The organism is Enterococcus sp. AZ079 (assembly GCF_050547255.1).
In the GTDB taxonomy this organism is placed as follows: domain Bacteria; phylum Bacillota; class Bacilli; order Lactobacillales; family Enterococcaceae; genus Enterococcus_D; species Enterococcus_D casseliflavus.
On record NZ_CP172955.1, the window covers coordinates 528,529 to 586,199 of the forward strand.

Sequence of the window (57,671 nt, forward strand, 5' to 3'; positions counted from 1 at the left end):
CAAGCCGTATTCAGGTCCATAAAACATTTTGACCCGATGATTGACGTTGGCTAGCCCAATGTTCTTTTTGGCATGGGTGGAGGGCGTCTTGATTTTTTGCTGCAAGTGTTCGAGTTTTTCTGGCGGTATCCCGCTGCCGTTGTCTTGTACCACGATCACCAGATCATGGCCGTCTTTGGTGATCGTCAAACGGACAAACCCTGGATAGGTGATGCCTTCCAAACCATGGGAGATGGCATTTTCCACCAATGGTTGAATCAGGAGGGGCAATATTTGGACTTCTTTTTGGTCGATCTCATTGGAGACTGAATAGGAAAAGTTGACTCGATCGCCAAAGCGCATCCGCTGGATCTTGACATACACGTGAACCGCATCTAAGGACTCTTCTAAACTCGTTCGCTTGGTTCCGTGGGCTTCTAGCGTATAGCGCATCGATTTTGCCAGTAACTTGATGGCATAAACGACGTCAGAATTGCCAGAAGTCAGCGCCATCATACGAATCGTTTCTAATGTATTGAACAAGAAGTGGGGGTTGATCTGCCCCGCTAAGATATTAAATTCCATTTGCTGCTGCTGAGTCAACAGCTCTTGCTGTGCCAAACGTGAACGGTAGATCTCTTCTTCTTTTTTCTTGATTCGTTGAATGATCTTGTGGAAATCAAGAGAGATCTGTGAAATCTCGTCTTCGCCGCTGATATTTTGAAAGAAATCATAATCCTCGATCGAGGCAAAGTAGACCGCCTGCTGCAGTTGAGAGATTCGTTTAGTAAAGAATCGAGCAAAGAGAAAGACGATGATGAAAGTAGTGATCAAAATCACCAAAACGATCGTGCTCCACCGGATCAGATTGGTGCGTAGATTGCTGTAGGCATTGGTATCCGCACTATAAATCGTGATGATGTCTTCTTTGTTACTCATGGGTAAGGTGCTTTTGGTGAGCATCACCTTGGTACCATCATTTTTTAAAAAGGCAGCACTCGATTGCGGCTCAGAAAGAGCTGTCAGCTGTCCCGGTTCCCCAACTTGATTGATTTTGTCGCTATAAAAGATGACATCATCATTTAACTGTAATTCCAATTCATAGGATGAATTACGAAGTCGGTTGCTGAGATAATTGTAATCGACTTGGATCTCCAAAACGGCTGTTTCTTTTGATAAAGGCAAAGGTAACGTTTTATAAAGACTCAAACGATTTGCTTTGTAATCCTCTGGCATCGTCATCAAAAAAGCATCGGGTTGCTTGAGCGCTCGTTGGTACCAGGCGGTCGCTTGAATCGTGTCATCTGCCTGTTGAAAATATTTATAGTTCGGAATGGTTTGATTCGTCGTATAGATAGTTAATTTCGCAATCGAGGTTTGAAGATTTCTGATCTCATCTAGCTGATCATAGCTATTGATGTCCACAATCGCTTCTTGATCGTCAAGGTAATTGGCAGTTAAAAGTTGACGTAGATGGGTATCGTTTGATAAGGAACTCGCCGTGTTGGTCAGCGTGTTTGTTGTATCAAAAAGAACAGATTTGACACGCTGAGCATTCAACTCTGCCAAGTGTTGGTAATTGCCTGTCAGCTGTTTGGTTGAATCGTAGACCAATAAGAGACCTATAGTCACTGTGGATAAAAAAACAACAGGTAGATAAAGAATGAACAATTGTCGCCGAATGGAAAACTGACTCAGACGACGAAAAAGTGAGAGATGACTGATTCTTTTCATGCTTGTTGATTACGAAAGATAGAAAGCAACAGGAACGAACTACAATAAATAACAAAAGAAAAGCCGAAAATCAACAAGAGAAATTTAAACAACGGAAATAAAACAACAAAACAAAACGCAGCGATAGGAATAAGTGCGAGAGCTAACGAACGGACAGGGTCCGCGATCGGTAACAGAAACGCATTTTTTAGTGTTTGCCTAAAACTGTTTTCATAACGTCCAATTAAGGCAAGGCAATAGACTAACACAATAAACAGATAAATAGCTGTAACAATTAGAACGAAAGCAAAAATACTGGCAAGAATGGTTTTTGAGGAAAACCAAAACAAGCTACTATACAGTAGTGCTACCATGGGGAGCCCAAGAAGGAGAAAACTACCGGTGGCTTTCATAAAGTTTGCTCGTAGCGCTCGCACATAGCCTACGATCAATTCACCACGCTCCTCATCCGCATAACGAATCGTCACTTCATAAAGGGCAGCTGTCGCAGCACCAATCGTAATAATTGGCAAACAGCTAATGATATATAGTAAATTTAACAATGTAAATTGTGAAAAAACGGTGGTTATTTTGTACAGTTGACCATCAGGATTGTACTTCATTTTTATCCCTCCAAAATTGATATATTCCTATAGTACTCGCAAAAAACAAATTTTGAAAGCCTTACCATTCGAGCGGTTTCTAGCGAAAACATTGATAGATCAACGTTCTTTATAAATAAAAGAAAAATGAAGTCTAAAATGTACGGATTGACCTCTATTTTTCACAGGTGGCAAATAAGCATTCAGGTGCTAGTATTAAAAATGTAAAAGCGGTTACAAAAAAAGGGGGAGGAAAATGGAAAGTAAACTAAGCAGTGTCCCAAGAAAAAATAAGCGGGTGACACGAGAAGGGAAGATTTTGTTTTTATGTATCGTTCCCTTTCTGATTCTCGTGTTTTTGTTCTCTTATTTTCCTTTGCACGGATGGATTTATTCACTTTATGATTACAAACCAGCATTAGGTTTAGCGCGCAGCGAGTTCGTAGGCTTCAAATGGTTTCGACTTCTTGTCTCTAGTCCAACACAAGTGGATCAGATCGTACAAGTAATGAAAAACACCTTTGCCATGAGTTTTTTAGGGATCGCCACTTCGATCCTACCAGTAGGCTTCGCCATTTTACTGAACGAAATCAAGTGCAAATGGTTTAAAAATTTGGTCCAAACGCTGACCACGCTGCCGAATTTTATCAGTTGGGTTTTGGTGTATACGATCGCCTTTAGCTTGTTTTCTTCAACAGGGCTGGTAAACACGCTGCTGCAAGAATGGGGCTTCGTTACCGATCCAGTCAAATTTTTGGATAGCGGCAATCATACGTGGCTGATGATGTGTCTTTGGAATATTTGGAAAGGCTTGGGCTGGGGTGCAATCATGTATCTTGCAGGCATTTCAGGAATTGACCCCGAATTGTATGAATCGGCACGAATCGATGGGGCGAATCGTTTCCACCTGATGCGTCATATCACACTACCTGCTTTGATGCCGACGTTCCTTGTGATGTTGATGCTGTCTATCGCCAACTTGCTGAATAACGGAATGGATCAGTACTTTGTCTTCCAAAATGCATTCAATCGAAATACGATCCAAGTCCTCGATTTGTATGTCTACAATTTAGGGATGGGCGGAAATAGTCTATCGCTAGCGACCGCGATCAGTATGCTAAAAAGTGTCATTTCTGTTGCCTTGTTAGCCATCGTCAATATTGCTTCGAAAAAAATTCGGGGGACATCCATTATTTAGAAGAGGAGGATATCAATGGAACTATCGATTAGTGAAAAGAAAAAGGCGAAAAAAGTACGCAAACGTGAAAACCTGACGTTTAGTATCCTCAACTATACCTTTTTCTTTCTGATTACGTTAATTTGCGCGTATCCCTTTTATTACTTGATCATTAATTCAATCAGTAATAATGAGTTGAGTGCGTTAGGCCAAATTCGCTTTTTTCCACAAGAGATCCATTTTGAAAACTATAGTCAAGTGTTACAGCTAAAAGGATTGCCTCTAGCCGCAACGGTTTCGGTGGCTAGAACGGTGATTGGTACCGCCGCGACTGTCTTAGCTTCAGCCTTCTTAGGCTTCATGTTTACCCAAGAAAAAATGTGGAAACGAAAATTTTGGTATCGCTTTGTCGTGATTACAATGTATTTCAATGCAGGGTTGATTCCATTATTCATCACGATGAAGACATTAGGTTTAACGAATAACTTTTGGGTCTATATTTTGCCTGCTGTCGTTCAGCCCTTTAATATCATCTTGGTGAAAACCTATATTGAGTCGATCCCCAAATCATTGCAAGAAGCAGCTGAAATGGATGGAGCTGGCATCATTCAAGTATTCTTTCGGGTAATTTTACCCAACTGTACGCCGATTTTAGCAACAGTAGCGATTTTCTCGGCAGTGGGTCAATGGAATTCCTTCCAGGATACATTGATTTACATTACGGATCAAAGTCTCTACTCCTTGCAATACCTTCTTTACACGTATATCAATCAAGCCAATTCGTTGGCACAAATGGTCAAAAATACCTCGGGATCACTTTCTAGCATCGCTTCAGCAGCAACAACGCAGACGCCGACGTCGATCCGCATGACCGTTTCAGTCATTGTTGTTTTACCAATCATGTTCATTTATCCGCTATTCCAGAAGTATTTTGTTAAAGGAATTATGTTGGGTGCGGTGAAAGGCTAATAAAAAGAAAGAGGGAAGAAAATGAAAAAAATGTCCAAATATGTAACAACAGGTTTGTTAGGCATGACATTGCTAGGTAGTTTAGCCGGCTGTGGAGGAGCGGCTGAATCTGAGACAGACGCTGCTTCCAGCGAAAGTGGCTACGATGAAACGATCACGATCGATGTCTATAATGGGCTAGCCAACTATATGGGGATGCAAGAAGGTTGGTTTGCCAAAATCGTGCGGGATAAATTCAATATGGAATTGAACATCATCGCACCAAACGTTGCTGGAAACGGTGATACCCTTTATCAAACGAGAACAGCAGCAGGCGATTTGGGTGATTTGATCATTGTTGATAATGGCCAACAATACAACGAATTGGTTGAAGCAGGTTTGTTGACCGATGCGAGCGAGTATTATGAAACTATGGAAAACGTTCAGCGCTTCGATGCGGCTGTTCAAAATCTAAACAAAGATGCCGATGGGCTGTATGGCTTTCCAACTTCTGTTTCTACCTTAAAAGCCACCGATCCTTCAGAAGGATTAGACCCTACATTTGGTGCTTACGTGCGTTGGGATCTTTATGGGGAGCAAGGATATCCAGAAATCGGTACATTGGAAGACCTGCTTCCTGTGATTCAAAAAATGCAAGAAGACAATCCAACAACAGATTCTGGCAAAAAAGTTTATGGGTTTTCTCTATTCAGCGATTGGGACGGCAACATGATGAATGCAGGCAAACAGCTTGTCACCTACTATGGGTACGATGAATCAGGATTTGTCTTGGCAAAAGCCGATGGATCTGATTATCAAAGCATTCTCGATAGTGACTCTGAATATATTCGTGCACTTAAGTTTTACTTCGAAGCCAATCAAATGGGCTTAGTTGACCCAGAATCAACGACGCAAAATTACGATACACTTTTTGCAAAATTTCAAGAAGGACAAGTGTTATTCTCATGGTGGCCTTGGTTAGGTCAAGCGGCCTTTAATACGACCACGAACTTGACTGAAGGAAAAGGCTTTATGTTGGCACCGATCCAAGACCAAAAAATCTTCTCTTATGGTGCGGAAGTATACGGGGGCAAACAATTTATCGGGATCGGTTCTAATGCCGAAGACCCAGAACGAATCGCAGCCTTCATTGACTGGCTCTACTCATCAGAAGGTGTGTTAGCAAATTCTTCTCAAACAAGCGGCAGTAGTGGTCCAGAAGGGTTGACTTGGGAAATGAAAGACGGCGAGCCTGTCTTAACTGAGTTCGGAAAACAAGCATTGCTAGATGGTGATGGGGATGTGCCAGAAGAATACGGTGGCGGAAGTTACAAAGATGGCGTATCTGCACTCAACGTCAATACGGTATTACCGATCGATGTCAATCCTGATACAGGCTTCCCTTATGCTTATACGATGTGGGAAAGCTACCAAAATGAAACAACCGATCCTGTAAAAGAAGATTGGTCAAAAAATATGGGTGGTGCAGAATCCACCATTGGCTATTTAGAGGAGAACGACCAATTGTTAGTTGCCCCTGGTGCCAGCTATGTAGCGCCAGAAGATAGTTCAGAGATCTCTACGTTGCGTAACCAAGCCAAAGCGACGATCATCGAGTACTCTTGGCGAATGGTTTTTGCCAAAGATGAAGCAGAATTTGATCAATTGCTAAAAGAAATGCAAGAAACAGCAGATGGTCTTGGCTATCAAACCGTTTTGGAATTTGACATGAACAATGCAAAAGATCAAAACGAAAAACGGATAGAAGTAGCGAAAGAATTTGGGGACTAATCAAAAACAAACAAAGAATCGCTCGAGTGATTTGCCAACGGTTCCTTGGCAAAAGTGAGTATACAGCCTTTGGATAAGCAATCACTTAAGAAGATTGATCCAGCACCAGCGGATCAGTCTTCTTTCTTTAAGGAGGAAAACAATGATAGTGGATAAAAAAGATCGTTTGCTTTTTATGGGGGATTCGATCACAGATAGCAATCGAAATTATCAAGCGATACCCGCAGGTTGGTCTTCATGGGGGGACGGCTATGTTCATCTGATCAACGCCTATACCACAGCATTACTCCCGCAAATGGAATTAATGATCGTCAACCGGGGTGTCAGTGGGGATACGGTTGTCGATTTGAAGAAGCGCTGGAAGGATGATGTGTTGGCATTTCATCCAGATTGGGTAACGATCATGATCGGTGTGAATGATGTGTGGCGGCATTTTGATGGAACCTTTGCTCAAACGGAACTAGTGGGGATCGAGAGATTTGAATCAGAGCTGCGTGATTTGATCGAGCAGACCTTGCCAAATGTCAAAGGGATGATTCTTTTGAGCCCGTTTATGGTTGAAGCCAACAAAGAAGATCCATTAAGAAAAATGCTTGCCAATTACCAACAAGTGCTTGCCAAAGTAGCGCAAGAGTATGGTATCCTTTTAGGGGATACGCAGGAAAAGTTTGATGATTTTTTGCTTTATCAATCATCCTATGTCTTAAGCAGTGATCGCGTGCACCCCTCGACTGCAGGACATGTGTTGATTGCAAAAACATGGCTGGAAACAGTCGGTATTTTGGAGGAAAAACAATGATCACAGTAGAAACGATCCAGCAAGTCGCACATCAAGGCCCCTTTTTTCCAAATTGGCAGTCATTGGGCGCTTTTGTTCTACCGGAATGGTTCCGCAAAGCAAAATTTGGGGTCTTCATTCATTGGGGACTGTACAGTGTTCCAGCCTTTCACAATGAATGGTATTCAAGAAATATGTACATCAAAGGCCATCCAGAATACGATCACCATATTGAAACCTATGGTCCACAAAAAAACTTTGGCTACAAAGACTTTATTCCGATGTTTACCGCAGATAAATTTGATGCAAATGAATGGATTCGCTTGATTAAACAAGCCGGTGCCAACTATCTTTTTCCCGTTGCAGAACATCACGACGGGTTTCAGATGTATAAAAGCGAACTGTCTGAATGGAATGCGTCAGTTATGGGGCCGAAAAAAGATATTCTTGGGGAACTAAAAGAAGCAGCAGAGGAGCAAGGCCTGCATTTTTGTACCTCATCTCATCGTGCCGAACATTGGTTTTTTATGGGACACGGTAAGGATTTTGACAGTGATATCAAGGAGCCGTTGGCAAAAGGCGACTTTTACTGGCCAGCGATGCCAGAGCCAGACCATGAAAGTCTCTTTAGCGAGCCATACCCGTCAAAAGAATTTTTAGATGATTGGCTGCTTAGAACCTGTGAACTCGTCGACAACTATCAACCAGAGCTGCTGTATTTTGATTGGTGGATCCAACATGAAGCCTTCAAGGAGCATTTGCAACTTTTCGCTGCTTACTATTACAATCGTGGGGCTGAATGGGGCAAACAAGTTGGTATTTGCTACAAGCACGATGCCATGATGTTTGGTAGCGGTATCGTGGAGATTGAACGGGGGAAATTTGCCGAACCACAACCTTTTTACTGGCAAACAGACACAGCAATCGCTCGTAATTCATGGTGCTATACCACGACATTGGATTATAAAACAACACGTGAGATTTTACAGGATTTGATCGAAGTCGTCAGTAAAAACGGCAATCTCCTTTTGAATATCGGGCCGAAAGGGGATGGTTCGATCCCAGAAAAAGATCAAGCGATCTTAAAAGAAATCGGTGCGTGGCTGGATGTAAATGGTGAAGCCATTTATGAAGCGAAACCATGGCGCAAAGCAGGGGAAGGGCCCACGACCGTAGTTTCGGGCCAATTTCAAGAAGCACAGGCGACGACATACACGAGCCAGGATTTCCGCTTTACGGTTCAGGGGGATTCGTTGTATGCGATTGGCATGGCAAGTCCTGAGAATGGACACGCAAGGATCCAAGCACTGGCACAATCCAAAGACCAAAATTTGCCAGAATTTCACGGCATCATCAAAACCGTCACGATTCTAGGATACGAAGAACAGCCTGTTGATTGGCAAGTGACCGATGAAGGCTTGCAACTAACTTTTGAACCAATTGAAACCGACCAACCAATTGTCTATAAAATTACAATGAAATGAGGCGCAACCCGTGATACATGAAAAAAGATCTGCACTTTTACCAGAAAGCCAAGCAAGTTTAACTACCTATGTCATCGAAAATTCTCCTGAAATGGAACCAGATCGTGTCCGACCAGCGGTCATCATCTGTCCTGGCGGCGGCTATGAAATGTTGTCGGATCGAGAAGCGGAACCTATCGCCATCAAAATGATGAGCTTTGGTTTCCAAGCCTTTGTGTTGCATTATAGTATCAAACCGGCTGTCTATCCGTTAGCCTTAAAGGAATTGGCTGCTGCCGTTCGTCTTGTCCGCACCAATCATGACACCTGGCACGTCGATCCTGAAAAAATCATCGTTGCTGGTTTTTCAGCTGGTGGCCATTTAGCTGCTAACTTGGGTGTGTCTTGGCAGCAACCTTTTCTAGCAGAGGCTTTACAAGGAGCCAATGAAGAATGGCGGCCTAACGGGTTACTGTTGAGCTACCCGGTATTATCTAGTGGAGAACTTGGGCATCAAGATTCCTTCCGTTCATTATTAGCAGATCGCTACGAAACAGAAAAAGCCGCCTTGTCTTTAGAGACTTTAGTCAATGAACAGACACCACCAACGTTTCTTTGGCATACGTTAGAAGATGGATTAGTCTTGGCGGAAAACAGCCTCCTTTTTGCCGAACAGCTGCGCAAATTTAATATACCTTATGAGCTACACATTTTCCCTCGGGGCGGTCACGGGTTAAGTTTAGGAACGCCAGAAACCGCCAACAGCGATCAACACGGGATCGAAGCGTCGGTTGTCCGTTGGCCAGAATTATTTGCTGATTGGGTAAAATGGAATTTTTGAGAAACGTTTAATGATCGAAAGAAACAAGCCATTGTCTGCTGAGTTCAGACAATGGCTTTTCTTTTCGTTGTTATCAGATAGTTTATTCAGCTGAAAAGACAACCGTTCCTTGATAAAAACTTTTGCTGACGAAGCCTTTGCGGGCGACAAATTCTGCCGTACAAGCAGCTGGTGTCAGCAAGAAATCAGCCGAATCACCAACCTTAGGCCATTGCTGCGCACCGTTTTTATCTAATGGCACTTTGCCATCAGTAACCAGACCTAGGGCTTGCGTCAAGTCTTCCTGACTTTTGACAGCAAAAATCTCTAAATAGCGCGCCAGCTTTTCTTGTAAAGAACCGTCGCCAAGAGAAGACCAAGAATCATAGACATTGTCGCAACCGATATGAACAGCCACGCCATAACTTTGCAATTCCTTCAGCGGCGGGATCGTTCCTAGGCTGATGGGAATACTTGAAATGATGTGGATCTCTAAGTCTGCTAAGGCTTGAAAGATTTCTTTGCGTTCTTCTCCCTCAAAGTCATTTAGACCAAAGGCGTGACTGATCGCCACTTTTCCTTGCATATTGAATTCCTTTGTCAAACGAATCATTTCTTTAACGGTCGCTCTGCCAGCTTCTTGCCGATCATGAAGATGGAGGTCAATACCGACATGCCCTTTTTGAGCAAGTTCAAAAGTTGTCCGTAAGGAAGTTTTATAATCTTGATCGAGTGTATAAGGATCAACACCGCCAATATAAGAAGCTTTGCCCGTTGCTAAGGCTTCTTCAATCAAAGAAGCTGCATTTGAGCGCAATAAGCCATGTTGTGGGAATAAGACCAACTCCGAGCCAAAAGGTTGTTCGGCGACTAATTCAGTGATCGCATCAAAATAACGCAGCTGAGTCATTGGTTCAATATCGATATGTGAGCGGAACATCACCGCACCGTGAGGTAGTTCTAAATCAATCAGCGCTTGTCCGCGTTCTTTGATCGATAACGGTAAGGCATCTAATTGGGGAATCTCAGTTTCAAATCGTTCCACCAAGCTAGCTGCTGGCGTTACTGGACGCCAAGGAGTACCTAATTTACTTTTGTCCAAATGACAATGTTTTTCGATCAATCCTGGCAACAATAACTGATTTTCCCCATCAATGATCGTCGCTCCGCTTGCTGCCTGCCATTCGGACATCGGCACGATCTCCGCTATTTTTCCATCATTGATCCCGATTGCTGTATTTTCTGTTTTGGTTCCATAAGACCAGTCGCCTTCTTTTAAATAACTCGTCTCAAGTTGTACATTTGTAAGCCATAAATCCAAGAAATCGCCTTCTTTCGTGTTTGCTTCATGGTATCATACATTCGCTGCTCGGCTCTAAAGAGATGCTTGTGGCAAAAGGACTAAGAGCTGAGCCTTGCAATCATTGGCTAGAAGTGTAGGATAGAAACTAAGTGAAGATAACGAGGAATAAACCAAAAGACTTGGAGGATAAAGGATGAAGAAAAACGACTTTCTATTGACAGCTGATGAGCTGTCCCATCAGAAAATGGAGTATCTAGAAACATTGTTCGCTTTAGGAAATGGGCAAATCGGCGTCCGTGCAGGGCATCCTTTGAAGGTCAATCAACTGTATCCAGGAAATCCTGGGGCGTTTGTCAACGGCTTTTTTGACAGCGAGCCGATTCAGTATGGCGAATGGGCTTATGGGTATGCAAAAGAACATCAAACGATTTGCAAATTGCCAAACTTGCGTGGAGTTATTTTGAAAATCGGCGAGGAGGATTCTTCGGTTGAGGAATGGCAAGTCGAACGAACGCAAATGAGTCTTGCATTAGCTGACGGGATTCTGACGGAAAGTTATCGGATCACTACTCCGACCGGAAAGTCTTTTGAGTTGGGGTTAACTTCGTTTGCGTCAATGACGCGTAGTGAACTCTATGTTTGCCGCTATGAAGTGATAACAGCCGATTTTTCAGAACCGATCGAACTATCCCACACATTAAATCAGCAATTCTCTGTCAATAAAACAGATGATCCTCGAGTTGCCAGTAAGAATCATCAATTGGAAAAAGAACAAATGGGCGCATACCAAGTATGGACAGCACCAAATAGTCAAAAGCAAATCGCTATTCGGCTGCATCAAGAAAAGCAGTATTTGACAGTTGGAGAACCGTCAACTTCGATTTTTCAGGTCAAATTGCTGCAAAGGTCTGGTGAGACACCATTTGAGCAGAAAGTCGACGAGTTTTCTGTCTTATCAAAAGAACAAGCGGATTACTATCGATCTTTCTGGCAAGCCAGCGATATACAAATCGTGGGGGATGACTATTTGCAAAAAGGGATCCGTTTCAATTTGTTTCATTTGAACCAAGGTGCAGGGCGTGATGGGAAAACGAATTTCGCCGCAAAAGGGCTGACGGGTGAAGGATATGAAGGACATTATTTTTGGGATACAGAAATGTATCTACTGCCTTTCTTCATTTATACGAACCCCGAGATAGCCAAAAGCTTACTTTCCTATCGTGCAAGTATTTTGCCGCAAGCCAAAAAACGAGCAAAAGAATTGAATCAAGCTGGGGCATTGTTTGCTTGGCGTACGATTGACGGTAATGAAACGAGTGCCTATTATCCAGCAGGTACAGCACAACTGCATATCAATGCCGATATCGTTTATGGTTTTCAATTATATGAACGTATCACGGGTGATCAACCCTTTATTGAAGAAATTGGTAAAGAAGTCGTTTTTGAAACAGCGAAATTCTGGTTTCATTATGGCACGTTTGTTGTAAAAGAAGGACAAGAGCGGTTTTGTATTCATGGAGTGACAGGACCAGACGAATACAGCGCTTTGGTAAACAACAATTTTTATACAAACAAAATGGTACAAAATAACTTACGCTATGCGGTCGAATTGGCCAAACGATACCATGTCTATCAAGAATTGATTGCCGATTGGGAAAAAGCAGCTGACTTGATGTACTTCGGTTACGATGAAGAGCGGCAGCTAACGAAACAAGATGATTCCTTCTTAGATCAAGCGCTGTGGCCATTTGAGGAAACACCTGCTGAGAATTATCCGCTTCTGCTTCACTATCATCCAATGATCATTTATAAGTATCAAGTATGCAAGCAAGCAGATACTGTTTTAGCAGAGATGCTGTTTACCCATGAATTTTCAGCAGATCAATTAACAAGAGACTATGACTATTACGAGCAGGTGACGACCCATGACTCCTCGTTGTCTCGTTCCATCTTTAGTGTGATGGCTAGCCGAATCGGCGACACTGAAAAAGCGTATCGCTACTTCATGGATACCGCACTGATGGATCTCAATGATTTGCAAAAGAATGTTGTAGACGGTGTTCATGCTGCCAATATGGGCGGCAGCTGGTTGAGTTTGATTTATGGTTTTGCTGGTCTGACCTATGATCGCGGACTTCACTTGGCGAATCATTTGCCACAGAAAATCGAATCACTGACATTTACGATCACTTATCAGCAAGAAGCAATCAGAGTGAAGCTTCAAGGGGGAGAAATCGAATGCCGGTTGCTGCCTGACAGCAAGTTGCGTATTGTCAAAGAGGGGCATGGACTTTGGATTCAGCAACACACCACGACTATCGATGCCTATCCACAAGAAGACTGATCAATCGGATAGAACCAGAACCGCCGCAAGGATTTTCGCCTGCGGCGGTTTTTTTTGACTCGTTCCATAAATCTTCTTGTAGAAATTTCCCTTAATGAAAGGGAAGATATACCTATGGAGGTTGCTTGAGTTTGACTCTAAACTAGTAAGCGAGGGAGAGAGAGATGGAAAAATTAAGCCTATTGTTGTTAAGAACACTTTCGAAGCATGACGGTTTTATGACGAGTAAAGCGGCTGCTGCCGAGTTGGGTGTTAGCAGGAAAACCGTTCGCCGTTATGCAGAAGAAATCAACCAGCATCAAGAACGATACGGTTGTATGATCCAAGCGAAAAAAGGGAGTGGGTTGTATTTACAAATAACGAACGAAGAAGCTTTTCAGCGAAGGAAAGAACAAGCGTCACACAATGACGACTTTGTTTCTAGAATTATTGAATTCTTTATTCAAGAAGAAACGTATATTAAGTCCGAAATGCTTTGCGAACGCTTATTCATTTCTCAGAGTAAGCTATCTCAAGAATTGAAAAAGCTGCGACGTATACTAAGCCATTACCAGCTCTCCATTCAAACGAAGCCGTATTACGGAATGAAACTTAGCGGCAGCGAATTTGACTTGAGACGGTTTATGGCTAGTAATTATTTGCAAAGAACCCATATCAAGCAGTTAGAAGAGGGCACAATCAGCGAAGATACACCGTCGCTTCTTCATCAGCAGATAAAAGCGATCGTTTCGTCGGAGTTTTCGCAAAAAGCCTACCCCATGTCGGAGGCTATTTTGAACAATCTGGTGAATCATTTAGCGATCGCTGTCTTACGCATGCAAAGCGGCCGCTACTTGGATCGAAATCTGCCAATCAGCGGCAGGACCAATGATGAACAGACGTTACTAGGAGAGCGAATCATAGCCAGAATTGAAAAAGAATGTGCTGTACACTTTACCGAATACGAGCGAAATTATGTTTTAGGGCAAATCGTTGGTAAACGAGTAGTCCCTAGAAATGAAAAGATGACTGTTTCAGATGAAGCAGCAGAATTGGTCAGCAAAATTTTAAAAGCGATCAAGGAAAGCCGCCAAATCGATTTCAGCAAAGACTTGGATCTGCAAACGATGTTGATGTTGCACTTTGCTCCGCTGATCGATCGGATCGAATTGGGGATCGAGCTGAAAAATCCTTTGTTGAATGAGGTGAAGGTACACTGTAATGTCGCTTATGATTTAGCCATCATTGCCGGTCAAGTCATTGCAAAGCAATTTGAAAAGACCATCAGTGATCATGAACTCAGCTATTTGGCGATGCACTTTGATGTGGCTTTAAATAAGAAAAATTCGCAAACACAGCGCAAGTATATTTTAGTGGTCAATGACCTAGGCCGAGCGGCCAATACCTTCCTTAAAGAGAAATTTGAGTTTTATTTTCGCAATTATATCAAGAAAGTCACGGTATGCAATCAATATGAATTTTTGCAAATGATCGAAGAGCAGGAGTTCGATTTCATCTTTTCTTCGATTCCGCTTCCTTACGAAGGAACGATTCCTGTTATGAATGTTGATTATTTTATGCAACCGGATATGATCAAAAAGATCGAAACCGCATTGGCCGCTGTCTTCACAGAAGAAGTGCTTTTGAACTACTTTAAGGAATCATTATTCATCTGTGAACAAGAATTTGAAACAAAAGAAGCGGTATTGCATTTTTTATGCCAACAAATCAAAGAACAGTATTCAATGCCTGAGAATTTTGAAACATTAGTTTTTGAACGAGAAGCCTTTTTTGGAACCGATTTCTTACCGTCGGTCGCTTTCCCTCATCCCAATGCACTGATTGGTTCAGAAACGGTGATTGCTGTTGCAAACTTGAAAAAGCCAGTGTTCTGGTACAAACAGTCGGTTCGTCTCGTTTTCTTATTAGTGATTGCTGAACAAGATCACTTAAAAGTGAAACCGCTGAATGATCATTTGATCAAACAATGTTCTTCGTTGGATAAAGTTAACAAACTAGCTGCAACAACGGACTTTATGTCGTTCATTAATTATTTAAAGGAGTAGTATATGACAAATGAAAAAGTAACCTTAGAAGGTGCATATAATTTTCGCGATTTTGGCGGCTGTCGGACCAAAGAGGGAAAATATGTGGTGACTGGAAAACTATACCGCTCAGACGAATTGAGCAAATTGACAGAAGCCGATCAGAAAAAATTAGCAGCTCTGGGAATCGAGAAAATTATTGACTACCGTAATGCCCAAGAAAGAGTAGACAATGAAGACAAACCCATTGGGAATGCTCAGGTGCTTTATTTGACACCGATTGCTGATATTGCTGCTTTAGCTTCTTCAGAAGAAGGGGAGCCAATGGCGCTTTCTGCAGAAGAAATCACCGCCGAAGTTGCAAAAGAATTGATGATTCGGCAAAATCATGAATTTGTTGAAAACAGTCAATGCAAGACCGTTTTTAAAGAAGTATTGGACATTCATTTGGAAGCTGAAGGTGCAGTGGTTCAGCACTGCCGTGGTGGCAAAGACCGCACCGGTTATGGGGTTGCCCTGATTCAGTTACTGTTGGGTGTCAGTTATGAAGAGGTCATGGAAGATTATCTGCTGACCAACGAGTACAAAAGAGAGAAAAATACCAAGAGTCTCAAGCAGATACAAGAAGAAACGAACAACCCCGATTTTGTGGCAGCAATGCGATACTTCAAAGAAGCTGATCGGTGTTTTTTACAAACCGCTTTGGATTTGATTGAGGCTCATGGGGGGATTGAAACGTATGTAAAAGAAGAACTGGGTTTTTCACAGCAGAAAATCCAGCTGCTTAAAGATAAATACTTGCGGGATTAAGTGAAGGAGGACCTTATGAATACACTGAAAGATAAAATACTAGCTGCAGCCGTTCAAGTACAAAACAATATTTATATGAAAGCCATTGCCAATGCAATGATGGGCTTAATGCCCGTCATGATGATCAGTTCCATTGCTTCCTTGATCAATGCGATCGACATTGGGGCAACGCAACAGATAATGGAACAAATTGGTTTGAAAGCATTATTAACACAAGTCAACGCGATGACGATCGATGTCGTTTCCGTTTATGTCGCCTTTCTAGTTGGCTATAAATTAGCCGAACATTTAAATGCGGATCAACTAAATGCCGGTATCATGAGTTTGGTCTCATTTTTGATCTTGAGTCCGATTTCGACTTTAGAAGAAACTCGTACGATGGAGTTGTCGACCCTTGGCTCCGGTGGGATGTTTGTCGCCATGTTTGGTGGATTGTTGGGTGCCAGAATTTACATTTTATGTGTACAGAAGAATCTGATGATCAAAATGCCGGATTCGGTACCGCCGATCGTCAACAAATCCTTTGCAGCGATCGTGCCAGCAATTATTGTTTCAGCCATTATGGGCATCATCTACGTGGGCATGGCGGCAACCCCTTATGGCACGCTGACAGATATGATCTATACTTGGGTACAAGCTCCACTGACCTTGCTAGGAGCGAATATTCTTGCCTGCATGATCATTGTGGCTTTTATCGAATTTCTTTGGTTCTTTGGCATTCACGGAGTGTTGGCTGTTTATCCGATCTTGATGCTGGTCTTTTACCAACCAGGACTTGATAATCTGGCGGCGTACAGTGCCGGTCAAGCATTACCACATTTGTTTACGATTGGTTTTATTTTGAACAATCGCGGGGCTCGTTCATTTGCAGTCGCTTTACTGGCTATTTTTGGCTGCAAATCAGAGCAACTAAAAGCTGTTGGTAAAATTGGTTTGATCCCTTCCATGTTTGGTATTTCTGAGCCAATCAAATTTGGGATTCCTCAGGTGATGAATATCAGAATGCTGCTTCCCTTGATGTTAACACCGGCTGTTTCCGTGTTGTCAGCATATCTCTTAACAATTGTGGGCTTTTTGCCTTATCACAATGGAGTCAATATCCCAACTGGATTTCCGATTATTTTCGGTGGCTTCTTAGTGAATGGCTGGCAAGGAATCATTGCACAATTGATTCAATTTGTCTTATGTGTCCTCATCTATATCCCTTTTATGCGTCTGCAAGACAAAGCAGCACTAGCTGAAGAAAAGAATCTGCAAACCCAAGCGACAGTCGTTGAGTAACAAATAACGAGAAAATGGAGGAACAATGATGAAAAAAATAGTATTAGTTTGCGCTGGCGGCATGTCTACTGGTGTCTTAGTAAATAATATGAAAAAAGCAGCGCAAGAAAAAGGAGAAACGGTGGCGATCGATGCGTTCTCCATTGAATCAGTAACGACTGCAGCAAAAGATGCTGATTGCGTACTGTTAGGACCGCAAGTTTCATACCGATTAAATGAAGTTCAAGGTTTAGTTGCTTGTCCAGCAGCCAGTATCGACATGCGCACCTATGGCATGATGGATGGAAAAAAAGCATTGGAACAAGCACTTGAACTAATAGGAGAGTAGAATGGAAGAAAAAGAACAAATTTGTTTTCAGATTATTTCGCAAGCGGGTATGGCAAGAAGTTGCTTTTTTGAAAGTATTCAAAAAGGAAGAGAAGCCCAGAATCTGGCTGCACTGCAAGCAATCGAAAAAGGAAAAGAACATTATCATGAAGCCCATTTGGCACATCGGAAGTTAGTTCAACAAGAAGCCCAAGGGGAAAAAGTCTGGATGTCCTTACTATTAAGTCATGCGGAAGATCTTTTGATGAGCGCAGACATCATGAGTGAGCTTGCAAAAGAGTTTCAAGGGTTGTATGAAGAAATTCAGGCAATTAAGCAAACGATTCAGTCTACTGGCTCCTAACCGAAAATCGCAATAAGAAAAAGAAACGAAGTGTCAGTCCTTTGACAAAACACTTGGTTTCTTTTTGCTTAAATTTGGTACGCACGTTGACAGGATTGCTTGAAGGTGTAGGATAGAAGAAAGATGGAACCTTAAATCAAACCAAGGAGTCGGACGATGAAAGCTTTCAAATCCCATACCGCACTTTTGATCATCAGCAATACGATCACGATCATCCCGTATCTTTATTTTTTATCTTTGAGCAAAGAGCAGTCGCTAAGTGCAGCATTAGCCTTTGCGCTCTTTTATACCTTTCGCATGACAGGGGTCTTTTTCTTACAGACGCTTACGGCGCTTTTTGCACCATCGCTGTTAGCAGCAAGTGTCTTGATCGGCGGCGCCGGCGCATTGGTGGGTATCTTGAGCACTTGGTGGAGCGTGGCACTCTTGCCAGCTGCTGGTTTGTTGGGGATCAGTGCTTCTTGGCTGCCCCCAGCTGATCTGATGGTACGCCAAAAAGCCAAGCTCACTGAACAGCCGCTGAAAAATGATTGGAAGGAGGCGCTGTTCTTTCTTTTCGTTTTACTGTTTGCCTTACGGTTGCCTGATGACCTTCAAGGCGTTGGCCTATTTGGCAGTTATTTTGCACTCTTTGTGCTGGCAGGTAAGAGTAGTCAAACCTTCAACAACCTCCCAAAAAGACCGTTGATGCAGCGCAACCAGTTATTCAACAAGCAGTTTTTGTTGTATTTCTTTTTCTTTCTCTTACTGTTTGGCTTGCGATCAGCAAGGCTGATCAAGTCGAATGCCCTGTTTGAATGGGCGATTACTGGCTTCTTGTTTCTCTTTGCTTTGCTGCTGATCACTTTAACGAAACGCAGCCGCTTGTGGAAACAGCCACTTCATCTAAATGTGCTCACCTTCATTCGTGGGGTGATCGGAAACTTTCTTTTTCTTTTCGGCTCGGTGTATGTTACCGGTCGACTTGGAGCACAAGCGTTAAGCACGCACGTTTACTTACCATATGCACTGGGCCTTTTTGGCGCGATGTTTCTCGGAGGAAAACTCGCTCATCGTTTAGAAAAACAGCTGGTACCAACATATTTACTTGGGCTGATGGCAGGTGTTCTTCTGTTCAGCAGCGACACACTGATTCCAATAAGTTTATTCGTCATTAGCTTCTTTAATGCGGGATTGAATCAATGGCTTACGAAACAGTATTTGGCGGCAAAACCCGAAGCAATCGAGCAGCAGAGTTTAGCCAAGTATGCCACACAAAGCAAAGGGAGTCTGGTACATCAATTTCTTTTGATGACACTCCTGTTTGTCATTCTTCGTTTTGAACATCAGCCGCTGGCTTTCTTGTTTCAGCTATCAGGAACGACGGCAACGAATCAGACCTCAAGGATCCAAAGCTTTTTAGAGCCAGCAAAATGGGGCTCGATTGCAGGAGTACTCTGTTTGCTAGTAGGTGGACTGGTGGTATTTTATCGGCAACTAAAGAAAACAAAAGTATAAGCGTCGTTAACTGACACTGTCTTATTTCTAGACGGTGTCTTTTTTTGAAATCGCATAAAAACCGAACGTTCAGCGTTTTATCTTCCTTTATGATAGTGAATTTTATTGCACTATTTTCGAATAGCGTTAAAATAAGAACATCGTGTTAGTGAAAAAGGAACATTAAACGAACGGCTTTTTCCTGACAATGTCTTAGAGAACGGGGGAAATCAAACAAATGGCAACCATTCGCTATTTTAAAGGAGATGTTTTCCATACGCCAAGTGATGGAAAATTGGAGTATATAGAAGAAGCTTTGATTCAAGTCGATGACGCAGGGATCATCACGAAAGTCACTGCCAAAACAGATCAAGGGTATGAGGCAGAGCTGGCAAAAGCATCAGAGAATCTTCAGGCTTTATCTGAAGGCCAGTGCTTTTTACCAGGGTTTGTCGATCTGCATGTCCATGCACCGCAATGGCCGCAAGCAGGGATCGCGTTAGATGAACCGTTAAATGTCTGGTTAGATGAATGCACGTTTCCGCTGGAGGCAAAATATGCCGATCCAGCATTTGCCAAAGCTGTCTATCAGGATTTGGTGGCACAGTTGTTGGCAAGAGGAACGACAACGGTTCTTTATTTTGCAACGATCCATCTAGAAGCGAGTCTTCAATTGGCGAAGACTTGTGCCGCTCTTGGTCAACGGGGATTAGTCGGAAAAGTCGTTATGGACGATCCTCAAGCCAATCCTGCTTTTTATCGGGATGCGTCAACAGAAGAGGCATTAGCGGATACAGAACGTTTTATTCAAGAAGTACAAGCAATCGCAAAGACCGCACCTCAAGGCGTTTATCCTGTGGTCACTCCGCGATTTGTCCCCAGCTGTACCGATGAAGGCTTGGCAGGGTTAGGCGCATTGGCTCAAAAATATGATGTCCATGTTCAGACCCACTGCAGTGAAGGGCAATGGGAACATGACTTTGTCCAAGAACGATTTGGCAAAACGGATACCGAAGTGCTGCAAGATTTTGGCTTGTTGCGTGAAAAAGCAGTGATGGCTCATGGCAATTTCATCAGCCCAGCTGACGGCGCCCGTTTTGTCGAAACCGGCGCCGCAGTTGCGCACTGTCCCATTTCAAATGCCTACTTTGCCAATAGCGTGATCCCAATCAAGCGCTTGAAAGAACAAGGGGTCACGATTGGTTTAGGAACGGATATCTCCGGCGGTTTTTCACCGAGTTTGTATGACAACATCAAACAAGCTGTGATGTCTTCGAGAATGTTAGAAGATGGCGTGGATGTCACGCTTCCTCAAAACACACGAGGAGTAGCTGATTCTCGTATATCCGTGATCGATGCGTTCTCATTGGCGACAAAAGGCGGCGGTGAGGCACTGAGATTACCAGTAGGTGTCATCAAAGAAGGGTATGCGTTTGATGTGCAAGTGATCGATACGCGACAAAAAGAAAATCCTTTGCCTGACTTCGGTGTGTTTACTTCACCCGAAGCAAGATTACAAAAAATCCTGTACTTAGCAACGATGCAAAATATTCGCCAAGTCTGGGTCCAAGGAAAAAAAGTACACGAAAAATGAGGAGAATGAGACAGTGGAATCAACGAAAAACAAACATTTAACGATCGGAATGAACGAAGACATTCCCTTTGGTCAAGCAGTACTTTTAGGATTACAGCATGTGTTGGCAATGGACGTGTATGTGCCGCCATTTATTATCGCAACCGCGGTGGCGATGTCCTCTTCAGACGCATCAGGTTTGATCCAATCGACCTTTTTAGGAGCAGGGATCGCTTCTTTGATCCAAGTCCTCTTTTTCTTGAAATTACCCGTATGTCAAGGACCATCCTTTGTGCCCGTTGGAGCGATCATCGGTATTTATTTTGGTGCCAACGGCATGGACACGGTGTTAGGTGCCAGCATTGTTGGTGCCGCAGCAGTCATTTTACTAGGCTTTACTGGCATCTATAAGTATATCGTTCGTCATTTTATTCCTACGATCGTCAGTGGGACGATCATCATGATCGTTGGTTTGACGCTGCTGCCAACGGCATTTACTAGCAATATCTATCCTGCCACTGAAACACTAAGTGCCAATCAAAACATGTTGCTAGCTGCGATTACTGCGGCGATTTTGATCTTGTTTTCCATGTTAGGCGATTATTTTCCAGGAATGGGAAAATACTTCCGAATCAGTTCGGTCATTATTGCTTTGGTTATCGGTACCGTGATTGCTTCCTTTATGGGAGGCGTTGATTTTCAGTCGGTGGCGGATGCTTCTTTCTTTAGTCTGCCAAAACTGGTATTTCTAAACTATGGCCTGCATTTTGATGTTTCAGCGATCTTAACGATGCTAGTGATCTATATGGTTCTCCTAGCAGAAACAACAGGAACTTGGTACGCGGTCAGTTCTGTGACAGAAGAACCTGTTACGGATGAACAGATCAATAAAGGCGTGATCGGTGAAGGGTTAGGCTGCTTGGTTGCCGCCTTAGTTGGAACGACACCTGTAACTGGTTATTCTACCAATGCAGGGATCATTTCGATCACAGGGGTTGCTAGTAAAAAAGTCTTTGTGATGGCGTCCGTCTGGTTTATCCTATTGTCCTTCATGGGAAAACTTTCAGCCTTGATTCACGCAGTACCTTCTGCTGTCATCGGCGGCGTGTTCGCGGTCGTCTGCGTCATTATTTTGTTGAGCGGCTTTCGGGTCATTAAGAATGAAGAGTTTTCCGAGCGGGAGTTGTATATTATCGGGGTACCGTTGATTATTGCCATCGGCTTGTTGTTTATGCCAGCAGAAATCAAAGAATCCGCGCCTCAATTCTTACAATATTTATTAGATTCACCGATTGCTTTAAGCGCTATTGCGGCGATCGTCATGAATAAATTGATCCCAGTGAAGAAAAAATTGAAAGTAAATGAGGAATGAGACCTTGTCTCGTTCCTTCTTTTGTTACAATCCTGTGTAAAAAGAGGGGTTTTTGTAATATAGGAAAGGTTTTCTAAGGTTAACTGGTTTACCTGAAAACAAAATAACTGTAATGTTAAAAATTACAGCAGAGCAAAGCTTGATATGATAGGATTCTCAAATTCTTACGAAACGTAAGGCAACTGTCGTTTTCGTAATCATCTGTAATGAATTCTTTACCTATGAAATATTCTTCGATGTTAGACTTGTTTATGCGCTTGAGTCATCTCAAATGACGCAAAATGAGTTTCAAAGAAGGAGATTTAATTATATGAAGTCTTTAAAAACTGTTTTACTTAGTACAGCTGTCCTTGCCGGTTTCGGCCTTTTCTTAGGTGGGAAAGACGCCTTTGCAGACGAACAATACACTGTTCAATCTGGTGATACATTATCAACAATCGCTACTAACTTTTATGGTTATAGCTCTGATGATACGATCAATGCGATCGTTGAAGCAAACGAGATTGCTGATAAAAACTTGATTTTTGTTGGGGAAGCATTGATCATCCCTACAGATGGCACTGCAACTTATACAGAATCTGCAAGCACGACTGCTGCAGCAAGTGTACAACAACCAAGTGAACCAGCAGCTTCACAATCAAGCAACACACAATCTGCTGCAAGCACACAAAGCAGCTCAAGCTACAGCTCTTCAGCTAGCGGCTCAGAAGCTTCAGCAAAAGAATGGATCGCAAACAAAGAATCTGGTGGTTCTTACACAGCGACAAACGGACAATACTATGGCCGTTACCAATTAACCAACTCTTACTTAAATGGTGACTATTCAGCTGCTAACCAAGAAAAGGTTGCCGATGAATATGTTGCATCACGTTATGGTTCTTGGTCTGCTGCCAAAGCATTCTGGGAAGCAAATGGTTGGTACTAAGATTCTCAAATGAATCTTGTCCGTGACATCTAGTAATCAATTGCCCTTATTGGCGAGTACAACTTACTCGCTGATGAGGGCTTTTTTGTGTCTTCTGAGAAAGGTGAATGAATGTAACGCTGCTTTCAGCTGCATGTAACATCATTATCAGTCGATATGCCACTGATAAAAAATCCCTTTTTCCACGACAACCATGTATAATAGTAGGAAATAGAGCAGCAAGCGATTCAATCTGTCAAAATTGAGACAGAAAATGGCGAATTTGATAGCAGAAAGTGGGGGAAACACAATGAGTACATCGATTGAAGAAAAAATTGCACAAAAAATGCAGCGATTTCAAGCATTTGGGGAAGGCTTGCCGGGAGCCAAAGTCTATTATCGCGAAGATTGGGATGCAATCTACTTTGATTTAGTAGGAAAGCAGTTTGGAATCATGAGTCCACAACCAGAAGAAACAGCGTTTTTGACTTTGAAAAATCTGCCCGAGGTCAACGAAACGCTGCGAGAGCAATTTCCTGACGTCATCATTCCAGGGTATTATGCCAATAAGACCCATTGGAATACCATCAAGTTGGCATCTGATGCCTTGATGGAAGAAAACATCGAACAAATGATTTTGGTTTCCTACGATTTAGTCAAACAAAAACTGACAAAAAAACAAAAAAGTGAGCTGGAAAACAGCGAATCGTAAGTCAAAGATTTAGCGACAAAAAATAATCAAACCAGTATCGAGGATCATCATAATCCCTTTACTATTCGTTATTTTCGACAACATTTATGCAATATTTTCAAAGAGCTTTCATGAAAGCTCTTTTTGTTTTATTTGTTCGCTTGTTTCCCGTCGGGATCCATGGTAAATTGTTGTGCAACCGAAATTTTTTGGCAGTCTTTTCTGCTAAACAAAAAGGAGTGGTACGTATATGGATCTGGTCTTACGCCATGTCAAAAAGTACAAAGCGGCAACCGGCATTGCCTTATTATCGGTCATTTTAATGGTCGTTGCTGCATTATGGCAGCCGAAGCTCTTGCAGCAAGTGCTAGAATCAATTATTACCGAAAACAATGATGAAATGAAAAAAATTGGTATGCAGCTGATTGGGCTAGCATTGCTAGGCCTTGTTGCAGGGATTATCAACACGATTTTTTCTGCGAAAGTGGCGCAAGGCGTTAGTGCCGATATTCGGGAAGAGATGTTTCGGAAAATCCAGACATTCTCATTTGGTAATATCGAAACCTTCTCGGCAGGAAACCTAGTGGTGCGCTTGACCAATGACATCACTCAAATTCAAAACTTAGTGATGATCTCGCTGCAATCGTTGTTTCGCATCCCGTTCTTATTTATCGGTGCCTTCATTTTGGCGATGACAACCATGCCGCAACTTTGGTGGATCATCGTCTTACTAATTATCGCTGTCTTAGTGATTACGGCACTCTCCTTTACACGGATGGGCAAACACTTTATGATCATCCAGAACTTGATCGACAAAATCAATGGGATTGCCAAAGAAAATTTGATGGGGATTCGTGTGGTGAAATCTTTTGTTCAAGAAGAAAACCAGCTACAAGGCTTTTCCAAAGTCAGTGAAACGTTAACGAAGCATAATATTATCGTAGGAACCTTGTTCTCTGTAATGATCCCCTCCTTTATGCTGGCAGCCAACTTAGCCGTCGTTGGCGCGATCTTCTTTGTCAGTGATCTAGCGAAAGATGATCCAACCTTGATTGGGGGAATTGCCTCATTCATGAATTATTTGATGCAAATTATGATGGCGATCATTATCGGCGGCATGATGATGATGATGACATCGCGGGCTGCAGTTTCGCTTAAACGGATCAAAGAGATTCTAGATACCGAACCGGATCTGCAATACCAAGATGTCCCAGAACAAGAGTTGTCTGGAAGTGTCGCTTTTGAAAACGTCAGCTTCCGTTACCCTGGGGATGAAAAAAATGCCCTAACGGCTATCAGTTTTACCATCAAACCTGGTGAAATGATTGGGATCGTAGGGGCGACTGGTGCCGGCAAATCAACACTGGCGCAGCTGATTCCTCGTTTGTTTGACCCAACGGAAGGTGTCGTGCGAGTTGGCGGCGTTGACTTGAAAGAAGTCAATGAACAAAGCTTGCGTAAAACGGTCGCTTTTGTCTTGCAAAAAGCGATCCTCTTTTCAGGAACGATTGCCCAAAACTTGCGGCAAGGGAAAAAAGACGCCTCAGAATCTGAGATGTCTCGCGCAACGGAAATCGCCCAAGCCAGTGAATTTATTCAAAAATTGACCGCTGGGTTTGAAGCGCCGGTCTCCGAGCGCAGCAGCAATTTTTCTGGAGGGCAAAAGCAACGCTTATCGATTTCTCGAGGAGTGATCGGTGAACCGAAAATTTTGATTTTGGATGATAGTACGAGTGCATTAGATGCTCGTTCGGAAAAATTGGTTCGCGAAGCGTTTGAAAAACAATTAAAAGACACGACAACGATCATCATCGCGCAAAAGATTGCCTCTGTTGTGAAAGCCGACCGCATCTTCGTTTTAGATAATGGACGTCTGGTTGGTGAAGGAAGCCATGAATTTTTAGCCAATAACAATGCCATCTATCAAGAAATCTTCGCAACACAGAAAGGAGAGGAGTAACCATGACAGATTTGTTCAAAGCGAGTAAATTTTTCTACCATTACTTAAAACAATACAAGTGGTCGTTTCTATTCATTTTTGTGACGGTGATTCTGGCAACGTATCTGCAAGTGCAAGCGCCAGTCTTTGTCGGAGAAGCGTTCCAAGAGTTGGCGAATTATGTTGGTGGTTTGATGCAAGGGGTCGATGATAAATCAGCTTTTCTATCGATCATTTGGAAATTGTTGATTTTTTATGTCTTAGCCAGTGCAGCCAATTTTGTTTATAGTATCTTGTTCACGCAAGTGGTGGGGAAATCAACCAACAGAATGCGGATCGGTTTATTTAATAAACTGGAAAAATTGACGATCAAATTCTTTGATTCTCATCAAGACGGTGATATTTTGAGCCGTTTTACCAGTGACTTGGATAACATCCAAAACAGTCTGAACCAAGCATTGTTGCAAGTGCTGACCAATGTAGTCTTAATGGTGGGGATCTTGATCATGATGTTCCGTCAAAACGTTGAATTGGCATGGGCAACGATTGCTTCTACCCCGATTGCGGTCTTAATCGCGGTGATCGTGATCCAAAAAGCCCGCAAATATGTCGATCTGCAGCAAGATGAAGTCGGAAAATTAAACGGCTATATTGATGAAAAAATCAGTGGTCAACGAATCATCATCACCAATGGACTGCAAGAAGAAACCATCGACGGTTTCTTGGTCCACAACCAACAAGTCCGCGAAGCTACCTACAAAGGGCAAGTCTACTCTGGGCTGCTTTTCCCCTTGATGCAAGGGATGTCCTTGTTGAACACGGCAATCGTGATTTTCTTTGGTGGCTGGTTAGCATTGAACGGTGACTTAGAACGTTCTGTTGCTTTAGGATTAGTTGTGACCTTTGTCCAGTATTCGCAGCAGTATTACCAACCATTGATGCAGATCTCTTCTGGTTACAGCATGATTCAATTGGCGATCACCGGTGCGCGCAGAATCAATGAAATGTTTGATGAACCTGATGAAGTCAAACCAAAAGACGGGATCAAAGTGAAGGGCATCAAAGAGGCGGTTGCTTTGAATCATGTGGACTTTGGGTATGACAGTCAAAAATTGGTCCTAAAAGATGTCTCGATCACAGTCAACAAAGGCGAAATGGTCGCATTAGTCGGACCGACGGGTTCAGGAAAAACGACCATCATGAACCTGTTGAATCGCTTCTATGATGTGAATGGTGGTTCTGTGACCTTTGACGGCATCGACATCCGGGAGCTAGACTTGGATCTGCTGCGTTCTCAAGTGGGAATCGTTTTGCAAGAATCCGTGTTGTTCTCAGGGACGATTCGCGAAAACATTGCTTTTGGGAAACCAGAAGCGACTGAAGCCGAAGTCATTGCAGCAGCGAAACAAGCCAATATCCATGAGTTTGTTATGACGTTGGAAAAAGGCTATGACACGGAGATCACCGAAGAGAACAATCTTTTCAGTACTGGTCAAAAACAATTGATGAGTATTGCCCGAACGATTTTGACCAATCCAGAATTGTTGATTTTGGATGAAGCCACCAGTAACGTTGATACCGTGACCGAAGCGAAAATTCAACGAGCAATGGATGAAGCGATCAAAGGACGAACCAGTTTTGTGATCGCCCATCGCTTGAAGACGATTTTGAATGCCGACCGCATCGTTGTCTTGAAGGATGGCAAAGTCATTGAAGAAGGCAATCACCATCAATTGGTGGCGGCCGACGGCTTTTATGCGGAACTGTATCACAATCAATTCGTTTTTGAATAAGCGCAAACCAACGTAAAATCATCAAGAAGACACTAGCAGGACAGCCCGCAATTTCGTCAACCAATCGACGAAACAGCGGGCTGTTTTTTTTTAGGTTAAAGCAAGCGCTTCTTATGACGACAATGTCTATGAGCAGTTAGTGGTATAAGAGATCCGTTGTTCTGATAACCAAAAAAGACCAGCCTTAAGCATGGTCTTCTTTGGTTTTTTAGTGATACGCAGCGGTTTGAGCCAACCACTCAATAAAATGGTCTGGCTGTTGCGTATCCTGTGCCACGATATTCCACTGCTGGTTTTTGCAGCGGGTGCATTCATGCAGCAGCTGATATCCTTTTTTGGAATGTTGGCGATAGTCAATCGGTCGCATCAAGCCATGGCAAGTATTTTGACGATCACCCGGGCGAATATCCACGTGTAACGAGTAGAGACACTGGGGACAATGGTTGCGGTAAGAACCATTGGTCAAGGGTGCCACAGGCGTACTGCAGTTTTTACAAACAAAGGTCGTATTTTCATCTTTTCTCATTTTGCTTTCCTCCAAAAGAATGATTTCTTTTGAGAGAAAAGGGTTCCGTTCGTTCTTCATCAGGCTTCTTTGGCTAGGGACACATTCACCGTCCGTAACGATTACTTCTGCTTCCAGCTTCATGCGATTTCGCAATCCGTACCACGCTTAGTTTTTTCGTTTTGTGCTAAGCACTGTGTTGCGGCAGCCCACAACCCAGCAGTAAGTGTAGTCCAAAGTCACTGTCATTGGCGTCGTCCCCTAGAAAGCAATTGAGGAATGCTTTTTCATCGAGTACCTCCTATGTGTTTACGAGGGTATTATAGCAGAAATAGAGTTGGAATTCTAAGACAGATGAAACCTGATCGTAATTCATTCCTTTTTTATCGTTAAAAACAATAATATGTAGATAATAATGCTATTTTGTGACAAAATATTTACATGTAGGTTTCGCTCGATTTTATTTTGGTCACTGAAGAAGAGACACGGAATCACAAAATGAAGGAAGGATGACCTAACGAAAGGAGAACAAAAATGTTTGGTACGAACAAGAAATCCGAAAATTCGAATGGTACACAAGGCAAGAAACGAAAAAAGCGTTTGACTGTAGAAAATCTGATCAACCAATATCTTGAAGAAAAAGAGATCCATGAATTGAGTGATGGTCTGTCTGTCCAGATCTTTAATGACTTATCTGCACACCGAATACATTTCATGGAGATCCCCAACCTTAGTTACAAAAATCTCGGAGCAGCTATCCAAATCGATCAAAACTGGATTAAAATCAAGCAACAAGATACGATCATCAAACAGCAGGCAGAGATCATTCAGCTTTTGAAAGAAAAACGATAGAAGAAAAGTATTTTTTCAATTAAAAAAACGAAGAACGAGCTGAGTGGTTCTCCTTGAAAAGGAGGGCAGCTAGCTGGTTCTTCGGTTCCTTGTTGACAATGAAAGATCAATAGTACTCCCCGTGGCGATAGTCCCATGAGTTGAAGTAATCAGAAAGGTACATTTGGATTTTTTCAACATCGAGTCCTTTACGGATCAAGACAGGTGCGGGTGTGATGGAGCGTTGGTCTCCTTGCTCAGGAATCAAGTTGCCGTCTTTATCAACGAAAGAAACCATGACTCCTTGCTCATAGCGGGTTTCCAGCGTTTTGTCTGGTTGGATCGATGCAACATAGTCGTTGCCTTCAATGATTAGATCGGCTTCTTGCGCGATTTGTTCGCCGATCCCTTCAACAAGTCCGCGGTTTCCTTTGCCTGAAGGGTTCGCTGAGCTGGCGAAAAGCAATTTCTTTTGCTGATCCCAAAATTCTTTTGAAATCTGCTCACCAGGGACACCGAATTTGATCACAAAACAGCTGGTTCCCCGAACGTCCGTCATCAATTCTTCTGAACCATCATTTGGGATATAGGCTTTTCCTGATTCTTTCCAAGGCAAAATCGCACCGAATAACACGTCATTGTTCCAGCAAGTTTCGTAAACGGCGGCGGTTTCCGCATTTAGTTCGGCTAATTCATGTAGCTGTTCCAATGAGCTGCAAAGAACGACGCCTGGTTTGTTACGCTTGCGATTTTTCGCTGAAAACTTGCGTTCCAGCCCTTTTTTATCAGAGACGGCAATGATATAGCCGACTTTGGTTGGGCAAACGATCACTTTGCCTTCTTCATTCAAATAGTTGATCGCACGTTGATTTGGTTCTCCTGTCCATGGGACTTGTTTTGCTTCATTCACTCTCTTCATCCTCCCTGTCTTCCAATGAATCGCCGTTATGAAAAATATAACGGAATATTCTGAAAATTCTGATTGAATATGGTTACCCTTGATGATAAGGGAATCAATCCGCGTAGTCAAGGGGATTTACACCAGAATGTAAAAAGAGTGGAATAGAAAGATCGAATATGCATCACTAGAGAATAGAGTGAATGATTGACAGCAACACTATTTTTTTCCGCTTTGTATGAAAAAATTGACTGTTTTTCATGTTATTTATATGGGAAGATAGGCTTATAGATGGAAGAACGCAATCAAAAGAATAGTTTTTTTGTGAAAGATGAGGAGTATCATGAGTGAAAAGAAAAAAATACGCAAGCTTTTGTTGGCATCGATTGTCGCTGGGAGTATCTATGGTGGCGGTGCCTTGCTTTTTGGGTTGCTGGTCAGTTATAACGTCCTCTTGTTAGATGGGGTCTATACATTGATTGGTGCAGTGATGTCACTGATTGCTTTGTACGTGGCAAAATATATCCAAGCCCAAGATTTTGAACGTTTTCCATTCGGTAAAGAGGCATTGATGCCATTAGTGGTATTTATTCAATATAGTATCATCCTGCTGATCTCAATTTATGGGATCATTGAATCTGCTTTTAGTTTATTACACGTCAGTGATGGCATGATTGATCCAATCGGTTTGTATTTCTCGCTGGTTGGTACGATCTACTGTTTCTCTTTTTACTTGTACTTAAAAAAGAAACCACTGACCCATCCCTTTTATTGGGTGGAACTAGAACAATGGCGTTTCGGCTTTTTCTTTAGTCTGGGTGTCGTCGGTTCATTTCTTGTGTCCTGGCTGATCCAAGCCAGTCCCTATGGGGATTTTGCGATGTATGTCGACCCAATCATCTCCATCGGGATCACCTTGTTCTTTATCCAGCTTTCGATAAAAGAGTTGAAAGCAGCGATTTTAGAATTGACTTCCTCTACCCCAAAAGAAGAACTGCGGGAGACCATCATGACGATCGTTGAAAAAGAATTGCGCGCAGAAGAAGTGGTGGACTTTGTGTTACGTACCGCCAAAGTCGGTAATCAAGTCATTGTGGAATTAGATGTAGTGATTTTACCTGCAACTCCTCTCGATACAGTAGGTCAGCAAGATCCCTTGCGAGAACGATTGAATCAGGCAATCAGCCAACAGATTTCTGGTTATTCCCTCTGGCTAAACATAAATTTTGTCGGTGACATCTAATGGGCGTATAGTGAGGAGTAAGAATGGCTGCAAAGCAGCTTGAATAAACCGTGAAAATGACAGAGAAAAGAGGAAACAAATGACAATTCTGAAAGCCTATGGAAAAATCACCGCAGCACTTTTCTTGTTAGCGGCAAGCATCAATTTATTTTTAGGACCGCATCATGTGGCAGCTGGCGGTGTCAGCGGAATCGGTATTTTATTAGAGTCAGCACTCGGTTGGGATCGAGCGGCTGTGATCATGGTCTTGAATATTCTCATGCTTATTCTTGCCTATGCCTTTTTAGGGAAGGGGCCTTTTATGAAAGTCCTCTATGGTAGTTTTGCTTTTCCAGTAGCAATTGCTTTAGTTCCGGAATATATGGTGGCTGAAGACCGGTTGCTTTCCGTGATTTTTGGCAGTGCGATTTTTGCTTTAGGAGTAGCGATTTTGTACAAAAATCAGTCTTCCAGCGGCGGCACAACGATTCCACCGCTGATTTTCAAGAAATACTTTAATTTGAATCCAGCGATTGGCTTGCTGGCGACCGATGCGATCGTTGTTTCCATGAACTTGTTCGTTTTCGGGTTTGAAGAGTTCTTGTTTGCGATCTTATCGATCGTGATCACCTCTGGTGTGATGACCTACATTGAAACCGGCTTTAACCGAAAGAAATCTATCATGATCTTAAGTGAGAACCACGTGAATGAGATTCGAGAAGCGGTCTTTGATAAAACAGCTCGGGGTGCGACCCTGTTGGCTGCCCAAGGCGGTTACCAGCAAGCCGACAAGCAAGTGCTGCTGATCGTTGCCAGCGACCAAGAGTTTATGCAGATCAGACAAATCATTGAGACGATTGACCCAAAAGCGTTTGTGATCGTCAATAATGTCTCAGAAGTACTGGGGCAAGGCTTTAGTTATCACCCGATCGAATGAGCGTATTCTCGCTTGTTCAGCGTATGAAACCACCCTCGTCAAGTAGGCTATCTACTCGACGAGGGTGGTTTTTAAGATCCATGATTTTCAAATAGCTTTACTCCGTAAAGTAATCGGGGAAGGCTTTTTCCACAAAAACCAGATCGTTATCAATGACATCAATGTGTTGCCCGACCAAGGGAGCAATTTTGGCTTGGTCTTTTTCTTTTAAGGTTGCTAAGATTTCTTCATGATCTCGCAAAATAATTTCCCAAGACAATTCCTCCACCTCTAAACGTAAGAAGCGGAAGCGATTTAATGGCAGATTGATCGTTTGTAGCCAATTCCAGACATTTTCTTTGTCGGCGATTTTATAAATCAACTGATGGAAGGCCTCGTCGAGTTGGAAAAACTCGATTTCATCCTTCAATTGGGCATAGGTCCGCTGCAAAATAACGAGTTTTTCTAGTTCTTTCAGTTGTTCTTCTGTAACGGCTTGGCAGGCAGCTACGAATACTTCTTTTTCAAGCGTCTCTCTGACAAAACGAGCTTCTTCAATTTGTTTGATGCTGATTTTAGAAATATAGGTGCCGCTTTGGGGAACGACATGGATCAGTGCTTCACGGCGCAGACGAATAATTGCTTCGCGGATCGGCGTCCTGCCGATGGTTAGTCGTTGCTCCAATTCCTTTTCAGATATTTTTTGACCGGGAATCAGTTTGGCGGTTAAGATCAACTCTTTGATTGATTCATAAGCTTGTGATTGAAAATTTGTAAGGTTCAACATAAACGCTTCTTTCTGTATCAGGCATTCAATTCCCTTCGAAAGAAAAACTCTGAAGGAAAGTGCCTAGGGATAGTTTTGAGTAATAAAACTAGTATATAAGTTGAATAACCTTTTGTAAAGGCTTGCAATTCAGTATGGAATGAACTAGAATACTAATATATCATTTTTAAGAAAAAGGAGGAAGTAGGATGTTTGATTTTGCTGCCTTGAAGCAGGCAGGAGTTACGATGCCGGTCGTTCCCAAAGAAGTGAGGGATCAATCAGATACTCAGTTTCAATGGCTACACTTTGGTGGGGGAAATTTGTATCGGGCATTTCACGCAGAAGTAGCCCAAACGTTGATCGATCAACAAGCGTTGTCAAAAGGAATCGTAGTGTGTGAAACCTTTGATGAACAAGTGATCGATCAAGTGTACGCGCCTTACGAGAATGACATTTTAGAAGTGATCATGCACGAAGGGGGACGGTTGGAGAAAAAATTGCTCCAATCAACGGCGGCTAGTTATTATTGCCATCCTTCCCGCACTGCGAGTTATGAGCATATACGTAAAGTATTTCGTGAGCCGTCACTACAATTGGTCACCGTAACAATCACAGAAAAAGGCTATGGCTTAAAAGACAGTCAGGGGAATTTTTTGCCTGTCGTCCAAGCGGATCTCGCTGCGGGTCCTCATCAGGTCAACCATACAATGAGCATTTTGGCTAGCTTTTTATGGGATCGTTTTCAATCAGGGGCTCTTCCGATCGCTATGGTCTCTACCGACAATTTTTCGCAAAATGGGCTCCGTTTCCAAGCTGCGATTGTCACCATCGCAAAAGAGTGGCAAAAGCTGGGGCATATTTCAGAAGCGTTCGTCCGATACTTAGAAAACAACGCGCAAGTGACGTTTCCGTGGTCAATGATCGATCGGATCACGCCAAATCCTTCAACAGCAGTTGCAGAAGAATTAGCAGCAGCTGGCATTCAGCAGCTGCCAGTCATTCGGACCGATAAAGGAACGATGATCGCTCCGTTTGCTAATACAGAGGCGACTCATTATTTAGTGATTGAAGATGATTTCCCGAACGGTCGCCCGAATTTAGACAAAGCGGGGGTGATCTTGACGAGTCGAGAGATCGTAGACAAAACCGATAGTATGAAAGTCACAACTTGTTTGAATCCACTGCATACGGCAATGAGTTTGTTCGGCTGTTTACTCGGCTATACATCCATTGCTGCGGAAATGACCGATCCAGATATTGTCGCTTTGATCAAAGGAATCGGCTATCGTGAAGGCTTGCCGGTAGTGGAAGATCCTGAGATCATTCAGCCAAAGAAATTTATCGATGAGGTGGTCGGTCTTCGTTTACCGAATCCGCTGATTCCTGACACCCCCCAGCGCATCGCCGCAGACACCTCACAGAAAATCGCCATCCGTTTTGGTGAAACCATCAAAAAGTATGTGGAGAAAGAAGGCTCGGCTTCTGAGCTGACTTTTATTCCTTTAGCGATTGCTGGCTGGTTGCGTTATCTCTTAGCGATCGATGATGAAGGCCATCCATTTGTCCCAAGTCCTGATCCCCTCTTAGCAGAATTGCAAGAGATTTTACATGAGTGTCAGTTGGGGTCAGCCGCCGATGTTCAAGAGATCATTCGACCAATCTTAGCAAATCCGCAGATTTTTGGTTTGGATCTCTATCAAGCAGGAATCGCTGAAAACGTGGGTCACTTGTTCGCTAAGATGCTAACAGGAACCGGCGCAGTTCGTAAAACATTACATGAAACAGTAGAAGGGATCGAATAAAAAATGGAAATGACATTTCGTTGGTATGGAAAAGAATACGATAAAATCAAGTTAGCAGATATCCGTCAAATTCCTGGGATGAAAGGCATCGTCGGCACACTTTTTGATTTGCCTGCTGGGGCAGTTTGGCCCAAAGAACGGATCAAGGCGCTCGTGGAAGAAGTCGAAGCAGCTGGACTTTCTCTGAAGGTGATCGAAAGTGTCAATATTCATGATGACATCAAGATTGGCTTGCCTTCGAGAGACCTGTATATCGAAAACTACAAAGAAACGATTCGTAATTTGGCAGCATACGGAATCGAAGTGATCTGCTATAATTTTATGCCGATTTTTGATTGGATCAAAACGGATCTCGATTATCGCTTAGCCGATGGTTCTTCTACGATGGCATTTGAAAAAGCAGGGATCGACAAAGACCCAGAAGAGATCGTCAAAGAAGTTGAGGAGTCAAGCTCTGGCTATACCTTGCCAGGCTGGGAACCAGAACGTTTGGCACATGTCAAAGAATTGTTTGCTGCGTATAAGGATGTCGATGATGACAAATTAAGAGAAAACTTTGCTTATTTCCTAAAAGCCATCATTCCCACCTGCGAAGAGGTCGGCATCAAGATGGCTGTTCATCCAGATGATCCTCCCTATTCGATTTTTGGTCTGCCGCGTATCGTTAAAAACCGTGATGATCTGGATTGGGTCTGTAACGTGGTCGACAGTCCGTCAAATGGCATCACACTTTGTACTGGCAGTATCGCCGAAGACCCAGCCAATAATGTCTATGAGATTTTGGCTGAGTTTTGTCGCCGGGATCGGATTCCTTTTGCCCATGTTCGTAACATTCAATACTTGGGCAATGACAAAGACTTTTATGAAGCACCGCATCTCTCCTCTGAAGGCTCGTTAGACATGTATCAGATCCTAGAAGCGATGTACAAAAATGGCTTTGACGGCTATATTCGACCAGATCATGGGCGAATGATCTGGGGAGAAACGGGACGTCCAGGCTATGGCTTATATGATCGGGCGATCGGCGCTTCCTACTTATTAGGGTTGTGGGAAGCCATCGACAAGAGCGTGGGGCGTTAAGAAAAGGAGCGAAGAAATGTTTTTAACTGACGATTTTATTTTGAAAAACAGCTTTGCCAAAGAGTTATACCATGGGTATGCAAAAAAGCAGCCGATCATTGATTACCATTGTCATTTAGATCCGAAAGAGATTTTCGAAGACCAAAACTTCACCAATCTGACCCAAGCGTGGCTGGCGGGGGACCATTACAAATGGCGCTTGATGCGAGCCAATGGTGTTGCAGAATCTTTGATCACTGGCGATGCTGATGACTACGAAAAATTCTGTGCTTGGGCGCAGACCTTGGAGGCTTGCATTGGCAATCCATTATATGTCTGGACCAATTTGGAATTGAAGCGAATCTTTGGTATGGATGAGCGGTTGACACTAGCCAATGCAGCAAGCATTTGGGAAAAAGCCAATCAACAGTTGCAGACGAAGGAATTTTCACCACGAGGGCTGATCAAAAAGATGGCCGTTGAGGTGATCTGTACGACGGATGATCCCATTGATTCGTTGACGTATCATCAAAAGCTGGCAGAAGAATCCTTTGCTGTGTATCCTACCTTTCGTCCTGACAAAGCAATCAATCTGCAGAATTCAGAATTTCCAGCATACCTTAAGCAATTGGCTGCAGCTGCGAACAAAGAAATCACTAGCTATCAAACGCTGGTTGAAGCATTGGCCGTACGTATTTTTTACTTCCAGCAACGGGGCTGTCGTTTAGCAGATCACAGTCTATCACGTCTTGGAGAGGAAGCCTACGATACCGCTGCACTTGAAGCGATTTTTCAGAAGCGTTTGACCACTGGGACACTGACTAATGAAGAAATCAGACAGTTTCAAACCGGCTTGCTGATTGACTTGATGCGCCAATACGCGAAGCAAGGTTGGACCGCGCAATTGCATCTGATGGCGACTCGCAACAACAGTCAAAAACTTTTCCAACAACTAGGACCTGATAGCGGCGGTGATGCGATGGGGGACGATCGTCTAGCGAGCGGCTTAAGTCGGACATTGGCGCAGCTTCAGGCGGAAAGCTTATTGCCGAAGACGATTTTGTATTCACTGAACCCCAAAGATTATCCAGTGTTGACTGCGCTGATGGGGGCGTTCCAAGAAGAGAGCAAAGGCAAGCTGCAATTAGGCTCTGCTTGGTGGTTCAATGATACGTATTCTGGTATGCGATATCAGTTGACGACCCTAGCAGAAGGCGGGATTCTTGGAAACTTCGTCGGCATGCTGACGGATTCTCGCAGCTTTTTGTCTTATCCACGCCACGAGTATTTCCGGCGGATTTTGTGTCAGGTGATCAGTGAATGGGTAGAAGACGGACAACTACCAGCAGATGAAATATATTTAGGGCAGATCGTCGCAGATATCTCTTATCACAATGCGAAAACCTACTTTGATTTTCCAAACTAATGACTACTCGATTCGTTCTTGGCTTGCTAGAGAAGGAATCGAGTGTTTGTATGGCTATTGCTAAAGTTGCGTCTGTTCATTTACTATTGGCAGGGAATCCAGTACTATGATAGAAAGAATCAAAGAAGGAGCGAACAGTATGAATCCATTCTATGAAAAAGTCTATGCGCTGGCGCGGCAGATCCCTTTTGGTAAAGTCGTCTCCTATAGTCAGATTGCGTGGAAATTGGGACAAATCAACGGCGCGCGAGCAGTCGGTCGAGCGATGCGCTTGAGCCCTCAGGATGTCCCTGCCCATCGAGTCGTGCGGGCAGATGGCGTCTTAGTTGGTCCCACCGCCAATGGGCGAAAAGCAGCACTCGTCGATGAAGGGGTGGTCTTCAAAGCCAGTGGTCGTATCGATATGAAGGCTTGCAGTTGGTCCATGAGCGAGATCGCTCCCGCTCAAATGAAGGAGCCATTATGAAAAAACGTGAATTTATCGTGCAAGATCTGTTGAGTAAAATCTATCAGGAAGAATTTTCTGCCGGCAAATTACCCAACCAAAGAACCCTTGCGCAAACCTATGGCGTTTCGCGGTTTACGATCCAGCAAGCAATCAAAAACCTTGAAGAGATCGGGATCGTCAAAGTGGTACAAGGTTCAGGGATTTTTATCCATGAAAAATGGGTCAAAAACCCAATGATCTTTAATTCCTTGACCCGCACCCCTTATGACCGCATCCATTCCAAAATGATTTCCTTGAATAAGGCGGCAGCAACGTTGGATGAACAGCAGATTTTCCAAATAGGCCCAGACGAGGAAGTCTGGATCTTTGAACGAGTGCGGATCGTCAATTATAAAATCGAACAGCTGGAAACCTCTAAATTGCCCGTCAGCCTATTTCCTGAATTGACACAAGAAATCGTGGAGCACTCGATCCAACGCTATGTCGAAAGCTGCGGATACCGCATTTCCCACTACATCACAAGCTATACCCCCATCACCACATCGACCGCGCAATCGGGTATTTTATTGTGCAAGCGGGGAACACCGGCAATGCAGATCAGCAATCGGGCGATTTTAGAAGACGGCCGCGTGTATGAGTTCAGCAATATCGTTGCCATTGATTATGCCGTGACCTACATCCGTCCCTTTGACCGTGAGATCCATCGCTCACGCATCGATTGATTTTTAGGAAAGCAAATGTGCCAGTTGCGTCGTCTTTACCCAGAGAGAACAAAGACATCCCCTGTCGATTGGACAGGGGATGTCTTTTGTTGTGTTTAAGGAGTGATCAAAGTGCCGTCTGGTGTACGGCTCTGGGTCCATTCGTGAGGACGGTAAACCACGGGAAATTCCGAAGCTGCTGCTTCATCGAACGTGATTCCGATCCCACTTTTCTCGATGGGATAAAAATAGCCGTTTTCAGGTTGTGGACTACCACCAAAGACCGACTGGGTATTTGCTGGGATCGCAATCGTTTCTTGGATCGCGGCATTGTGGAGATGGATATTTAGATGGGTGTTGACGGCTAAGCCGACAGGGCTGATATCAGACGGCGTGTGCCAAGCGATCCGAATGCCCATCGCATCGCAGAAGTGAGCCAATTTCAATGCTGGCGTGATCCCACCGATTTGTGAGACATGGGCACGCATAAAGTCAATCTGTTGATTTTTGACTAGCTCTTGCCATTCCATCGGATTATTGAACAATTCGCCGGTCGCGATCGGGGTCGCCGACTGGCTGCGGAGTTGCTGCAACCACTTGTTTTGATCCGGCGGCAAAATATCTTCTAGGAAAAAGAGATTGAAAGGCTCAGCGGCTTTTGCAAATTGAATCGCTTGGTTTGGATGCAGCCGTTCATGCACGTCATGCAGCATTTGAAATTGATTGCCGTATCGTTCTTGGATCGCAGCAAACATTTTCAGTGTTGTGTCCATGTAGTCTGTTTGATCAAAATAGGAACCAGCGATGGGCTGATCGGGTGTTTGCAGTTGGCTAGGATTTCCACCATAAAAGCCTAATTGGCAACGGATATAGCGATAGCCCTCAGCCAAGAAGCGATCGATTTCTTGATAAAGGTCTTCGAGATTATCTGCCACGGCATGGGTATAGGCGGGAATCGCCGTACGCGCTTTTCCACCTAACAGTTGATACAATGGCATATCGGCTAATTGTCCCTTGATGTCCCATAAAGCCATGTCGACTCCTGAGATGGCATTGTTGGTGATCGGACCATTCCGCCAGTAAGAATTGACATTCATCACTTGCCAAAGATCTTCGATTTGATTGGCATCGCGGCCAAGTAAGAGGGGGCGTAAATACTCGTCAACGACGGTTTTTACGGCTAGTGGGCGAAACTGGAAGGTTGCGCAACCTAACCCAGATACGCCTTTGTTTGTTTCTACTTTAACGACAACAAGGTTATGACGATCAGGTTTGATCGCAAAGGCTTTGACGTCGGTGATGATCGTTGGTGTCATTTCATTCACTCCAATTTTTGTCTCTAGTTGCTATAGCCATTGAAACATGCTTGGCAACCGCTGTCAATTTGGTCTAATAAAAACTGGATATACACCATAAAACCAGTCCAATTTTTGCCTATTTTATAATAAAACGTTGATATATAGCGTTTTTATTCTGGTTTTATCAAAAAAGGACTGGTTTTACAAGTCTGTGTGAGCATGCTACTATGTGTGTGAAAACGGAAACACCTGAAAGGGCGCCCGTCAAATGGATCAGGACCGTTAGCAAACAACAGGGGGAAAAAAAGATGACCAAAGAAGACATCGTAAAACAGATCATTAAAGATGTTGGCGGATCAGACAATATCAACAATGCATGGCACTGTATGACTCGCTTGCGTTTTGATTTAAAGGATGAGAAAAAAGTCGACTATGCGGCGTTAGAAAAAACACCCAAAGTCGTAGGAACAAAATATCAAAGCAATCAGCTGCAGGTAGTGATAGGAACGGATGTTGCTGATTATTATGCACCTTTAGCCAAAGAATTAGGTCTTGATGAAGCGAACCAAGGGGAAACATCAGAGAAAAAAGGAGCCGTTTCCTTATTTATGGATACCGTTTCTGGCGTTTTTGGTCCGATCGTTCCAGCTATCGCTGGCGCAGGAATGATCAAAGGATTGATGGCTGGATTGGTGGCATTGAATGTCATCTCTAATCAAACAGATACCTATTTAGTGATCGACATGATCGCGAGCGGCGTATTCACATTCTTGCCATTTTTTGTTGCTGCTTCTGCCGCTCGGATTTTTAAAACCAATCAATATTTAGCGATCGCAATCGCGGCAACGCTGCAATTTCCAACGATGACCAATGCGGTAGCCGAAGGGAGTATTTCCGCCTTTCGTTTGTTCGGCGTATTGCCAGTACCCGTCTTTAACTATGCAGGGACAGTGATTCCCATTATCTTTGCCGTGCTGGCGCTCAGTTATATTTACCGTTGGGTCGATAAACTCTTACCACAAGTGCTGCGTACCGTGTTTACACCGACGATTTCGTTGTTTGTCGCTGGTATCTTGACATTAACGGTCATTGGCCCAATCAGTATCCATCTAGGAAACTTATTGGCTGCTGGCGTGGCTGGATTATTCACTATCTCGCCTGTCTTAGCAGGAATCGTGGTAGGGGCGATTCGACCAATCGCAATCTTCACGGGACTGCATCATGCCATGACCCCGATCGCTTTGCAAAACTTTGCCAATCAAGGATATGATATGCTGATGCCAATGATGTTTATGGCAAATATGGCAATCACCGGCGCAACAGCAGCTATTTATTTCAAAGTCAAAACCAAAGAAGAAAAATCGATCATTCTATCGTCGGCGGTTTCAGGCTTGTTAGGGATCACAGAACCTGCGTTATTCGGGATTTTATCGAAGTATAAAAAAGCCTTTATCGCAGCAACAGTTGGTAGTTCTGTGGCTTCTGCCTTCATCAGTTTCTTCGGTGTTCGTATTTATGGGTACATTCTTTCAAGTATCTTTAGTTTGCCAGCCTATATCGGGGAATACTTTATCTACGCCGTTCTAGGGATCATCTTGGCGATCGGCTTATCTTTTGCCATGAGCTGGTTCTTGGTACCAAATCAAGCAGCAGAAGGCGATCGTTACACCAACGAAGTGGATCTGCATGCCGTGACCCATGGTGAATACGTCCCATTAGAAGATGTACCAGATGAAGTTTTTTCAACGAAAATGATGGGAGAAGGCTATGCCATCGAGTCACAAGATGGCCAAATCTTTGCACCAGTCAGTGGCGAAGTCACCACTGTGTTCCCTTCAAAACATGCCGTCGGGATCAAAACCCAAAACGGCGTGGAAGTTCTTGTGCATATGGGGATCGATACAGTTTCCCTTGGCGGTCAAGGCTTTGAAGTCTTTGTCAAAGCTGGGGAGCAAGTCACTCCGCAAACCAAACTGGCACAAATGGATCTGCCGTTTATCAAGCAGCAAGGCAAAGAAACCATGGTGATCGTTTTGATCACCAACATGGATCGCGTGCAACAATTTTCTGGAAGTACTGATTTAGAAGGCAGACACCAAGCCGGTGCATTACTGGAAAAAGTCGTTTTGAATGCCTAATAAAAGAAAAAAGATGAGCTTCGTTAACGAAGTTCATCTTTTTTTCTTTGTAATTAACTACGCAGCCCGCGGCCTTTTTGGATCAAGTACCAGCATACGCTGTATAAGACGACAATGAACAAGACCAAAATACCGATGGAGAGGAAAATCGGGACATCGATGGTGCCCAAAAATCCGTAACGGAAACCAGAGATCATATACACGATCGGGTTGACTTTGGAGATCGTTTGCCAAATTGGCGGTAGCATGCTGATGGAGTAAAAGACGCCTCCAAGATAGGTCAATGGTTGTAAAACAAAGGTTGGCACGATGGAAACATCGTCAAAGGATTGGGCGAAGATCCCATTTAGCAACCCTGCTAATGAAAATAAGATGGCGGTCATGACAAGGGTTAAGACAACGATGACCCAAGAATAAACATGTAATGGGACGAAGAAAAGGGAAATGATGGTCACCAATGTGCCCACCAAGATACTACGGCCAAGTCCGCCAAAGACAAAGCCCCAAATGATGACGTGGGTAGGGACCGGCGCCACTAAGAGTTCCTCAATGTTTTTTTGAAACTTCTGTGAAAAGAAGGAAGATGACACGTTAGAGTAAGAACTAGTGATCGTCGACATCATGATCAGCCCAGGAACGATAAATTCCATATAAGAAAAGCCGCCCATTTCGCCGATGCGGCTGCCGATCATTTTCCCAAAGATAATAAAGTATAAGGAAGTAGTGATGACGGGTGGGACGAGGGTCTGCACCCAAATCCGTAAATAGCGGTTGGTCTCTTTGACCGCTAAACTTTTTAAGGCTGTAAAATAAAGACTAAACATGGTTTTCCTCCGCTTCGTGTGATTCTTCGGTGATTTTCAAAAATAGTTCTTCCAAGCGATTGGATTTGTTGCGCATGGAGAGGACATTGATCCCTTGCTGACTGAATTGGGCAAAAAGATCGTTGACGCCTTGATCTCGAGCGACTTCAACAGCGATGGTCTGTTCATCTTCCATTTGGATCGGATACCCAGTGATCGTTGGTGCTTGCTTGATCGGTGCGATATCAAAAAGAAAGGTTTCAAATTGCAGTTTTGCCAATAAGGACTTCATGCTGGTGTTTTCGATCAGTTCACCAGATTGGATGATCCCGATGTTGCGGCAAAGCATTTCCGCCTCTTCTAAATAATGGGTCGTCAAAATGATCGTTGTGCCCTTTTGGTTCAATTCCCGCAAAAAGCTCCACATTTCCCGCCGTAATTCGATATCGACACCTGCCGTCGGTTCATCCAAAATCAATAGCCGTGGTTCATGCATCAGGGCACGAGCAATCATCAAACGGCGTTTCATCCCGCCTGACAGCATCCGCGCACGAACATTGCGTTTTTCCCACAAATTCGACTGCTTCAAGTATTTTTCGCTGCGCTTGATGGCTTCGTTGCGAGGGACACCATAATACCCAGCTTGATTGACAACGATCTGCTGGACCGTTTCAAAGGGATTGAAATTGAATTCTTGGGGAACCAGACCAATCTGTTGTTTGACTTGGACCAATTCTTTGTCTAAATCGTAGCCGAAGACTTTGACGCTTCCCGAAGATTTATTGACAAGAGAGGTGATAATGCCGATGGTGGTGGACTTTCCAGCGCCGTTTGGGCCTAACAAGGCATAAAAGTCGCCTTCTTCCACCGTCAAATTTATGCCCCGCAACGCTTCAACGCCGGTAGCATAGACTTTGCGTAAATCGGTTAGTTCTAGTGCATAGGTCATGTTTGTTTGAACTCCTTCTATGTATGATGGTTTATTCTATCATTTTTTTTCAAGAAGAACCGCATGATTTGATTTTTTTCATTTGATTAGATAACAATTGTTGCTAATCGATGAAAAGTGGAAAAGAGGCAAAAGAAAAAACGACCATTTGATCGTTTTTTCGATAAAGTCGATTGTTAGCATAAATACCGTTCTGGTCGTTCTGTCTGTCCTAATAAGTAATCGACAGAAACATTATAGAGGGAAGCTGCGTGTAGCAGCGTCAATACATCGGGTAAGCGATCGCCTGCTTCGTATAAGGTGTAATCGGGGTAAGACACATCGAGATGCTGGCATACTTCTTTTGGGCTCAATCCGCGTTCTTCTCTTAAAAATTTGAAGCGGCAACGCAAGGTGTCTAATAAAAAAGCTTCTTCTAATGTCACTTTGCGGTCCTCCTTAAAAAATAGCGCTTTTTTTCGCACTGTTCTCTTTTTATTGTACCAACAAAAGCAAAATATGCGAAGTGATTCACATGAAGGGCGATCGGTTTTTGTCAAAAAGTGAAACAAATGACTTGCTCTGAGACGCGTTTCATACAGTATGCTTGATTTATAAAAAGGAAGGCGGGATGGAAACATGAATACATACATGAAGAAAAATGGTGCGGAATGTTGTTATGTGACGTTGGCATTTGATGGACAACAACTGGTATTGACGAAGCCAAAAGGGTTCTTTCAAGAACGGTTAGTAGAAATTCCTGTGGATGAGATCAGTCACTTGACGTGTGATGAACACTTCGGGTCTCAGCGCATCGGATTTATCCATCACAACGATTACTATGAATTTTATACATGTGGGCTAAGTGTGATAGACTATATGAAAGAACAATTATTCGTTTAAGGAGCAGTGAGTCATGGCAAACATTCGGGATATTGCACGCTTGACCGGCTATTCGGTCTCAACGGTTTCACGAGTCATTAATAACAATCCTTATGTCAGTGAAGAAAAGCGTCGTAAGATCCTGGCTGTCATGGAAGAGGTCAACTATATTCCGAATTACACGGCGCGGGCATTAAGTGTCGGCAAAACCAAAAATATCGGTGTGATCCTGCCGTTTGTCAATCATCCCTATTTTGATCGATTATTGAGCGGCATCACGACAGCAGCGTTTGCTCGTGGCTATAAGGTGACGCTTTTAGCCACGAACTATGATCCGCAAGTAGAGGAAGCATATTTGCAAGAATTTGCGGCGAAAAGCTTTGATGCTTTGATCATTACCTCGCGGGCGAATCCGATCGAAACCTTATTGCCTTATCGTTCATACGGACGCATCGTCTTTTGTGAAAATATCTCGTATTTGACTGACGGCTGCACTTATATCGATCGAGAGGAATCGATCAAGGAGGTCTTCACGTATTTTAAGGAACAAGGCATCCAGAAAATCGGCGTGACATTGGGACGTAGCCGCAAGCTCAGCAGCAATTCAAAAATCACGGTCCGTTTGGCTCATGACTATTTTTCGACCTTTTCCGAAGACTTGATTTTTTGGGATTGCTTGACGGAAGAAGATGGCAAAGAAGCGGCTGCTTATTTTGCAGATAAAGGAGTCGAAGCGATTTTCACCAATGGGGATCATGTTGCTGCTGGGATTCAGTCGCAGGCGCCGGGAGAATGGCTCGTGATTGGACGGGACAATCTATACATCAGCGAGCTGCTGCAGCTTTCAACGATCGATCATCACTTGCAAGCTTGCGGGGAGACCGCCGTCCAATTGGCGGTAATGGAAAAAAGCGGCAACTATCGCATGCCCTATGAGTTCATCAAACGATAGCTACAGACGAAACGATGCGCAAACAGTGCCCCTGAGCGGGCAGTGCTTGCGCATCGTTTTTTTAATGGGATTTGGTGTAATGGTCAATGATCTGTTTCAACAGCTGCGCGCTGCCGACGCCTGCTTTTTGATCGTAATAGGCGGTAAAACGCTCGTCTTGAACGTACATTTCCCCTAAAGATCGGTGATATTCTGCTGAGTAAAAGGGCGCTGCTTGTTTAAGCCATGCTTGATGCGCAGCAAAAGCCTTTTCGGCTTTGTCAGAAGGGATTCGTTTCCCTTCCTTTTCATTCAATAGCTCTTTTATCAGCTGCAACAAGCGGTTTTCGTTGTCGGTCAGTGCTTGATAATCGACTTGGGTCATCTGCTGCCACTTTTGGTTGCTTTGTTCGATGATTTCCTCACCGTAGGCTTCTCGTAATTCGGCACCGTAGTTCGCTTCGTTTTCACGAATTTTTTGTTCCTTAAAATAACGGAATTTCTCTTGATCGGTCATCGTCTTTTCTCCTTCATAATAATCAATTGTTTGCGCTAAGGTGGTCAAAAGACTGTCCAGGGCTGCTCGCTCTTGTAAAAGCTGTTGGTAATGCTGCAACAAGACCGTTTGGATCGATTCTTGTGGCTCATACAAGATTCCGCGGATTGTTTCTAATGACAGCCCAAAAGACTTAAAATATAAAATCTGCTGTAGGCGATCGACTTCCTGTCTCCCGTAGATACGGTAACCAGCTGAGTTGGTGCGTTGCGGTTGTAACAACTTGATCTGATCATAATACCGCAGGGTACGGCTGCTGACTCCTGACAGTTTAGCTAAGGCACTGATCGTATATTCCATCGGCTTTTCCCTCCTTACACCTGTATCCTAAAGGTTGACGTAACGACAAAGTCAAGAAAATTTTTTTGCGTTTTTTAAAATGTGCTATAATTATAACAAAGAAAGGAAGATAAGATGCAAATAGTTTTTTCTGATATTGATGGGACGTTCCAAGAAATGGGGCACCCGATTCATGAGATCAATAAAGAAGCCATCCGTTGTTTGCAAGACCAAGGGGATCACTTTGTGTTTGTCACAGGGCGAGGATTTGAGCTTGTTCAAGATATGATGGCGGAAGAAGGCCTTTCCTGCGATGTGATTTTTGGAAACGGCGCTGGTCTGATGTTAAAAGGAGAAGCGCCTGTTTTGACGCATACCTTGCCCTATAAGACATTGGCGCAAGTGATTGGTATCTTAGAAACAGAAGAGGTTTTTTATTTCTTACATACTGACCATGGCATCATTTCCCCACAAGCGCATTTGTATGAAGCGCAGTTTCAAGAAAGCCGCAAGCAGTTACTCGCGGAGTTAGGGGAGCGAGGACAAATCATCGCTGACTACAAATATGAGTTCTTTTACAACGAATGTCTTCATAAAGACGACGTGCTGCAGTTCATGAAGGAACATCCAGAGATAAAGGTCATCAAAATCGAACTGATGGAAGCGTCAGACGAAAAAAGAGAACGGCTGCGGGAGATGATCCAATCAGAAACGGCTGCGATTTTTCAATCCTTTGTCCAAACACTGGAGATCGTTGATCCATTGGCGACCAAAGGTGCCGCGATCCGTTCCTTTTTAGAAGCTTTTCCCGCTGCCAAAAGCTACGGGATCGGTGATGGTGAAAATGACCTTGCGATGTTTGAAGCGGTGGATGTTTCTTTGGCTGTAGCAAATGCCAGCCCAGCGATCAAAGCAGTTTGTGATCGAACCATTGAGCGCGCGGAAGATGGCGGTGTTGGCCGCTTTATTTTAACAGAATTAGTTTCGAGAGAGGATGTTGTGCATGAAGTTGATTGAAACCCCAGTAAACCAAAATCTAAATATGGAAACTTTTTACCCGAACATCTCCAAGTATCTATTCGACAAAATAGCGATCAAATACTATAAATTGTACTCGCTTGATCGGACGCAGATTCTCTATGTGGATAGTTTTGATACGATTTCTTTAGTATTGATCAACAATAAAAAGAAAATCAGTCGGGAAGAAGTCGACACAGCGATTCATCGTTTGCTGAAGGTCGATCGCAAAGACGTGACCGTCAATGTTAATATTCGTAAAGAAATGGAAGCAAGAGGCATCACCTTTTCTAAACCGAGGAAAGATGTCATTCTTGTTCAATTGCCTGTGAAAGAATAGTAGTTGAAAGAAGTTGGGACATGCACGTTGCAAGAGCAATCAAACGTTGAACAAAGGGGCGACCTTATACGTGCGCAGGAATGATGCGCCAATAAGTAGGAGGCTGACCCATGCTTTTGAGCAATTTGTTCTCAGATGGATTGCCTTGTACTAGCAAAAACCCAACTTTTTTTGAAAAAAACAAGATTTTCTGTCTTTTGTGTTTTTTTTGCTATAATGAGAAGAAGTAAGCTAGAGGGAGTAAGAACATGCAGAAATTATTTAAAGATGACAGCTTGACGCTGCACACCGATCTCTACCAAATCAACATGATGCAAACCTATTGGGAGTTAGGCAGAGCCGATCGTAATGCGGTGTTTGAATGCTATTTCCGTGACATGCCTTTTGAAAACGGCTATGCGATCTTTGCCGGTCTGGAACGATTGATCGACTATTTGAACGATTTATCCTTTTCAGAAACGGATATTGCCTACTTGCGAGAAATTGGCGGCTACCCAGAAGCCTTTTTAGAGTATCTAAAGGAGTTCAAGTTTGCTTGTACCGTTCGTTCTGCGTTAGAAGGCGATTTAGTCTTCAACAATGAACCGATCATTCAAGTAGAAGGGCCGTTGGCACAAGCACAGTTGATCGAAACGGCGTTACTGAATATGGTCAATTTCCAAACACTGATCGCCACGAAAGCTGCCCGCATCAAATCCGTGATCGGCACGGATCCCTTGTTGGAATTTGGTTCACGGCGGGCACAAGAATTGGATGCAGCCATTTGGGGGACCCGAGCGGCTTATATTGGCGGAGCAGATGCGACGAGTAATGTGCGGGCAGGGAAGATTTTTGGCATCCCAGCCAGCGGAACCCACGCCCATTCCCTCGTGCAATCCTACGGCAATGACTATGATGCATTTATGGCGTATGCCCAAACCCACAAAGATTGCGTATTCTTAGTCGATACCTATGATACATTGCGCTTAGGTGTGCCAAATGCGATTCGTGTGGCCAAAGAGATGGGGGATAAGATCAATTTCTTAGGTGTGCGGATCGACAGCGGCGATATGGCGTATATCTCGAAAAAAGTCCGTGAACAGCTGGATGAAGCGGGATTCACGGAAGCCAAAGTCTATGCTTCCAATGATCTAGACGAAAATACGATTCTAAGCTTGAAAATGCAAAAGGCGAAAATCGATGTGTGGGGTGTCGGCACCAAGCTGATCACCGCTTACGATCAACCGGCATTAGGCGCGGTTTATAAACTGGTGGCCATCGAAAATGAGCAGGGAGAAATGATCGACACCATCAAATTATCCAGCAATGCTGAAAAGGTTTCGACCCCTGGGAAAAAACAAGTTTGGCGGATCACCCGTAAATCTGACGGCAAGTCAGAAGGCGATTATGTCACGCTATGGGAAGAAAATCCACAAGCAGCAGACGAACTGTTCATGTTCCATCCTGTTCATACCTTTATCAACAAAACAGTGACGAACTTTGATGCGCGACCATTGTTGCAAGATATCTTTGTGGATGGCCAGCAAGTGTATCAAGTGCCTGACTTAGAACACATCAAAGCCTATGCGACGAATTGCTTGGATTCCCTTTGGGACGAGTACAAACGTGACTTGAATCCACAGAAATACCCAGTCGATCTTTCGCAAGAATGCTGGGATCATAAAATGCGCACGATTGAAAAAGTACGCAAACAAACCAATGGCGCGATTTTGTAATCCGCAACTGCGCTGGTCCTAGGATCAGTCAGCTGCTTCAAAAAATAAGAGGAGGCGTTTCTATGACCATGCAACAAGAAATTATCAAAGAATTAGGAGTCTTACCGACCATCGACCCGAAAGAAGAAGTTCGTAAGAGTATTGATTTTTTAAAGGCGTATCTGCAAAAGAATCCGTTCTTGCATACGTTTGTCTTGGGGATCAGTGGTGGACAAGATTCGACGTTAGCTGGACGGCTTGCGCAATTGACGATGGAGGAAATGCGCAGCGAAACTGGGAATCCCAACTATCAGTTCATAGGGGTACGCTTACCTTATGGGGAACAAGCAGACGAAGAAGATGCCAAAAAAGCACTAGCGTTTATCCAACCAGACATTGAGCTGCGGGTAAACATCAAAGCCGCCGTCGATGCGCAAGTACAAGCGGTGGAAGAAGCAGGGTTAGCGGTTTCCGACTTTAACAAAGGCAATATCAAAGCCCGTCAACGGATGATCACGCAATATGCCATTGCGGGTGAAAAAGCAGGGGCTGTTCTGGGAACAGATCATGCTGCGGAAAACATCACCGGCTTCTTTACGAAGTATGGGGATGGCGGAGCCGATATTTTACCACTATTTCGTTTGAATAAACGCCAAGGCCGTCAACTCTTGCAATACTTAGGCGCGCCAGAAGCGTTGTATACAAAAGTCCCAACTGCGGACTTGGAAGATGGCAAACCTTTAGTGGCAGATGAAGCAGCTTTAGGAGTGACCTACAACGACATCGATGACTATTTAGAAGGCAAGGAAATTTCGGCTGAAGCCCAACAAACCATTGAAAACTGGTGGAACAAAACGCAACACAAACGCCACTTGCCAGTCACGATTTTTGATGATTTTTGGAAATAAACGAAACCAGTGATTGAGTTCCATTCGGATAGAAAGAAGAGTCTAGGGGGCAAGAAACCTTAGACTCTTTTTTTATGAGGCTTGCTTTCTTTAAAAATAACAAAAGCTTCTTACCTCGGCTTTACTTTCTTGCCTCGAAAGCATAAAATACGAGGGTACCTAGAACGTGTAGAAAAGGAGGAATGTTCCTTCGTGAAAATAAATATCCACCCTTATCTGAAGATCGCATTAAAAGGCATCGCCATCGTCCTGTTGATCATTTTCAGTAATTTATATTTGCAATGGTGTCAAAACAATCTTTCCGTTGAATTAGCTCTGAAATTTTCCTTTTCGTGGCATACAGCAAAGTTTTTCTTGGCTTGTGGGGTGCTACTGCTGGTGTATGGGGTGTTTGCCAGCTTGGCAGGTTCGGTACTGATCGGAGGCATCTTTTATAGTGTCGTCATCGGAATCTTAGGATATGCCAACCACACGAAGATGGTCTATCGCCAAGAACCAATCTATCCCGATGATTTAAAGATGGTCACTCAATTCGACCTTCTACGAACCATGATCGGCAATGGCGCCTTTTTCTTAGCCATCCTCTTCGCTCTGGCGGCGATCGGGGCGATCGGCTGGAGTATCTATCGCAGCCGCAAATTAAACGGGCGTTTGCAAGTGATGCGAGGAGCGGTGCTGGTCGTATGCTCGCTGGGCTTAGTCTATGTTTCTCACTTCAATGACAGCAACAACCTTTTACGCAAAGCCTACAATCAGACGGCGCTCTGGATTCCGTATTCACAAAAAATGAACTACTACAATACGGGATTTATCGGTGGTTTTTTGTACAACCTGCGGGTAGATGCCATGACGAAGCCTGAGGGGTATTCAAAAGAAGCAATCCAAGCGATTGCGGACACCTACAATGCACAGGCTGCGGAGAAAAATCAAGACCGTGAAAGTGAAGCACCAAATATCGTCTATGTAATGAGCGAGAGCTTTTCCGACCCGAGCCATTTAAATGGCTTGTCGATCACCGGCGATCCGTTGAAAGACTATTACCACGTCGCCGATCAAACCATCAGTGGAAAAATGCTTTCGCAAAATTATGGAGGCGGTACGGCAAACATCGAGTTTGAAGCGTTGACTGGTTTTGCCATGGGCCTATTGAATCCACAGATGACAACGCCTTACACGATGCTAGTGCCGAAATTGACGCAACTGCCATCCTTGGTTTCTTTCTTGGAACAATCAGGGTATACGGCAACGGCGATCCATCCTTACGATACATCGATGTACAAACGCAAGGATGTCTATGGGGGGATGGGGTTTGAACAGTTTATCGATCAAGAGACGATGACCTATACCGACAAAATCGAAAATAATCCTTATATTTCTGATGAGGCGGCCTACAAAGAAGTGCTGGCATTGTTGGAAAACGATCAGCAACCGCAATTTGTCCATTTAGTGACGATGCAGACCCATATGCCGTATGCTGGTAAATACGATACCTTGAATTACCAAGCAAGCGGTCCGGGCAATATGGCTTCTTTGGAAAACTACCTGCAGGATATCTCCTACAGCAGTACAGCATTGAAAAACTTTGTAGCTGAATTAGAACAGCTGGATCGGCGAACGCTGGTCGTCTTTTGGGGGGATCATTTACCAGGCGTTTATGCCGATGAGATCAAGGAGCAAAATGAAACGGCTGCCCTGCATGAAACGGAGTTTTTGATGGTCGATTCGCAAGGAAATTTTGCCCCAGAAGATGTACCTGTAACAAGTCCCTTTTACTTTGCGCCGAACCTATTAGAAGCCAGTGACCAACCAACGAGCGGGTTTTACCAGTTGTTATTGGCCTTGCAAGATGAGCTGCCGGCTTTTGAAATGGGTCAATACTATCAAGGCGGGCAATGGCAGACGACCCTTGCATTGGATCAAGAAGCCCAAGAAATCTATGATGCCTACAATTTGATCCAATACGATGTGTTACAAGGAGAGCAATACAGTTTAACGACTGGTTTGTTTGACTAACTGAAACGTAAAATAGCGCCTTATCCCAGTGTTAGTCACAGGATAAGGCGCTTTTGTTTGTATGAAGTTATAAATCCTGCCATTTACGGTTTTGATCAAAATCATTGGCGGCGGCATAGGCGTCTTGAACGATCGTTTCAGGGTAGCCCATGACTTTTAAGAGGGCGATTGCATTGCGGCTCAAGGCAGGACCGGATTTGACCTTGTAATCAAAGGAGATGCCGTCATCTTCCGTGACTTGTTCAGAAAAATGGATGTTGCAGCAGTCATTTTTCAATATTTCAGTCAGCTCAATATCATGAGTGGCGACAAATGCCAATGATGGGTAGGCTCGCAGCCAATGGATGATGCTGGCAGAAGCAGCGATCCGTTCCACCGTATTGGTTCCTTTTAAAATCTCATCAACAAAACAATAGCAGCGCTGGTTCGTGGCAACGGTGTCTAGCAGGCGTTTGATGGATTTGATCTCCGCCACGAAATAGCTGTCGCCTTCAAATAAATCATCTTCAACAGCCATCGAGGTAATGACGTGACCGGGAACCATCGTAAAAGTTTCGGCAACTGCTGTCTGGATCGTTTGTGCCAAAATGCAATTGATGGCGATGCTTTTGACATACGTCGATTTGCCCGAGGCATTGGAGCCAGTCACGAGGGTATTGTGGGTCCAAGCAACATCATTCATGACTGCTTCACTTAGAAGCGGGTGATACGTACCCGTTGCTTGTACACCTCCGCTTGTTTGGAAGGTCGGTAGGCAAGTGATGGGCATATACGTGCGAAAATTTAAAATGGCGGCTGCGACTTCCAATTTTCCCAGCAAATTCCACAGATCGATGGCTGCTTGTTGGTGCTTTGCCAGGGTAGTAGTGACCGTTTGATAGGAAATAAACGGCAGCATAAAAATGATATTGATGTATTCAAACAACATATCTCCTTCGCTGCCGTTTTTGGCACGAAACGAGAAAGCGAAACGAGTGATCTTTTTTAATGGTGCCAAGGATTGTTTGATCTCATCTTGGAGGGGCGTGTTGATTTTAGCGATCTGACTGCCACAGGCAATCGTTTGAACCAAATAGCGCATGCTGTTCAGTTCTGTTTCCAGCTTGGCTTTTTTGATGGAGTAATAGATCGTATTGAAAACGACACTAACCAACGTCAACAGGATGCCTTGGACAAACCCCAGCAGGAGCAGCAAGATGCCGACTAACGGCAGCACACCTAAAAAGACAAAGAAAGGCAGAGAACCGATCGATTGCGCAGCTTCATTGGCCAAGTAGGCTTTCGAAAAATTATCATCTTGTTTTCCTAAACGAGCAAACGTATATTGGGATTGTTCGCGTGCAGCACTGTCAGCAGCAAAAAAGTCGATCAATTTGGTCAGCTGTTTGTCCGTCTTGAAGCGAAAATTGCGTAATTGCTGGTACAATGCTTCTGAACCAACACTGGAAAACGTCAGATTAATGGACTCAAACAACGAAAAGCCATCCAAGTCATACCAAGTGATGTCATCGACCTCGCTATCAAAATCGTGAAACTTCTTCTCAGTCAGCCAAGCCTTTTTCAAACTCGCTTCTTTATCAAAGCGGGGCTGACGGGGAAGCTTTCCCCAAGCAAGCCGAACGTAACGGCGTACTTTGTATCGATTCCAGATATCTAGTGCGGTCAAGATGAGAATGCTGGCGAGTATGATCAAAATGATCATCGTTTGTGGTTCCATATGCAAAAGTCCTCCTAATGGCTAATGAATGCTGGCTAAAGCTAAGTGTTGCTGTGGGCAGGATCGCTTTCTTTCAAACAAGCATAGATCCGTTCAATATCTTGGGTCGTGCCTCGCAGCTCGAAATCCGCTAAGAACGGGATCGAAAATTGCTCCGCATATTGCTTTGCGGTCAAGCAATATTGATAATTGAAGTTTTTGTTGCCACTGCCGATCACGCCTAAGCAAAGAGCTGCGTTGTTTTCATAGTCAATGTATTCCCGCATGGTTTCTGTGAGGATCTCCTGATCGCCGTTATCGACGCCATTTCCACCTTCTAAATAGGTAGGGACAAAAACCACATAAGGTTCGTCTTCTTGTTCAAAGACACTATTGTCATGAATTTCTTTGGCTTCCCAAGTACTCGGAGTGTCTTGCTGATCCGCATAGGCCAACAAGCGGTTGACGAATGCACGGGTATTTCCAGAGATTGAAATATAAAGTAGTTTCATTTTTTTCATCACCTTCCGCTTTCTAGTATAACAGAAACCATTTATGAAAAGAGGAGAACTTCGGCAGTCTTTTCTAGTAAAATGCAGCCAAAGGCTTTAAACTGAGAGAGGAGTCCAATACAAAGGAGTGGCAATAATGTTTTCAAAAATGCATCATGTGGCGATCATCGCCAGTGATTACCAGCAGACCAAAGAATTTTATGTAGAGAAATTAGGCTTTGAAGTGATTCGTGAACATGCGCGCCCAGAAAAGAAAGATGTAAAAATCGACCTGCGCTTTGGGGAATCAGAAATAGAACTGTTTGTGGTGGAAAACCCACCAGCAAGACCAAGTTTCCCCGAAGCAGCTGGCTTGCGGCATTTGGCATTTGCGGTGGAAAATATTGAAGCAGTCGTGGCAAAGTTAGCCGCCAAAGGAATTGCGTGTGAACCGATTCGTTTCGATACCTTTACGAATAAGAAAATGACCTTTTTCCAAGATCCAGACGGCTTGCCGTTGGAATTGCATGAATAAATAAGGAAAACTTTGTGTTGAACCTTTGTCGATTCAACTTGGTTTTTCTTGAGAGAATTGTTATTCTATGTATAGAAGCAAGGAGGAGAAAACGTGATAAGATTTGCAAAAAAAGAAGATCGCTTTGTCATGGCTGAACTCGTTTTAGTCATTTTAAAGGATATGGAATTGCCCTTTGTCAAAGAGATCGGTGAAGCAAAGACCTTAGAGATTTTGGCAGATGCCATGCTAGAACCCGACTATCGTTACGGCTTTCGCCGTGCGTTGGTCAATGAGATCGACGGGGAGGTTGCTGGGGTCGCCTTTGGATACCCAGACAAAGAAGAGGCGACGATCGATCAGCCTCTAGATAAAGTGCTGGAACAGTACGGCTTAAGTAAAGACATGAAGCTGTTTATCGATGAAGAAACCTTACCAAATGAATGGTACTTAGATACCATCTGTGTGGCTGAGAAATTTCGCGGCAAAGGTGTCGGCTCAGCCTTATTAGAAGCGTTGCCGAAAATTGCTTCTAGAGATGGCTATGAGGTGATCGGCTTGAGTGTTGACCGAGCAAATCCCCATGCGAAGCGGCTCTATGAAAAGTATGGCTTTGAAGTCGTGGCCCAAAGAGAGATCAGTGGCCACCTATACGACCATATGCAAAAAAGAACCAGCTGATTTTTCAGCTGGTTCCATTTGTTAGTCGAAGCTCAAGAGGATGGTCTTTCTTGCGGTGCCGATTGTACAGCCAGTAATCCATGACGGCAGCGATACAGATGCAGACTGGTGCATCCCGATCATCAACGACATCCAGTACATAATAATCCCCCGTCAATAAGGTCGCCTTATCCATTTCCATGATCTTTTTATTGAAATGATGGATCCCATAGCGATGATTGTAGATATCGCCGTGGACCGCCCAGTGAAGCTGCTGGATATAGTAGAAATCACCCGGCCAGTTAAAGATTTTTTGCAGTGTACCGACTTTCTCAAAGTCTTTATAGATCTCAAAGCGCGTACCAAAAGTAAAACTGATTTGTTTGATACTAGCGACCATTTGCCCATTCAAGCGGTAAAGGGAAAGAGCATCGCCCTTAGTTCCCCAACGGCCCACCATTAAAAACAGTGATTTGCCTGTTTCATCTTTGACAATGGTGCGTGTGACTCTGCTAAGTTGTCTGTCTTGGATGAAAAATTCTGACATACTTACGCCTCCTCATGTATCCCCAAAAAGCTGCGTGATTTAAAGATTTTCATCAATTGCCCGAACGATCGCTTTGCCGACACCAGACTCAATATTGGTGTCCGTCAAATACTTCGCGGCTTCTTTTACCTCTAACTCGCCATTTCCCATTGCAAAACTAACGCCTGCCAGTTGCAGCATACTTACGTCATTTAAGTTGTCACCGATCGTCATCACTTCCTCCAGTGAGATCATCCGATCCTTAGCGACATGCGCCACTGCGATTCCTTTTTGCGCGTTTCGGTGGTTGATCTCAATATTGTTTTGTCCAGAAGAAGTCACCACTAGATCGCCGTACCCATCGATGATTTTCGTGATAGGACCCAATACCCGCGCACCATCTTGATGGAAGCAGATCACTTTCAAAAATTCTAATTCTTCGATCGAAAACAACTCACTGAAATCATCGACATAATTGATCGGTAAAAATTCCAAACGGGCTGCTGTCATAGCAATCGCCATCTTATGGGTTAAATGGGGCATTGCTTCTGCCGTGTGGATCGCAAAATTTTCGATCCGACGTGTTTGGCTTTCCGAATAGATCCCGTTGCTCGTGGAGATCTCAAAATAGATGTCGTTTTCTTTGAGTAGGTCGATCAACGAACGAGTTTGTTCATGGCTGATCGGCACAGTAAATAATGAATTACCCGCTTCGTCGTAGACTTGGGCACCATTCAAGGTGATCATTGCACAGTCGATCCCGGCTTCTTGCAGCGGCGGCAAAGCCTCTTTGCGGTTACGGCCAGTTGCGACCATAAATTCGATTCCTTTGGATTGGGCATATTTGATTGCTTGGATATTTTCTTCTGAAATCTGCATACTAGCATTTAAAAGCGTACCATCCATATCAGAAGCAATTAATTTGATCATTGTCAGCGTCCTTTCTTAATCGTTTCTACAAATAGTGTACCATAAATCGCGCATTTTTTTTCTTTCGAAGAGTAATTCTTGTTTCTAAGGGGAGGGATTTGTTATCCTAGAAGAAAACAAAGGAGATTCGCCATGAAACGAATATTGGACAATGATTGGCAAGAACAATTGCAGGAATCATTTGAGCAGCCGTACTACCAACAACTGCGGACTTTCTTGAAACAAGAATATGCCCAGCAAACGATCCATCCAGCAATGGATCATATTTATGAAGCCTTAAAACTGACACCATACCATGACGTAAAAGTTGTCATCTTAGGTCAAGATCCTTATCATGGCCCTCACCAAGCCCACGGACTGTCGTTTTCCGTACAGCCGGGGGTCAAAATACCGCCTTCGTTGCGGAATATTTACAAAGAATTAGCTGATGACTTAGGGATTCCACCTGTGTCCCACGGTTATCTCGTACCTTGGGCGCAACAAGGGGTCTTATTGTTGAATACCGTGTTGACAGTACGTGAAGGGCAAGCCTATTCACATCACGGGCATGGCTGGGAGCAGCTGACTGATACGATCATCGAAAAATTGAATCAACGAGAAGAACCGGTCATTTTTGTGCTTTGGGGCAAACCCGCCCAAAAGAAAGCCGCTTTGCTAGATACTAGCAAACATATTATTATAACAGCGCCTCATCCAAGTCCGTTATCAGCGCATCGAGGATTCTTTGGTTCGAAGCCTTTTTCTAAGATCAATCAAGCATTGCTGGCGTTAGGGGAAGAACCGATTTCCTGGGCGTTGCCGGAAAAAATAACACAGTTGTAAAACTGTGTTATTTAGAATGAGCAAACTTGTGAAAAAGGTAACGATATTTAAAATAATCGACTAATACAGGATTTTTATCTGTTCTTTTTTTCGCAATTATTGTACAATGGAAAGGTATAAAAAAACTGGAGGTCTTTACCCGTGGAATTATTCGAAAGTTTAAAATTTAAAATCGTGCGTCGTCATATCAAAATCGTTTTTCCTGAAGCAACAGAT

General features: G+C 43.7%; 54 protein-coding genes (2 of these 54 only partly in view). 39 read left to right on the top strand and 15 right to left on the bottom strand.

What is annotated here, in order from left to right; genetic code table 11:
- Both IGJ15_RS02555 and IGJ15_RS02560 read right to left on the bottom strand, forming a co-directional pair.
- Window positions 1-1,713 carry the 5' portion of a sensor histidine kinase gene (locus IGJ15_RS02555; RefSeq protein ID WP_010749933.1) on the bottom strand. It extends 84 nt beyond the left edge of the window, so 1,713 of the gene's 1,797 nt are visible here — the first part of the coding sequence; the start codon lies at window positions 1,711-1,713; its stop codon lies off the left edge, out of view.
- Entirely contained in the window at window positions 1,710-2,315 is a 606-nt protein-coding gene (locus IGJ15_RS02560) for a YesL family protein (RefSeq protein ID WP_010749932.1), read from the bottom strand. Before IGJ15_RS02560 ends, IGJ15_RS02555 begins: the two co-directional genes overlap by 4 nt.
- Before the next feature lie 235 nt (window positions 2,316-2,550).
- On the opposite strand from IGJ15_RS02560, the gene IGJ15_RS02565 reads away from it, so the two are divergent.
- The 6 genes from IGJ15_RS02565 (at window position 2,551) to IGJ15_RS02590 (ending at window position 9,292) form a co-directional block, all read left to right on the top strand.
- Window positions 2,551-3,492, top strand: a complete 942-nt coding sequence (locus IGJ15_RS02565; protein ID WP_005228459.1) for an ABC transporter permease — start codon at window positions 2,551-2,553, stop codon at window positions 3,490-3,492.
- Between the two features lie 15 nt (window positions 3,493-3,507).
- The gene (locus IGJ15_RS02570; RefSeq protein ID WP_005228460.1) at window positions 3,508-4,440 is read left to right on the top strand and encodes a carbohydrate ABC transporter permease; all 933 of its coding nucleotides are present in this window, start codon (window positions 3,508-3,510) and stop codon (window positions 4,438-4,440) included.
- Window positions 4,441-4,461: 21 nt separating this feature from the next.
- Complete coding sequence (locus tag IGJ15_RS02575) at window positions 4,462-6,210, top strand: hypothetical protein (RefSeq protein WP_010749931.1); 1,749 nt, start codon at window positions 4,462-4,464, stop codon at window positions 6,208-6,210.
- Window positions 6,211-6,352: 142 nt separating this feature from the next.
- Window positions 6,353-7,009, top strand: coding sequence for an SGNH/GDSL hydrolase family protein (locus IGJ15_RS02580; RefSeq protein WP_010749930.1), 657 nt, complete (start codon window positions 6,353-6,355; stop codon window positions 7,007-7,009).
- The gene (locus IGJ15_RS02585; RefSeq protein ID WP_005228463.1) at window positions 7,006-8,472 is read left to right on the top strand and encodes an alpha-L-fucosidase; all 1,467 of its coding nucleotides are present in this window, start codon (window positions 7,006-7,008) and stop codon (window positions 8,470-8,472) included. The genes IGJ15_RS02580 and IGJ15_RS02585 overlap by 4 nt, the downstream gene beginning before the upstream one ends.
- 10 nt (window positions 8,473-8,482) lie before the next feature.
- Window positions 8,483-9,292: an alpha/beta hydrolase gene (locus IGJ15_RS02590; RefSeq protein ID WP_010749929.1), complete on the top strand. Its 810-nt coding sequence runs from the start codon at window positions 8,483-8,485 to the stop codon at window positions 9,290-9,292.
- An 82-nt stretch (window positions 9,293-9,374) separates the two neighbouring features.
- Here IGJ15_RS02590 and IGJ15_RS02595 read toward each other — a convergent pair whose 3' ends face one another.
- On the bottom strand, window positions 9,375-10,592 hold the full coding sequence (locus IGJ15_RS02595; RefSeq protein ID WP_010749928.1) for an amidohydrolase family protein: 1,218 nt from the start codon (window positions 10,590-10,592) through the stop codon (window positions 9,375-9,377).
- A gap of 175 nt (window positions 10,593-10,767) precedes the next feature.
- On the opposite strand from IGJ15_RS02595, the gene IGJ15_RS02600 reads away from it, so the two are divergent.
- The 13 genes from IGJ15_RS02600 (at window position 10,768) to IGJ15_RS02660 (ending at window position 27,452) form a co-directional block, all read left to right on the top strand.
- Complete coding sequence (locus tag IGJ15_RS02600; protein WP_142962802.1) at window positions 10,768-12,918, top strand: glycoside hydrolase family 65 protein; 2,151 nt, start codon at window positions 10,768-10,770, stop codon at window positions 12,916-12,918.
- A 164-nt stretch (window positions 12,919-13,082) separates the two neighbouring features.
- Window positions 13,083-14,963, top strand: coding sequence for a BglG family transcription antiterminator (locus IGJ15_RS02605; protein WP_010749925.1), 1,881 nt, complete (start codon window positions 13,083-13,085; stop codon window positions 14,961-14,963).
- Between the two features lie 3 nt (window positions 14,964-14,966).
- The gene (locus IGJ15_RS02610; RefSeq protein ID WP_010749924.1) at window positions 14,967-15,752 is read left to right on the top strand and encodes a tyrosine-protein phosphatase; all 786 of its coding nucleotides are present in this window, start codon (window positions 14,967-14,969) and stop codon (window positions 15,750-15,752) included.
- Window positions 15,753-15,767: 15 nt separating this feature from the next.
- Entirely contained in the window at window positions 15,768-17,033 is a 1,266-nt protein-coding gene (locus IGJ15_RS02615) for a PTS sugar transporter subunit IIC (RefSeq protein ID WP_010749923.1), read from the top strand.
- A 28-nt stretch (window positions 17,034-17,061) separates the two neighbouring features.
- On the top strand, window positions 17,062-17,361 hold the full coding sequence (locus IGJ15_RS02620; RefSeq protein ID WP_010749922.1) for a PTS sugar transporter subunit IIB: 300 nt from the start codon (window positions 17,062-17,064) through the stop codon (window positions 17,359-17,361).
- 1 nt (window position 17,362) lies between these two features.
- A complete protein-coding gene (locus tag IGJ15_RS02625) occupies window positions 17,363-17,704 on the top strand; it encodes a PTS lactose/cellobiose transporter subunit IIA (RefSeq protein ID WP_010749921.1) in 342 nt (113 codons plus the stop codon).
- A gap of 156 nt (window positions 17,705-17,860) precedes the next feature.
- Window positions 17,861-19,201, top strand: coding sequence for a hypothetical protein (locus tag IGJ15_RS02630; RefSeq protein ID WP_010749920.1), 1,341 nt, complete (start codon window positions 17,861-17,863; stop codon window positions 19,199-19,201).
- Window positions 19,202-19,418: 217 nt separating this feature from the next.
- Complete coding sequence (gene guaD / locus IGJ15_RS02635; RefSeq protein ID WP_430599266.1) at window positions 19,419-20,774, top strand: guanine deaminase; 1,356 nt, start codon at window positions 19,419-19,421, stop codon at window positions 20,772-20,774.
- A 49-nt stretch (window positions 20,775-20,823) separates the two neighbouring features.
- On the top strand, window positions 20,824-22,125 hold the full coding sequence (locus IGJ15_RS02640; protein WP_051095412.1) for a uracil-xanthine permease family protein: 1,302 nt from the start codon (window positions 20,824-20,826) through the stop codon (window positions 22,123-22,125).
- A 310-nt stretch (window positions 22,126-22,435) separates the two neighbouring features.
- Window positions 22,436-23,050, top strand: coding sequence for a LysM peptidoglycan-binding domain-containing protein (locus tag IGJ15_RS02645; RefSeq protein ID WP_005228480.1), 615 nt, complete (start codon window positions 22,436-22,438; stop codon window positions 23,048-23,050).
- 289 nt (window positions 23,051-23,339) lie between these two features.
- Entirely contained in the window at window positions 23,340-23,741 is a 402-nt protein-coding gene (locus IGJ15_RS02650) for an MmcQ/YjbR family DNA-binding protein (RefSeq protein WP_010749917.1), read from the top strand.
- A 229-nt stretch (window positions 23,742-23,970) separates the two neighbouring features.
- Complete coding sequence (locus IGJ15_RS02655; protein ID WP_010749916.1) at window positions 23,971-25,680, top strand: ABC transporter ATP-binding protein; 1,710 nt, start codon at window positions 23,971-23,973, stop codon at window positions 25,678-25,680.
- A 2-nt stretch (window positions 25,681-25,682) separates the two neighbouring features.
- Window positions 25,683-27,452: an ABC transporter ATP-binding protein gene (locus tag IGJ15_RS02660; protein ID WP_010749915.1), complete on the top strand. Its 1,770-nt coding sequence runs from the start codon at window positions 25,683-25,685 to the stop codon at window positions 27,450-27,452.
- Between the two features lie 208 nt (window positions 27,453-27,660).
- Here the strand turns inward: IGJ15_RS02660 and IGJ15_RS02665 are convergent, their stop codons facing one another.
- Complete coding sequence (locus IGJ15_RS02665; protein WP_010749914.1) at window positions 27,661-27,978, bottom strand: RNHCP domain-containing protein; 318 nt, start codon at window positions 27,976-27,978, stop codon at window positions 27,661-27,663.
- A 513-nt stretch (window positions 27,979-28,491) separates the two neighbouring features.
- On the opposite strand from IGJ15_RS02665, the gene IGJ15_RS02670 reads away from it, so the two are divergent.
- Complete coding sequence (locus IGJ15_RS02670; protein ID WP_010749913.1) at window positions 28,492-28,809, top strand: hypothetical protein; 318 nt, start codon at window positions 28,492-28,494, stop codon at window positions 28,807-28,809.
- Window positions 28,810-28,915: 106 nt separating this feature from the next.
- On the opposite strand, the gene IGJ15_RS02675 is transcribed toward IGJ15_RS02670, so the two are convergent.
- Window positions 28,916-29,707, bottom strand: a complete 792-nt coding sequence (locus tag IGJ15_RS02675) for an L-threonylcarbamoyladenylate synthase (protein WP_174273011.1) — start codon at window positions 29,705-29,707, stop codon at window positions 28,916-28,918.
- Between the two features lie 322 nt (window positions 29,708-30,029).
- Between IGJ15_RS02675 and IGJ15_RS02680 the strand changes: the two genes are divergently transcribed.
- Complete coding sequence (locus tag IGJ15_RS02680; RefSeq protein WP_010749911.1) at window positions 30,030-30,929, top strand: cation transporter; 900 nt, start codon at window positions 30,030-30,032, stop codon at window positions 30,927-30,929.
- A 79-nt stretch (window positions 30,930-31,008) separates the two neighbouring features.
- Entirely contained in the window at window positions 31,009-31,845 is an 837-nt protein-coding gene (locus tag IGJ15_RS02685; protein ID WP_010749910.1) for a YitT family protein, read from the top strand.
- Window positions 31,846-31,942: 97 nt separating this feature from the next.
- Here the strand turns inward: IGJ15_RS02685 and IGJ15_RS02690 are convergent, their stop codons facing one another.
- The gene (locus tag IGJ15_RS02690; RefSeq protein ID WP_010749909.1) at window positions 31,943-32,611 is read right to left on the bottom strand and encodes a GntR family transcriptional regulator; all 669 of its coding nucleotides are present in this window, start codon (window positions 32,609-32,611) and stop codon (window positions 31,943-31,945) included.
- Between the two features lie 188 nt (window positions 32,612-32,799).
- Here IGJ15_RS02690 and IGJ15_RS02695 point away from each other — a divergent pair, with 188 nt between their 5' ends.
- The 5 genes from IGJ15_RS02695 (at window position 32,800) to IGJ15_RS02715 (ending at window position 38,050) form a co-directional block, all read left to right on the top strand.
- Complete coding sequence (locus IGJ15_RS02695) at window positions 32,800-34,395, top strand: mannitol dehydrogenase family protein (protein ID WP_010749908.1); 1,596 nt, start codon at window positions 32,800-32,802, stop codon at window positions 34,393-34,395.
- Between the two features lie 3 nt (window positions 34,396-34,398).
- A complete protein-coding gene (gene uxuA / locus IGJ15_RS02700) occupies window positions 34,399-35,475 on the top strand; it encodes a mannonate dehydratase (protein WP_010749907.1) in 1,077 nt (358 codons plus the stop codon).
- Between the two features lie 16 nt (window positions 35,476-35,491).
- Window positions 35,492-36,880 carry a glucuronate isomerase gene (gene uxaC / locus IGJ15_RS02705; RefSeq protein ID WP_081116057.1) on the top strand — a complete coding sequence of 463 codons (1,389 nt, stop codon included), beginning with the start codon at window positions 35,492-35,494 and terminating at the stop codon, window positions 36,878-36,880.
- A 139-nt stretch (window positions 36,881-37,019) separates the two neighbouring features.
- Entirely contained in the window at window positions 37,020-37,346 is a 327-nt protein-coding gene (locus IGJ15_RS02710) for an MGMT family protein (RefSeq protein ID WP_430599268.1), read from the top strand.
- Window positions 37,343-38,050, top strand: a complete 708-nt coding sequence (locus IGJ15_RS02715) for a GntR family transcriptional regulator (protein WP_010749904.1) — start codon at window positions 37,343-37,345, stop codon at window positions 38,048-38,050. Before IGJ15_RS02710 ends, IGJ15_RS02715 begins: the two co-directional genes overlap by 4 nt.
- Window positions 38,051-38,145: 95 nt before the next feature.
- Here the strand turns inward: IGJ15_RS02715 and IGJ15_RS02720 are convergent, their stop codons facing one another.
- Window positions 38,146-39,345, bottom strand: a complete 1,200-nt coding sequence (locus tag IGJ15_RS02720; RefSeq protein WP_010749903.1) for an enolase C-terminal domain-like protein — start codon at window positions 39,343-39,345, stop codon at window positions 38,146-38,148.
- Between the two features lie 290 nt (window positions 39,346-39,635).
- Here IGJ15_RS02720 and IGJ15_RS02725 point away from each other — a divergent pair, with 290 nt between their 5' ends.
- The gene (locus IGJ15_RS02725) at window positions 39,636-41,465 is read left to right on the top strand and encodes a glucose PTS transporter subunit IIA (RefSeq protein ID WP_010749902.1); all 1,830 of its coding nucleotides are present in this window, start codon (window positions 39,636-39,638) and stop codon (window positions 41,463-41,465) included.
- A 53-nt stretch (window positions 41,466-41,518) separates the two neighbouring features.
- Here the strand turns inward: IGJ15_RS02725 and IGJ15_RS02730 are convergent, their stop codons facing one another.
- The 3 genes from IGJ15_RS02730 to IGJ15_RS02740 all read right to left on the bottom strand — a co-directional run bounded on the left by IGJ15_RS02730 (window position 41,519) and on the right by IGJ15_RS02740 (window position 43,642).
- Window positions 41,519-42,289: an ABC transporter permease gene (locus IGJ15_RS02730; RefSeq protein ID WP_005228499.1), complete on the bottom strand. Its 771-nt coding sequence runs from the start codon at window positions 42,287-42,289 to the stop codon at window positions 41,519-41,521.
- On the bottom strand, window positions 42,282-43,217 hold the full coding sequence (locus IGJ15_RS02735; protein ID WP_005228500.1) for an ABC transporter ATP-binding protein: 936 nt from the start codon (window positions 43,215-43,217) through the stop codon (window positions 42,282-42,284). Before IGJ15_RS02735 ends, IGJ15_RS02730 begins: the two co-directional genes overlap by 8 nt.
- Window positions 43,218-43,393: 176 nt before the next feature.
- Entirely contained in the window at window positions 43,394-43,642 is a 249-nt protein-coding gene (locus IGJ15_RS02740) for a helix-turn-helix domain-containing protein (RefSeq protein ID WP_005234115.1), read from the bottom strand.
- Window positions 43,643-43,835: 193 nt separating this feature from the next.
- Between IGJ15_RS02740 and IGJ15_RS02745 the strand changes: the two genes are divergently transcribed.
- Window positions 43,836-44,099, top strand: coding sequence for a hypothetical protein (locus IGJ15_RS02745; protein WP_005228502.1), 264 nt, complete (start codon window positions 43,836-43,838; stop codon window positions 44,097-44,099).
- A 13-nt stretch (window positions 44,100-44,112) separates the two neighbouring features.
- Window positions 44,113-45,030: a LacI family DNA-binding transcriptional regulator gene (locus IGJ15_RS02750; protein ID WP_010749901.1), complete on the top strand. Its 918-nt coding sequence runs from the start codon at window positions 44,113-44,115 to the stop codon at window positions 45,028-45,030.
- A 61-nt stretch (window positions 45,031-45,091) separates the two neighbouring features.
- On the opposite strand, the gene IGJ15_RS02755 is transcribed toward IGJ15_RS02750, so the two are convergent.
- Entirely contained in the window at window positions 45,092-45,865 is a 774-nt protein-coding gene (locus IGJ15_RS02755) for a MerR family transcriptional regulator (RefSeq protein WP_010749900.1), read from the bottom strand.
- Window positions 45,866-45,979: 114 nt separating this feature from the next.
- Here IGJ15_RS02755 and IGJ15_RS02760 point away from each other — a divergent pair, with 114 nt between their 5' ends.
- From IGJ15_RS02760 to IGJ15_RS02780, 5 genes are all read left to right on the top strand, one after another.
- On the top strand, window positions 45,980-46,861 hold the full coding sequence (locus IGJ15_RS02760; protein WP_010749899.1) for an HAD-IIB family hydrolase: 882 nt from the start codon (window positions 45,980-45,982) through the stop codon (window positions 46,859-46,861).
- The gene (locus tag IGJ15_RS02765; RefSeq protein WP_010749898.1) at window positions 46,848-47,201 is read left to right on the top strand and encodes a DUF1827 family protein; all 354 of its coding nucleotides are present in this window, start codon (window positions 46,848-46,850) and stop codon (window positions 47,199-47,201) included. The genes IGJ15_RS02760 and IGJ15_RS02765 overlap by 14 nt, the downstream gene beginning before the upstream one ends.
- Window positions 47,202-47,449: 248 nt before the next feature.
- A complete protein-coding gene (locus IGJ15_RS02770; protein WP_010749897.1) occupies window positions 47,450-48,916 on the top strand; it encodes a nicotinate phosphoribosyltransferase in 1,467 nt (488 codons plus the stop codon).
- A gap of 62 nt (window positions 48,917-48,978) precedes the next feature.
- Entirely contained in the window at window positions 48,979-49,803 is an 825-nt protein-coding gene (nadE, locus tag IGJ15_RS02775) for an ammonia-dependent NAD(+) synthetase (RefSeq protein WP_010749896.1), read from the top strand.
- Between the two features lie 192 nt (window positions 49,804-49,995).
- Entirely contained in the window at window positions 49,996-51,816 is a 1,821-nt protein-coding gene (locus IGJ15_RS02780) for an LTA synthase family protein (protein WP_430599270.1), read from the top strand.
- A gap of 67 nt (window positions 51,817-51,883) precedes the next feature.
- Here the strand turns inward: IGJ15_RS02780 and IGJ15_RS02785 are convergent, their stop codons facing one another.
- Both IGJ15_RS02785 and nrdI read right to left on the bottom strand, forming a co-directional pair.
- Entirely contained in the window at window positions 51,884-53,533 is a 1,650-nt protein-coding gene (locus IGJ15_RS02785) for a MutS-related protein (RefSeq protein ID WP_231434914.1), read from the bottom strand.
- 41 nt (window positions 53,534-53,574) lie between these two features.
- Window positions 53,575-54,024, bottom strand: coding sequence for a class Ib ribonucleoside-diphosphate reductase assembly flavoprotein NrdI (gene nrdI, locus IGJ15_RS02790; RefSeq protein ID WP_060791576.1), 450 nt, complete (start codon window positions 54,022-54,024; stop codon window positions 53,575-53,577).
- A 136-nt stretch (window positions 54,025-54,160) separates the two neighbouring features.
- On the opposite strand from nrdI, the gene gloA2 reads away from it, so the two are divergent.
- Both gloA2 and IGJ15_RS02800 read left to right on the top strand, forming a co-directional pair.
- Window positions 54,161-54,538, top strand: a complete 378-nt coding sequence (gene gloA2 / locus IGJ15_RS02795; RefSeq protein ID WP_005228512.1) for an SMU1112c/YaeR family gloxylase I-like metalloprotein — start codon at window positions 54,161-54,163, stop codon at window positions 54,536-54,538.
- Between the two features lie 93 nt (window positions 54,539-54,631).
- The gene (locus IGJ15_RS02800) at window positions 54,632-55,198 is read left to right on the top strand and encodes a GNAT family N-acetyltransferase (protein WP_430599271.1); all 567 of its coding nucleotides are present in this window, start codon (window positions 54,632-54,634) and stop codon (window positions 55,196-55,198) included.
- Window positions 55,199-55,202: 4 nt separating this feature from the next.
- Here IGJ15_RS02800 and IGJ15_RS02805 read toward each other — a convergent pair whose 3' ends face one another.
- Together IGJ15_RS02805 and IGJ15_RS02810 are read right to left on the bottom strand one after the other, a co-directional pair.
- Window positions 55,203-55,724 carry an LURP-one-related/scramblase family protein gene (locus IGJ15_RS02805; RefSeq protein WP_005228514.1) on the bottom strand — a complete coding sequence of 174 codons (522 nt, stop codon included), beginning with the start codon at window positions 55,722-55,724 and terminating at the stop codon, window positions 55,203-55,205.
- Window positions 55,725-55,763: 39 nt separating this feature from the next.
- Window positions 55,764-56,633 (bottom strand): Cof-type HAD-IIB family hydrolase, encoded by an 870-nt coding sequence (locus tag IGJ15_RS02810; RefSeq protein WP_010749892.1) that lies wholly within the window; start codon window positions 56,631-56,633, stop codon window positions 55,764-55,766.
- 132 nt (window positions 56,634-56,765) lie between these two features.
- Here IGJ15_RS02810 and IGJ15_RS02815 point away from each other — a divergent pair, with 132 nt between their 5' ends.
- Both IGJ15_RS02815 and pta read left to right on the top strand, forming a co-directional pair.
- On the top strand, window positions 56,766-57,455 hold the full coding sequence (locus IGJ15_RS02815; RefSeq protein WP_005228516.1) for a uracil-DNA glycosylase: 690 nt from the start codon (window positions 56,766-56,768) through the stop codon (window positions 57,453-57,455).
- A gap of 141 nt (window positions 57,456-57,596) precedes the next feature.
- Window positions 57,597-57,671, top strand: the start of a protein-coding gene (gene pta / locus IGJ15_RS02820) for a phosphate acetyltransferase (RefSeq protein ID WP_005228517.1). It continues 909 nt past the right edge of the window; only the first 75 of its 984 coding nucleotides appear in the window; its start codon is at window positions 57,597-57,599; the stop codon falls past the right edge of the window.

Coding starts and splice junctions, on each gene's coding strand:
- guaD (WP_430599266.1), top strand. CDS start 19,419: ATGGCAACCATTCGCTATTTTAAAGGAGATGTTTTCCATACGCCAAGT.
- IGJ15_RS02620 (WP_010749922.1), top strand. CDS start 17,062: ATGAAAAAAATAGTATTAGTTTGCGCTGGCGGCATGTCTACTGGTGTC.
- IGJ15_RS02810 (WP_010749892.1), bottom strand. CDS start 56,633: ATGATCAAATTAATTGCTTCTGATATGGATGGTACGCTTTTAAATGCT.
- IGJ15_RS02685 (WP_010749910.1), top strand. CDS start 31,009: ATGACAATTCTGAAAGCCTATGGAAAAATCACCGCAGCACTTTTCTTG.
- IGJ15_RS02645 (WP_005228480.1), top strand. CDS start 22,436: ATGAAGTCTTTAAAAACTGTTTTACTTAGTACAGCTGTCCTTGCCGGT.
- nrdI (WP_060791576.1), bottom strand. CDS start 54,024: ATGAAACTACTTTATATTTCAATCTCTGGAAATACCCGTGCATTCGTC.
- IGJ15_RS02805 (WP_005228514.1), bottom strand. CDS start 55,724: ATGTCAGAATTTTTCATCCAAGACAGACAACTTAGCAGAGTCACACGC.
- IGJ15_RS02650 (WP_010749917.1), top strand. CDS start 23,340: ATGAGTACATCGATTGAAGAAAAAATTGCACAAAAAATGCAGCGATTT.
- IGJ15_RS02675 (WP_174273011.1), bottom strand. CDS start 29,707: ATGAAGAGAGTGAATGAAGCAAAACAAGTCCCATGGACAGGAGAACCA.
- IGJ15_RS02815 (WP_005228516.1), top strand. CDS start 56,766: ATGAAACGAATATTGGACAATGATTGGCAAGAACAATTGCAGGAATCA.
- nadE (WP_010749896.1), top strand. CDS start 48,979: ATGACCATGCAACAAGAAATTATCAAAGAATTAGGAGTCTTACCGACC.
- IGJ15_RS02640 (WP_051095412.1), top strand. CDS start 20,824: ATGAACGAAGACATTCCCTTTGGTCAAGCAGTACTTTTAGGATTACAG.
- IGJ15_RS02570 (WP_005228460.1), top strand. CDS start 3,508: ATGGAACTATCGATTAGTGAAAAGAAAAAGGCGAAAAAAGTACGCAAA.
- IGJ15_RS02680 (WP_010749911.1), top strand. CDS start 30,030: ATGAGTGAAAAGAAAAAAATACGCAAGCTTTTGTTGGCATCGATTGTC.
- IGJ15_RS02560 (WP_010749932.1), bottom strand. CDS start 2,315: ATGAAGTACAATCCTGATGGTCAACTGTACAAAATAACCACCGTTTTT.
- IGJ15_RS02760 (WP_010749899.1), top strand. CDS start 45,980: ATGCAAATAGTTTTTTCTGATATTGATGGGACGTTCCAAGAAATGGGG.
- IGJ15_RS02725 (WP_010749902.1), top strand. CDS start 39,636: ATGACCAAAGAAGACATCGTAAAACAGATCATTAAAGATGTTGGCGGA.
- IGJ15_RS02745 (WP_005228502.1), top strand. CDS start 43,836: ATGAATACATACATGAAGAAAAATGGTGCGGAATGTTGTTATGTGACG.
- IGJ15_RS02580 (WP_010749930.1), top strand. CDS start 6,353: ATGATAGTGGATAAAAAAGATCGTTTGCTTTTTATGGGGGATTCGATC.
- IGJ15_RS02735 (WP_005228500.1), bottom strand. CDS start 43,217: ATGACCTATGCACTAGAACTAACCGATTTACGCAAAGTCTATGCTACC.
- IGJ15_RS02730 (WP_005228499.1), bottom strand. CDS start 42,289: ATGTTTAGTCTTTATTTTACAGCCTTAAAAAGTTTAGCGGTCAAAGAG.
- IGJ15_RS02665 (WP_010749914.1), bottom strand. CDS start 27,978: ATGAGAAAAGATGAAAATACGACCTTTGTTTGTAAAAACTGCAGTACG.
- IGJ15_RS02720 (WP_010749903.1), bottom strand. CDS start 39,345: ATGACACCAACGATCATCACCGACGTCAAAGCCTTTGCGATCAAACCT.
- IGJ15_RS02565 (WP_005228459.1), top strand. CDS start 2,551: ATGGAAAGTAAACTAAGCAGTGTCCCAAGAAAAAATAAGCGGGTGACA.
- IGJ15_RS02765 (WP_010749898.1), top strand. CDS start 46,848: ATGAAGTTGATTGAAACCCCAGTAAACCAAAATCTAAATATGGAAACT.
- IGJ15_RS02660 (WP_010749915.1), top strand. CDS start 25,683: ATGACAGATTTGTTCAAAGCGAGTAAATTTTTCTACCATTACTTAAAA.
- IGJ15_RS02695 (WP_010749908.1), top strand. CDS start 32,800: ATGTTTGATTTTGCTGCCTTGAAGCAGGCAGGAGTTACGATGCCGGTC.
- IGJ15_RS02585 (WP_005228463.1), top strand. CDS start 7,006: ATGATCACAGTAGAAACGATCCAGCAAGTCGCACATCAAGGCCCCTTT.
- IGJ15_RS02785 (WP_231434914.1), bottom strand. CDS start 53,533: ATGGAACCACAAACGATGATCATTTTGATCATACTCGCCAGCATTCTC.
- IGJ15_RS02610 (WP_010749924.1), top strand. CDS start 14,967: ATGACAAATGAAAAAGTAACCTTAGAAGGTGCATATAATTTTCGCGAT.
- IGJ15_RS02670 (WP_010749913.1), top strand. CDS start 28,492: ATGTTTGGTACGAACAAGAAATCCGAAAATTCGAATGGTACACAAGGC.
- IGJ15_RS02655 (WP_010749916.1), top strand. CDS start 23,971: ATGGATCTGGTCTTACGCCATGTCAAAAAGTACAAAGCGGCAACCGGC.
- IGJ15_RS02605 (WP_010749925.1), top strand. CDS start 13,083: ATGGAAAAATTAAGCCTATTGTTGTTAAGAACACTTTCGAAGCATGAC.
- IGJ15_RS02615 (WP_010749923.1), top strand. CDS start 15,768: ATGAATACACTGAAAGATAAAATACTAGCTGCAGCCGTTCAAGTACAA.
- IGJ15_RS02575 (WP_010749931.1), top strand. CDS start 4,462: ATGAAAAAAATGTCCAAATATGTAACAACAGGTTTGTTAGGCATGACA.
- uxaC (WP_081116057.1), top strand. CDS start 35,492: ATGTTTTTAACTGACGATTTTATTTTGAAAAACAGCTTTGCCAAAGAG.
- IGJ15_RS02625 (WP_010749921.1), top strand. CDS start 17,363: ATGGAAGAAAAAGAACAAATTTGTTTTCAGATTATTTCGCAAGCGGGT.
- IGJ15_RS02600 (WP_142962802.1), top strand. CDS start 10,768: ATGAAGAAAAACGACTTTCTATTGACAGCTGATGAGCTGTCCCATCAG.
- IGJ15_RS02770 (WP_010749897.1), top strand. CDS start 47,450: ATGCAGAAATTATTTAAAGATGACAGCTTGACGCTGCACACCGATCTC.
- IGJ15_RS02630 (WP_010749920.1), top strand. CDS start 17,861: ATGAAAGCTTTCAAATCCCATACCGCACTTTTGATCATCAGCAATACG.
- IGJ15_RS02710 (WP_430599268.1), top strand. CDS start 37,020: ATGAATCCATTCTATGAAAAAGTCTATGCGCTGGCGCGGCAGATCCCT.
- uxuA (WP_010749907.1), top strand. CDS start 34,399: ATGGAAATGACATTTCGTTGGTATGGAAAAGAATACGATAAAATCAAG.
- IGJ15_RS02755 (WP_010749900.1), bottom strand. CDS start 45,865: ATGGAATATACGATCAGTGCCTTAGCTAAACTGTCAGGAGTCAGCAGC.
- IGJ15_RS02750 (WP_010749901.1), top strand. CDS start 44,113: ATGGCAAACATTCGGGATATTGCACGCTTGACCGGCTATTCGGTCTCA.
- gloA2 (WP_005228512.1), top strand. CDS start 54,161: ATGTTTTCAAAAATGCATCATGTGGCGATCATCGCCAGTGATTACCAG.
- IGJ15_RS02715 (WP_010749904.1), top strand. CDS start 37,343: ATGAAAAAACGTGAATTTATCGTGCAAGATCTGTTGAGTAAAATCTAT.
- IGJ15_RS02690 (WP_010749909.1), bottom strand. CDS start 32,611: ATGTTGAACCTTACAAATTTTCAATCACAAGCTTATGAATCAATCAAA.